This is a genomic window from Paenibacillus sp. FSL R7-0340, from assembly GCF_038002205.1.
GTDB classification, from domain to species: domain Bacteria; phylum Bacillota; class Bacilli; order Paenibacillales; family Paenibacillaceae; genus Paenibacillus; species Paenibacillus polymyxa_B.
On sequence record NZ_JBBOBY010000003.1, the window covers coordinates 230,685 to 288,355 of the forward strand.

The 57,671-nt window shown below is 47.3% G+C and carries 48 protein-coding genes, 10 tRNA genes, 3 rRNA genes, 1 other RNA gene and 1 riboswitch (2 of these 63 cut by a window edge); of the genes, 14 read left to right on the forward strand and 48 right to left on the reverse strand.

The window, feature by feature from the left end:
• From lgt to rpoE, 31 genes are all read right to left on the reverse strand, one after another.
• Window positions 1-792 carry the 5' portion of a prolipoprotein diacylglyceryl transferase gene (lgt, locus tag MKX59_RS27000; protein WP_023986466.1) on the reverse strand. 264 nt of this gene lie to the left of the window's left edge, so only the first 792 of its 1,056 coding nucleotides appear in the window; its start codon is at window positions 790-792; its stop codon lies beyond the left edge, outside the window.
• A 43-nt stretch (window positions 793-835) separates the two neighbouring features.
• Entirely contained in the window at window positions 836-1,774 is a 939-nt protein-coding gene (gene hprK, locus MKX59_RS27005) for an HPr(Ser) kinase/phosphatase (RefSeq protein WP_013308232.1), read from the reverse strand.
• A gap of 348 nt (window positions 1,775-2,122) precedes the next feature.
• A complete protein-coding gene (locus MKX59_RS27010; RefSeq protein ID WP_028541867.1) occupies window positions 2,123-3,247 on the reverse strand; it encodes an ABC transporter ATP-binding protein in 1,125 nt (374 codons plus the stop codon).
• Window positions 3,248-3,349: 102 nt separating this feature from the next.
• On the reverse strand, window positions 3,350-4,492 hold the full coding sequence (locus MKX59_RS27015; protein WP_028541866.1) for a PucR family transcriptional regulator: 1,143 nt from the start codon (window positions 4,490-4,492) through the stop codon (window positions 3,350-3,352).
• 159 nt (window positions 4,493-4,651) lie between these two features.
• Window positions 4,652-4,724, reverse strand: a tRNA-Lys gene (locus MKX59_RS27020).
• 7 nt (window positions 4,725-4,731) lie between these two features.
• Window positions 4,732-4,817 (reverse strand) — tRNA-Tyr (locus MKX59_RS27025).
• A 9-nt stretch (window positions 4,818-4,826) separates the two neighbouring features.
• Window positions 4,827-4,899: transfer RNA gene (locus MKX59_RS27030), tRNA-Phe, on the reverse strand.
• A gap of 78 nt (window positions 4,900-4,977) precedes the next feature.
• Window positions 4,978-5,054 (reverse strand) — tRNA-Asp (locus MKX59_RS27035).
• Window positions 5,055-5,077: 23 nt separating this feature from the next.
• A tRNA-Thr gene (locus tag MKX59_RS27040) sits at window positions 5,078-5,153 on the reverse strand.
• A gap of 4 nt (window positions 5,154-5,157) precedes the next feature.
• Window positions 5,158-5,233 (reverse strand) — tRNA-Val (locus MKX59_RS27045).
• A gap of 10 nt (window positions 5,234-5,243) precedes the next feature.
• Window positions 5,244-5,320, reverse strand: a tRNA-Met gene (locus MKX59_RS27050).
• A 31-nt stretch (window positions 5,321-5,351) separates the two neighbouring features.
• Window positions 5,352-5,443: transfer RNA gene (locus MKX59_RS27055), tRNA-Ser, on the reverse strand.
• A gap of 130 nt (window positions 5,444-5,573) precedes the next feature.
• Window positions 5,574-8,499, reverse strand: a 23S ribosomal RNA gene (locus MKX59_RS27060).
• A gap of 189 nt (window positions 8,500-8,688) precedes the next feature.
• Window positions 8,689-8,764 (reverse strand) — tRNA-Ala (locus tag MKX59_RS27065).
• A gap of 21 nt (window positions 8,765-8,785) precedes the next feature.
• A tRNA-Ile gene (locus MKX59_RS27070) sits at window positions 8,786-8,862 on the reverse strand.
• A 38-nt stretch (window positions 8,863-8,900) separates the two neighbouring features.
• Window positions 8,901-9,017: ribosomal RNA gene (gene rrf / locus MKX59_RS27075) — 5S ribosomal RNA — on the reverse strand.
• A 118-nt stretch (window positions 9,018-9,135) separates the two neighbouring features.
• A 16S ribosomal RNA gene (locus MKX59_RS27080) occupies window positions 9,136-10,691 on the reverse strand.
• Together the 16S, 23S and 5S rRNA genes with 10 tRNA genes alongside form the textbook arrangement of a ribosomal RNA operon.
• Before the next feature lie 362 nt (window positions 10,692-11,053).
• Complete coding sequence (locus MKX59_RS27085) at window positions 11,054-11,329, reverse strand: pro-sigmaK processing inhibitor BofA family protein (protein WP_025719099.1); 276 nt, start codon at window positions 11,327-11,329, stop codon at window positions 11,054-11,056.
• Complete coding sequence (locus tag MKX59_RS27090; protein ID WP_025676300.1) at window positions 11,326-11,637, reverse strand: DUF2508 family protein; 312 nt, start codon at window positions 11,635-11,637, stop codon at window positions 11,326-11,328. The genes MKX59_RS27085 and MKX59_RS27090 overlap by 4 nt, the downstream gene beginning before the upstream one ends.
• Window positions 11,638-11,851: 214 nt before the next feature.
• Entirely contained in the window at window positions 11,852-12,451 is a 600-nt protein-coding gene (recR, locus tag MKX59_RS27095) for a recombination mediator RecR (RefSeq protein WP_013308227.1), read from the reverse strand.
• A 27-nt stretch (window positions 12,452-12,478) separates the two neighbouring features.
• On the reverse strand, window positions 12,479-12,790 hold the full coding sequence (locus tag MKX59_RS27100) for a YbaB/EbfC family nucleoid-associated protein (protein WP_013308226.1): 312 nt from the start codon (window positions 12,788-12,790) through the stop codon (window positions 12,479-12,481).
• Between the two features lie 43 nt (window positions 12,791-12,833).
• Window positions 12,834-14,585 (reverse strand): DNA polymerase III subunit gamma/tau, encoded by a 1,752-nt coding sequence (dnaX, locus tag MKX59_RS27105; RefSeq protein WP_028542567.1) that lies wholly within the window; start codon window positions 14,583-14,585, stop codon window positions 12,834-12,836.
• Between the two features lie 157 nt (window positions 14,586-14,742).
• Window positions 14,743-15,009: signal recognition particle sRNA large type (ffs, locus tag MKX59_RS27110), an RNA gene on the reverse strand.
• A 110-nt stretch (window positions 15,010-15,119) separates the two neighbouring features.
• Window positions 15,120-15,317 (reverse strand): 50S ribosomal protein L31, encoded by a 198-nt coding sequence (gene rpmE / locus MKX59_RS27115; RefSeq protein WP_025719104.1) that lies wholly within the window; start codon window positions 15,315-15,317, stop codon window positions 15,120-15,122.
• 156 nt (window positions 15,318-15,473) lie between these two features.
• Window positions 15,474-16,745: a radical SAM protein gene (locus MKX59_RS27120; protein WP_053324367.1), complete on the reverse strand. Its 1,272-nt coding sequence runs from the start codon at window positions 16,743-16,745 to the stop codon at window positions 15,474-15,476.
• Window positions 16,746-16,840: 95 nt separating this feature from the next.
• Window positions 16,841-18,178 carry a transcription termination factor Rho gene (rho, locus tag MKX59_RS27125; RefSeq protein ID WP_028542569.1) on the reverse strand — a complete coding sequence of 446 codons (1,338 nt, stop codon included), beginning with the start codon at window positions 18,176-18,178 and terminating at the stop codon, window positions 16,841-16,843.
• Window positions 18,179-18,437: 259 nt separating this feature from the next.
• Window positions 18,438-19,691: a UDP-N-acetylglucosamine 1-carboxyvinyltransferase gene (locus MKX59_RS27130; RefSeq protein WP_013308220.1), complete on the reverse strand. Its 1,254-nt coding sequence runs from the start codon at window positions 19,689-19,691 to the stop codon at window positions 18,438-18,440.
• Window positions 19,692-19,931: 240 nt separating this feature from the next.
• The gene (fba, locus tag MKX59_RS27135) at window positions 19,932-20,786 is read right to left on the reverse strand and encodes a class II fructose-1,6-bisphosphate aldolase (protein WP_013308219.1); all 855 of its coding nucleotides are present in this window, start codon (window positions 20,784-20,786) and stop codon (window positions 19,932-19,934) included.
• A gap of 247 nt (window positions 20,787-21,033) precedes the next feature.
• Window positions 21,034-21,402, reverse strand: coding sequence for a response regulator (locus MKX59_RS27140; protein WP_013308218.1), 369 nt, complete (start codon window positions 21,400-21,402; stop codon window positions 21,034-21,036).
• Window positions 21,403-21,615: 213 nt separating this feature from the next.
• Window positions 21,616-23,217 (reverse strand): CTP synthase, encoded by a 1,602-nt coding sequence (locus MKX59_RS27145; protein WP_028542570.1) that lies wholly within the window; start codon window positions 23,215-23,217, stop codon window positions 21,616-21,618.
• A 402-nt stretch (window positions 23,218-23,619) separates the two neighbouring features.
• Window positions 23,620-24,171: a DNA-directed RNA polymerase subunit delta gene (rpoE, locus tag MKX59_RS27150; RefSeq protein WP_013308216.1), complete on the reverse strand. Its 552-nt coding sequence runs from the start codon at window positions 24,169-24,171 to the stop codon at window positions 23,620-23,622.
• Between the two features lie 404 nt (window positions 24,172-24,575).
• On the opposite strand from rpoE, the gene MKX59_RS27155 reads away from it, so the two are divergent.
• Window positions 24,576-25,736, forward strand: a complete 1,161-nt coding sequence (locus tag MKX59_RS27155; RefSeq protein WP_053324366.1) for a S8 family peptidase — start codon at window positions 24,576-24,578, stop codon at window positions 25,734-25,736.
• A 14-nt stretch (window positions 25,737-25,750) separates the two neighbouring features.
• Here MKX59_RS27155 and MKX59_RS27160 read toward each other — a convergent pair whose 3' ends face one another.
• From MKX59_RS27160 to MKX59_RS27175, 4 genes are read right to left on the reverse strand one after another with little or no spacing between them, the layout of a single operon-like run.
• Window positions 25,751-27,136, reverse strand: coding sequence for an MBL fold metallo-hydrolase (locus MKX59_RS27160; RefSeq protein WP_340859444.1), 1,386 nt, complete (start codon window positions 27,134-27,136; stop codon window positions 25,751-25,753).
• Window positions 27,133-28,803 (reverse strand): ABC transporter permease, encoded by a 1,671-nt coding sequence (locus MKX59_RS27165; RefSeq protein ID WP_340859445.1) that lies wholly within the window; start codon window positions 28,801-28,803, stop codon window positions 27,133-27,135. Before MKX59_RS27165 ends, MKX59_RS27160 begins: the two co-directional genes overlap by 4 nt.
• 4 nt (window positions 28,804-28,807) lie before the next feature.
• Entirely contained in the window at window positions 28,808-29,878 is a 1,071-nt protein-coding gene (locus tag MKX59_RS27170; protein ID WP_340859446.1) for an ABC transporter substrate-binding protein, read from the reverse strand.
• A gap of 20 nt (window positions 29,879-29,898) precedes the next feature.
• Window positions 29,899-30,897 (reverse strand): ABC transporter ATP-binding protein, encoded by a 999-nt coding sequence (locus tag MKX59_RS27175; protein ID WP_340859447.1) that lies wholly within the window; start codon window positions 30,895-30,897, stop codon window positions 29,899-29,901.
• 202 nt (window positions 30,898-31,099) lie between these two features.
• On the opposite strand from MKX59_RS27175, the gene MKX59_RS27180 reads away from it, so the two are divergent.
• Both MKX59_RS27180 and MKX59_RS27185 read left to right on the forward strand, forming a co-directional pair.
• Window positions 31,100-31,993: a LysR family transcriptional regulator gene (locus MKX59_RS27180; RefSeq protein ID WP_075153535.1), complete on the forward strand. Its 894-nt coding sequence runs from the start codon at window positions 31,100-31,102 to the stop codon at window positions 31,991-31,993.
• Between the two features lie 126 nt (window positions 31,994-32,119).
• Complete coding sequence (locus MKX59_RS27185) at window positions 32,120-32,980, forward strand: hypothetical protein (protein ID WP_340859448.1); 861 nt, start codon at window positions 32,120-32,122, stop codon at window positions 32,978-32,980.
• 111 nt (window positions 32,981-33,091) lie between these two features.
• Here the strand turns inward: MKX59_RS27185 and argS are convergent, their stop codons facing one another.
• From argS to MKX59_RS27200, 3 genes are all read right to left on the reverse strand, one after another.
• Complete coding sequence (argS, locus tag MKX59_RS27190) at window positions 33,092-34,771, reverse strand: arginine--tRNA ligase (RefSeq protein WP_340859449.1); 1,680 nt, start codon at window positions 34,769-34,771, stop codon at window positions 33,092-33,094.
• A gap of 2 nt (window positions 34,772-34,773) precedes the next feature.
• Complete coding sequence (locus MKX59_RS27195) at window positions 34,774-35,208, reverse strand: DUF1934 domain-containing protein (RefSeq protein WP_013308207.1); 435 nt, start codon at window positions 35,206-35,208, stop codon at window positions 34,774-34,776.
• 92 nt (window positions 35,209-35,300) lie between these two features.
• Entirely contained in the window at window positions 35,301-36,191 is an 891-nt protein-coding gene (locus MKX59_RS27200; protein ID WP_028542580.1) for a LysR family transcriptional regulator, read from the reverse strand.
• 153 nt (window positions 36,192-36,344) lie between these two features.
• Here MKX59_RS27200 and MKX59_RS27205 point away from each other — a divergent pair, with 153 nt between their 5' ends.
• From MKX59_RS27205 to MKX59_RS27220, 4 genes are all read left to right on the forward strand, one after another.
• Window positions 36,345-38,099 carry an ABC transporter ATP-binding protein gene (locus MKX59_RS27205; RefSeq protein WP_340859450.1) on the forward strand — a complete coding sequence of 585 codons (1,755 nt, stop codon included), beginning with the start codon at window positions 36,345-36,347 and terminating at the stop codon, window positions 38,097-38,099.
• A complete protein-coding gene (locus MKX59_RS27210; RefSeq protein WP_340859451.1) occupies window positions 38,096-39,835 on the forward strand; it encodes an ABC transporter ATP-binding protein in 1,740 nt (579 codons plus the stop codon). The genes MKX59_RS27205 and MKX59_RS27210 overlap by 4 nt, the downstream gene beginning before the upstream one ends.
• A 210-nt stretch (window positions 39,836-40,045) precedes the next feature.
• A complete protein-coding gene (locus MKX59_RS27215) occupies window positions 40,046-40,360 on the forward strand; it encodes a MazG nucleotide pyrophosphohydrolase domain-containing protein (protein WP_025718465.1) in 315 nt (104 codons plus the stop codon).
• Between the two features lie 13 nt (window positions 40,361-40,373).
• Window positions 40,374-40,955, forward strand: a complete 582-nt coding sequence (locus MKX59_RS27220; protein ID WP_254349278.1) for an LOG family protein — start codon at window positions 40,374-40,376, stop codon at window positions 40,953-40,955.
• A 214-nt stretch (window positions 40,956-41,169) separates the two neighbouring features.
• On the opposite strand, the gene MKX59_RS27225 is transcribed toward MKX59_RS27220, so the two are convergent.
• Window positions 41,170-42,462: an MFS transporter gene (locus tag MKX59_RS27225; RefSeq protein WP_053324353.1), complete on the reverse strand. Its 1,293-nt coding sequence runs from the start codon at window positions 42,460-42,462 to the stop codon at window positions 41,170-41,172.
• A 269-nt stretch (window positions 42,463-42,731) separates the two neighbouring features.
• A complete protein-coding gene (gene speE / locus MKX59_RS27230) occupies window positions 42,732-43,559 on the reverse strand; it encodes a polyamine aminopropyltransferase (protein WP_053324352.1) in 828 nt (275 codons plus the stop codon).
• A 282-nt stretch (window positions 43,560-43,841) separates the two neighbouring features.
• On the opposite strand from speE, the gene MKX59_RS27235 reads away from it, so the two are divergent.
• Complete coding sequence (locus tag MKX59_RS27235; protein ID WP_340859455.1) at window positions 43,842-45,899, forward strand: transglycosylase domain-containing protein; 2,058 nt, start codon at window positions 43,842-43,844, stop codon at window positions 45,897-45,899.
• A 146-nt stretch (window positions 45,900-46,045) separates the two neighbouring features.
• On the opposite strand, the gene MKX59_RS27240 is transcribed toward MKX59_RS27235, so the two are convergent.
• Together MKX59_RS27240 and MKX59_RS27245 are read right to left on the reverse strand one after the other, a co-directional pair.
• Complete coding sequence (locus MKX59_RS27240) at window positions 46,046-46,510, reverse strand: hypothetical protein (protein ID WP_028542587.1); 465 nt, start codon at window positions 46,508-46,510, stop codon at window positions 46,046-46,048.
• Between the two features lie 135 nt (window positions 46,511-46,645).
• Complete coding sequence (locus MKX59_RS27245) at window positions 46,646-47,695, reverse strand: hypothetical protein (protein WP_028542588.1); 1,050 nt, start codon at window positions 47,693-47,695, stop codon at window positions 46,646-46,648.
• 124 nt (window positions 47,696-47,819) lie between these two features.
• On the opposite strand from MKX59_RS27245, the gene MKX59_RS27250 reads away from it, so the two are divergent.
• Window positions 47,820-48,212 carry a VOC family protein gene (locus tag MKX59_RS27250; protein WP_028542589.1) on the forward strand — a complete coding sequence of 131 codons (393 nt, stop codon included), beginning with the start codon at window positions 47,820-47,822 and terminating at the stop codon, window positions 48,210-48,212.
• Between the two features lie 118 nt (window positions 48,213-48,330).
• Complete coding sequence (locus MKX59_RS27255; RefSeq protein WP_049828494.1) at window positions 48,331-49,143, forward strand: pentapeptide repeat-containing protein; 813 nt, start codon at window positions 48,331-48,333, stop codon at window positions 49,141-49,143.
• A 228-nt stretch (window positions 49,144-49,371) separates the two neighbouring features.
• On the opposite strand, the gene MKX59_RS27260 is transcribed toward MKX59_RS27255, so the two are convergent.
• From MKX59_RS27260 to MKX59_RS27270, 3 genes are all read right to left on the reverse strand, one after another.
• Window positions 49,372-49,962 carry a hypothetical protein gene (locus MKX59_RS27260; protein WP_028542591.1) on the reverse strand — a complete coding sequence of 197 codons (591 nt, stop codon included), beginning with the start codon at window positions 49,960-49,962 and terminating at the stop codon, window positions 49,372-49,374.
• Window positions 49,963-50,046: 84 nt separating this feature from the next.
• Complete coding sequence (locus MKX59_RS27265) at window positions 50,047-50,397, reverse strand: YunG family protein (protein WP_028542592.1); 351 nt, start codon at window positions 50,395-50,397, stop codon at window positions 50,047-50,049.
• A gap of 61 nt (window positions 50,398-50,458) precedes the next feature.
• Complete coding sequence (locus tag MKX59_RS27270; RefSeq protein WP_028542593.1) at window positions 50,459-51,004, reverse strand: histidine phosphatase family protein; 546 nt, start codon at window positions 51,002-51,004, stop codon at window positions 50,459-50,461.
• Between the two features lie 142 nt (window positions 51,005-51,146).
• Here MKX59_RS27270 and MKX59_RS27275 point away from each other — a divergent pair, with 142 nt between their 5' ends.
• Window positions 51,147-51,896: an MBL fold metallo-hydrolase gene (locus MKX59_RS27275; RefSeq protein WP_028542594.1), complete on the forward strand. Its 750-nt coding sequence runs from the start codon at window positions 51,147-51,149 to the stop codon at window positions 51,894-51,896.
• A 99-nt stretch (window positions 51,897-51,995) separates the two neighbouring features.
• On the opposite strand, the gene MKX59_RS27280 is transcribed toward MKX59_RS27275, so the two are convergent.
• Window positions 51,996-52,502, reverse strand: coding sequence for a PTS sugar transporter subunit IIA (locus MKX59_RS27280; RefSeq protein ID WP_025723771.1), 507 nt, complete (start codon window positions 52,500-52,502; stop codon window positions 51,996-51,998).
• A gap of 304 nt (window positions 52,503-52,806) precedes the next feature.
• Between MKX59_RS27280 and MKX59_RS27285 the strand changes: the two genes are divergently transcribed.
• Window positions 52,807-53,166: a winged helix-turn-helix transcriptional regulator gene (locus MKX59_RS27285; RefSeq protein WP_025723772.1), complete on the forward strand. Its 360-nt coding sequence runs from the start codon at window positions 52,807-52,809 to the stop codon at window positions 53,164-53,166.
• 9 nt (window positions 53,167-53,175) lie between these two features.
• Here MKX59_RS27285 and MKX59_RS27290 read toward each other — a convergent pair whose 3' ends face one another.
• Entirely contained in the window at window positions 53,176-53,727 is a 552-nt protein-coding gene (locus MKX59_RS27290) for an NAD(P)H-dependent oxidoreductase (RefSeq protein ID WP_028542595.1), read from the reverse strand.
• A gap of 170 nt (window positions 53,728-53,897) precedes the next feature.
• On the reverse strand, window positions 53,898-54,404 hold the full coding sequence (locus MKX59_RS27295; protein ID WP_028542596.1) for a YwhD family protein: 507 nt from the start codon (window positions 54,402-54,404) through the stop codon (window positions 53,898-53,900).
• Between the two features lie 124 nt (window positions 54,405-54,528).
• Between MKX59_RS27295 and MKX59_RS27300 the strand changes: the two genes are divergently transcribed.
• On the forward strand, window positions 54,529-56,541 hold the full coding sequence (locus MKX59_RS27300; protein ID WP_340859452.1) for a M1 family metallopeptidase: 2,013 nt from the start codon (window positions 54,529-54,531) through the stop codon (window positions 56,539-56,541).
• Window positions 56,542-56,552: 11 nt separating this feature from the next.
• A complete protein-coding gene (locus MKX59_RS27305) occupies window positions 56,553-57,380 on the forward strand; it encodes a hypothetical protein (protein ID WP_028542598.1) in 828 nt (275 codons plus the stop codon).
• 276 nt (window positions 57,381-57,656) lie between these two features.
• A riboswitch (cyclic di-AMP (ydaO/yuaA leader) is annotated at window positions 57,657-57,671 on the forward strand; it runs 123 nt beyond the window's last position.

The following is a 57,671-nucleotide window of genomic DNA, read 5'->3' on the forward strand; positions in this document are numbered from 1 at the left end:
ACTCGGGTCCAGATGCCCTGGTTCAAACCCTAACCACACCATAGGAGACCACAAAGCATTCACAAAGGAAGCCAGCCAATCTGGTCCCTGAAAAGCCAAACTATCCGTCCGTACACGCTCGATGAAAAAGCGGCCAATCGAGTACCAAATGAAGTAAAACGCAAACATTTCGCCTGCACGTACAAATTTCATACGACGAATGACGAGCAGCAAAATCACACCGACAATACTCCACAGTGATTCATATAAAAATGTAGGGTGATGGAACACCCCGTTAACGTTCATCTGATTCACAATGAAATCCGGCAGATGGAGCTGATTTCGCAAAAATGTTTCTTCCGTCGGTCCACCGTAGGCTTCCTGATTGACAAAATTACCCCAGCGTCCAATCGCTTGACCGATCAGTAGGCCTGGTGCACAAATATCAGCGATACGCCAGAAGTTATACCCTTTATACCGGAAATAAATGACCGCACATATAATGGCCCCGATCAAGGCACCGTATATCGCAATACCGCCGTTCCAAATTTTGAAAACATCCCATAGATTATCTCGGTAGTCTTCCCATTTGAAGGCTACATAATAAATACGCGCTCCAATAATAGCTGATGGAACACCCAAAAGCAGCATATCCATAAAAAAGTCCTGCGGAATACCGAATCTTTTTCCTTCACGGATGGCGAGATATAAACCCACAAGCGCCGCCAGCCCCAAAATAAGCCCATACCAGTGGACCTTGATTGCCCCGATTGAAAAAGCGATCGGATTCAGCAGTAATGTTGCCGTTGACATATGTTTCTCTCACTCCTCGTTCTTCCTTGCAAACGAACAAACCTTAATCCATCTCTTCCATATCTTCAGAAATCGTAGCAGTCAGCTTGTTTGTAAATTGCAGGGCTGCATTAACGCCCATTTGTTTCAAACGATAGTTCATCGCCGCCACCTCGATAATAACAGCCAAGTTTCGGCCCGGACGAACTGGGATTGTAACCAGTGGAACATCTGTATCAATAATGCGTGTCGTTTCCTCATCGAGACCAAGACGGTCATACTGCTTGTCCTGCTGCCATGCCTCCAGACGAACAACCAATGTAATCCGCTTGTTATTACGAACTGCACCGGCCCCAAACAGCGTCATCACATTAATAATGCCCACGCCACGAATTTCCAACAGGTGACGTATCAGCTCAGGTGCTGTACCATGCAGCTGAAAATCGGACGTTTGCCGAATTTCTACCGCATCATCTGCTACCAAGCGATGTCCACGTTTAACAAGTTCCAGTGCCGTTTCACTTTTACCAATTCCGCTACTTCCTGTGATAAGCATTCCCACGCCATACACGTCACACAGTACACCATGAATGGTCGCCGTAGGAGCCAGCTTTCTTTCGAGAAAGCCTGTGATGCGGCTTGATAAAATCGTCGTCGCCATATTAGTACGCAGTACAGGAATATCTCGCTCTGCGCTCGCCTCCACTAACTCAGCCGGTACCTCCAGACCACGTGTGATGATAATACATGGAGTCAGCTCTGTACACAGACGCTCCATCCGATCCCGTCGCTCCTCAGGAGGCAGCATCCCCAGAAAAGCCAACTCAGACCTTCCCAGAAGCTGTACCCGCTCCTGTGTATGATATTCAAAATACCCGGCCATCTCCAGACCTGGGCGATTCAAATCATCCACTGTGATCAGTCTTCGCAGACCTTTTTCACCAGAAATAACTTCCATTTGAAACTGCTGTACAAGCTCGGATACCTTTACCTGTTTAGCCATTGTATTCTCCCCTTCATCTGCAACACCGGATTCTATACGTCATTTGATTTATGTAGCTTTACCCTATTAACCATACAGCCCAACGCCAGTCTATGCTGCACTGCACCAATCCACACTCCACTTGATTTAACACTATGGTTCCAGGCTAACTCTCTCCCGAAGCTGGATTGATCCCATCTAGGACCCTTGCCAACGAACCTTGCCTGCATCTAGACCTGTACCATTGTACCCATCGTATCGGAATTTTCCAATGAATGCAATGCCGAAGCTAGTAGCCGTATGCGATATACAAAAAGAGTCGCAGTTCTCCGCTTGGGGAAAACTGCGACTCTCTTCCAGAGGCAAATTTTATTCGCCAACCAGAATACTCAATTCTGATTCCTTATCAAAAATATGAACCTTGTTCATATCAACAGCCAACTTCGCTTTGACACCATCACGAGTATTGGAGCGTCCGTCTACACGGGCAATAATCGTATCATTTCCGGCACCGCTCAGGTACAACAGCATTTCATGACCGAGATTTTCTGTTACATCCACAGTGGATGTAAAGATTGTATTCGGAGAAGCCTCCAAGAATACAGGCTCTTCATGAATATCCTCAGGACGGATACCTAAGATCACATCTTTGCCGATATATCCCTTCGCTTTTAAAATCTGTCCTTTACCTTCTGGTACGAACAGATCCAGACCCGGCGCAGTAAAATGCAATGCACCTTCTTTTTCAACCAGCTGACCTGTGATAAAGTTCATCGTAGGAGAGCCGATAAAACCAGCAACGAACAGATTCACTGGACGGTTGTACAGTTCATCCGGGGATGCAGCTTGTTGAATGATACCATCCTTCATAACGACAATCCGATCACCCATCGTCATGGCTTCAATTTGGTCATGTGTTACATAGATACAAGTGGTTTCAAGGCGTTTAACCAGTTTAGTGATTTCAGCACGCATTTGACCACGAAGTTTAGCATCCAAGTTGGAGAGCGGCTCATCCATCAGGAAGACTTGAGGATCGCGGACAATCGCACGGCCCAGAGCGACACGTTGGCGTTGACCACCGGACAGCGCTTTAGGTTTACGTTCCAGCAAGTGCTCGATATCGAGTATTTTGGCAGCTTCGCGTACTTTCTTGTCGATTTCTTCTTTCTTAACTTTGCGCAGTTTCAGACCAAACGCCATGTTCTGGTACACGCTCATGTGCGGATACAGGGCGTAGGATTGGAATACCATCGCGATATCGCGGTCCTTTGGAGCCACGTCGTTCACAACACGATCCCCAATGTACAATTTACCATCTGAAATTTCCTCCAGACCAGCAATCATACGAAGTGTAGTAGACTTCCCGCAACCGGAGGGACCAACCAATACGAGGAATTCTTTATCTCGAATGTCCAAATTGACATCAACAACCGTAGCTTTATCTGCACCCGGATATTGCTTGAAAATATGCTCTAAACGTACACCAGCCATAGCTTTTGCCTCCTAAGATCGAGTTATGAAATCGAATACATTTCTTACTTGTATCTTACCCTAGTCCTTGTAGCGTGGCTATTCGCAAACTGCACAAAGATGCTATTTCCTTTTTGTCACTTTGTACAATAGGAGATAGAGCTTGACCAAAACCGCATCATTAAACGTCCGCACGTCCAATCCGGTCTCCTGTTTGATCTTATCCAAACGGTAAATCAACGTATTTCGATGCACATACAGACGCTTAGCTGTCTCACTCACATTACAATCCAATTGAAAAAAGATATCTAATGTAGCCATCGTTTCTGAGTCTTCCAGTATGACAGATGATTTCATTACCTGCTCTAAAAATAGTACGCGTTGTTCCTTGGGAATGCGGTTTAACAGCCTTTCTAAATGAAGCTCCCATGAAAAGTGGATGTGCTCTGTTACATGAAAAATCTTGCCCAGATGTATCGTCTCCCATAACAAATTCAGCTCTTGGGGAAGACTTTGCAAAGGGATCGAAGGCTTAGAAACCGCCAAATGGAATACACCCACCCACTCATTCGCAATAAGCTCATATAGGCCCAAGCTAAAAGCCGTAAGAACCTCCTCCAGCGATTCCGTAAAATCTGCATCCCTGGACTCAGTGTCTTTATCCCGTTCATCGTCAGCTCCTAATAAAAGCTCCTTTTTAGCCATAATCAGCCAAGACTGTTCGTCCAATGGAGTAAGTAACACATCCCCTCCAAAATAGCTCGCGAACAATCGATGAAGCTGCGTATAAGTAATAGCCCCCTCCTGTGTTCCCTCGCCATTCAGTAAAATCGGAACCATACACGCTGATAGCGAATCACGAAGCTGCAATTCATCAGGAACCTCTTCTTCCCTGTTTAAATTGGCAGCCTGCTGTATGAGCCATTGTCCAAAACGATTCATCCGCTCTTCCTCGCTATAAATCGGGTTGTCCGACAATTGTGGACCGTTCTGCCAGACCTGCTCCATGTTCCCCAATAGCGCTTCTACCAGTTTCCGTTCTCGATCCGTCAAATATCTGGCCTCTACCACAAAGGCAGCCAGTTCACCTGCCGACGCACGAAACGGAAAATATAACTTGTTGTCACGGACAAACGATCTATCCGGAATAACTGAATCGGCTGTCTCTCCCTCTGCCATCACTTCCGGGCACCAAGGCACTATGGTAAAAGGCGCTTGAATAATATTCTGAAGTTGTTGCTGAATCCATTCTGTATCCAGAGTCACGCGATCACCACTTCACTTTTTTTAGAATATAGAATAAGCACTGAGCGAACATAATGAACTCATTATAACCTGTCGATACCGTAAAATAAAAAAGCTATATAAAAACATAACTTAAAACAATACAAAAAAAGCCATCAACCTATAGTTGATGACTTCTGATGAGCCATGAAGGACTCGAACCTTCGACACCCTGATTAAAAGTCAGGTGCTCTACCAACTGAGCTAATGGCTCGTAAAACTGGTGGAGGATGATGGATTCGAACCACCGAACCCGTAAGGGAGCAGATTTACAGTCTGATGCGTTTGGCCACTTCGCTAATCCTCCATATAAAGGTGGCTCGGGACGGAATCGAACCGCCGACACGAGGATTTTCAGTCCTCTGCTCTACCGACTGAGCTACCGAGCCATACCCATTAACAAAAAAATAAAGTGCGGAGGGATACCCCTTCCCACTTTAGTACGGAAAAACTATTGAATTGAAAAATGGCGGAACTGACGGGATTCGAACCCGCGATCTCCTGCGTGACAGGCAGGCATGTTAGGCCTCTACACCACAGTTCCCTAGATTTTTCAAAATTCAAAAATGGTGCCGGCGAGAGGACTTGAACCCCCAACCTACTGATTACAAGTCAGTTGCTCTACCAGTTGAGCTACACCGGCACAATGGTGGAGGCTGAGGGGATCGAACCCCCGACCCTCTGCTTGTAAGGCAGATGCTCTCCCAGCTGAGCTAAGCCTCCTGGGTATGTATGGTAGCGGCGGAGGGGATCGAACCCCCGACCTCACGGGTATGAACCGTACGCTCTAGCCAGCTGAGCTACACCGCCATAACATAATATTTCGCTAGCTTGTCCTAAATGGCGGAGAGAGAGGGATTCGAACCCTCGCACCACTTTCGCAGTCTAACCCCTTAGCAGAGGGTCCCCTTATAGCCACTTGGGTATCTCTCCATATAAATGGACTCGCTTAGCAAAATTCCGCAAGTTATTCTTTAAATCAACAAAGTGATTTGGAATATCAAGCGCAATTTCAAGGTTACACCCTGAAAACTGGATCCGAAACTCATTTGCGTTTTATTTTTAGGATAAGCCCTCGACCGATTAGTATTGGTCAGCTCCATGCATTACTGCACTTCCACCCCCAACCTATCTACCTCGTCGTCTTCAAGGGGTCTTACTAATTGGGAAATCTCATCTTGAGGGGGGCTTCACGCTTAGATGCTTTCAGCGCTTATCCCTTCCGTACATAGCTACCCAGCGGTGCTCCTGGCGGAACAACTGGTACACCAGCGGTACGTCCATCCCGGTCCTCTCGTACTAAGGACAGCTCCTCTCAAATTTCCTACGCCCACGACAGATAGGGACCGAACTGTCTCACGACGTTCTGAACCCAGCTCGCGTACCGCTTTAATGGGCGAACAGCCCAACCCTTGGGACCTACTTCAGCCCCAGGATGCGATGAGCCGACATCGAGGTGCCAAACCTCCCCGTCGATGTGGACTCTTGGGGGAGATAAGCCTGTTATCCCCAGGGTAGCTTTTATCCGTTGAGCGATGGCCCTTCCATGCGGTACCACCGGATCACTAAGCCCGACTTTCGTCCCTGCTCGACTTGTAGGTCTCGCAGTCAAGCTCCCTTCTGCCTTTGCACTCTTCGAATGATTTCCAACCATTCTGAGGGAACCTTGGGGCGCCTCCGTTACTCTTTAGGAGGCGACCGCCCCAGTCAAACTGCCCACCTGACACTGTCCTCGCACCGGATCACGGTACCAAGTTAGAACCTAGATACGATCAGGGTGGTATCCCAAGGATGCCTCCCTTCAAGCTGGCGCTCAAAGTTCAACGGCTCCCACCTATCCTGTACAGATCGTACCCAAATTCAATATCAAGCTGCAGTAAAGCTCCATGGGGTCTTTCCGTCTTGTCGCGGGTAACCTGCATCTTCACAGGTATTAAAATTTCACCGGATCTCTCGTTGAGACAGCGCCCAAGTCGTTACGCCATTCGTGCGGGTCAGAATTTACCTGACAAGGAATTTCGCTACCTTAGGACCGTTATAGTTACGGCCGCCGTTTACTGGGGCTTCGGTTCATAGCTTCGCCCGAAGGCTTACCACTCCCCTTAACCTTCCAGCACCGGGCAGGCGTCAGCCCGTATACTTCGCCTTGCGGCTTCGCACAGACCTGTGTTTTTGCTAAACAGTCGCTTGGGCCTTTTCACTGCGGCCCCCTCGGGCTATTCACCCTACCGAGGCACCCCTTCTCCCGAAGTTACGGGGTCATTTTGCCGAGTTCCTTAACGAGAGTTCTTCCGCGCGCCTTAGAATTCTCTTCTCGCCTACCTGTGTCGGTTTGCGGTACGGGCACCTTCTCCTGGCTAGAGGCTTTTCTTGGCAGTCTGAGATCATGACCTTCGCTACTACAATTTTCGCTCCCCATCACAGCCCAGCCTTACGATGTGCGGATTTGCCTACACACCAGCCTCACTGCTTAGACGGACATCCATCAGTCCGCGTCACTACCCTACTGCGTCACCCCATCGCTCATAACGGATTACGGTGGTACAGGAATTTCGACCTGTTGTCCTTCGACTACGCCTATCGGCCTCGCCTTAGGTCCCGACTTACCCTGAGCGGACGAACCTTCCTCAGGAACCCTTAGGCTTTCGGCGGATCTGATTCTCACAGATCTTTTCGTTACTCATACCGGCATTCTCACTTGAATGCAGTCCAGCGCTCCTTACGGTACACCTTCAACCCGCATTCAACGCTCCCCTACCCCTGATGCAAGCATCAAGCCATAGCTTCGGTGGTGTGTTTAGCCCCGTTACATTTTCGGCGCAGAGTCACTCGACCAGTGAGCTATTACGCACTCTTTCAATGGTGGCTGCTTCTAAGCCAACATCCTGGTTGTCTGTGCAACTCCACATCCTTTCCCACTTAACACACACTTGGGGACCTTAGCTGATGGTCTGGGCTGTTTCCCTTTCGACAATGGATCTTAGCACTCACTGTCTGACTCCCGGAACTAAATCTATGGCATTCGGAGTTTGACTGAGCTTGGTAACCCTTGCGGGCCCCGCACCCAATCAGTGCTCTACCTCCACGATTCTTTTTTCCGAGGCTAGCCCTAAAGCTATTTCGGGGAGAACCAGCTATCTCCGGGTTCGATTGGAATTTCTCCGCTACCCCCACCTCATCCCCGCATTTTTCAACATGCGTGGGTTCGGGCCTCCAGTGCGTGTTACCGCACCTTCACCCTGGACAGGGGTAGATCACCCGGTTTCGGGTCTACGTCCACGTACTCAAGTCGCCCTATTCAGACTCGCTTTCGCTGCGGCTTCAGCTCTTCACCTTAACCTTGCACGGGAACGTAACTCGCCGGTTCATTCTACAAAAGGCACGCCATCACCCATAGATCGGGCTCTGACTTCTTGTAAGCACACGGTTTCAGGATCTATTTCACTCCCCTTCCGGGGTGCTTTTCACCTTTCCCTCACGGTACTGCTTCACTATCGGTCGCCAGGGAGTATTTAGCCTTGGCAGATGGTCCTGCCGGATTCATACGGGGTTTCACGTGCCCCGCACTACTCGGGATCCGTCTCGGAGAGAACAAGTTTTGAACTACAGGGCTTTTACCTTCTCTGGCGGGCCTTTCCAGACCTCTTCATCTAACCGGTTCCTTTGTAACTCCATGTGAGACGTCCCACAACCCCAAGGAGCAAGCTCCTTGGTTTGGGCTAATCCGCGTTCGCTCGCCGCTACTGACGGAATCACTATTGTTTTCTCTTCCTCAGGGTACTTAGATGTTTCAGTTCCCCTGGTCTGCCTCTATTCTGCCTATGTATTCAGCAGAAAGTGACTGTCGATGAAGACAGCCGGGTTTCCCCATTCGGACATCCCCGGATCAAAGCTTGCTTACAGCTCCCCGAGGCCTTATCGTTGTTCGCCACGTCCTTCGTCGGCTCCTGGCGCCTAGGCATCCTCCGTGTGCTCTTTGTAGCTTAACCTAGACTTTTCTTTCAAAGAAAGAAAATGTCGATGTTCGATAAAGAATGATTTTTGCCAAAGGCAAAAGATCTTTCCTTACCTGCTACCTTTATTTCACTTGTTTACACAAGATCAGCTTAAAGGAATATTCTAAAACGCAATTTCGTTTCGGTATCCAGTTTTCAAGGTGCAATGATAATAAATCTTTTTGGTGGAGCCAAGCGGGATCGAACCGCTGACCTCCTGCTTGCAAGGCAGGCGCTCTCCCAGCTGAGCTATGGCCCCAAAAGTAAATATAAAGTTATATGGTGGGCCCTAGTGGACTCGAACCACCGACCTCACCCTTATCAGGGGTGCGCTCTAACCAGCTGAGCTAAGGGCCCATAATAAACCACCAAAGAAGTTCTTCTTTAGTGGTTGCGCTTGGCGACGTCCTACTCTCCCAGGACCCTGCGGTCCAAGTACCATCGGCGCTGGAGGGCTTAACGGTCGTGTTCGGGATGGGTACGTGTGGAACCCCTCCGCTATCGCCACCAAACGTTCGAGAGTTTGAGCTCTCAAAACTGAGCAACGAGTGAGTAACAGGCCTAAACCTGAGTTTTGAAGCTTATGCTTCATATTTGAATGTTTCCGTTGCAGGAAACGATTCTCCATAGAAAGGAGGTGATCCAGCCGCACCTTCCGATACGGCTACCTTGTTACGACTTCACCCCAATCATCTACCCCACCTTCGGCGGCTGGCTCCCTTGCGGGTTACCCCACCGACTTCGGGTGTTGTAAACTCTCGTGGTGTGACGGGCGGTGTGTACAAGACCCGGGAACGTATTCACCGCGGCATGCTGATCCGCGATTACTAGCAATTCCGACTTCATGTAGGCGAGTTGCAGCCTACAATCCGAACTGAGACCGGCTTTTCTAGGATTGGCTCCACCTCGCGATTTCGCTTCCCGTTGTACCGGCCATTGTAGTACGTGTGTAGCCCAGGTCATAAGGGGCATGATGATTTGACGTCATCCCCACCTTCCTCCGGTTTGTCACCGGCAGTCTGCTTAGAGTGCCCAGCTTGACCTGCTGGCAACTAAGCATAAGGGTTGCGCTCGTTGCGGGACTTAACCCAACATCTCACGACACGAGCTGACGACAACCATGCACCACCTGTCTCCTCTGTCCCGAAGGAAAGGCCTATCTCTAGACCGGTCAGAGGGATGTCAAGACCTGGTAAGGTTCTTCGCGTTGCTTCGAATTAAACCACATACTCCACTGCTTGTGCGGGTCCCCGTCAATTCCTTTGAGTTTCAGTCTTGCGACCGTACTCCCCAGGCGGAATGCTTAATGTGTTAACTTCGGCACCAAGGGTATCGAAACCCCTAACACCTAGCATTCATCGTTTACGGCGTGGACTACCAGGGTATCTAATCCTGTTTGCTCCCCACGCTTTCGCGCCTCAGCGTCAGTTACAGCCCAGAGAGTCGCCTTCGCCACTGGTGTTCCTCCACATATCTACGCATTTCACCGCTACACGTGGAATTCCACTCTCCTCTTCTGCACTCAAGCTCCCCAGTTTCCAGTGCGACCCGAAGTTGAGCCTCGGGATTAAACACCAGACTTAAAGAGCCGCCTGCGCGCGCTTTACGCCCAATAATTCCGGACAACGCTTGCCCCCTACGTATTACCGCGGCTGCTGGCACGTAGTTAGCCGGGGCTTTCTTCTCAGGTACCGTCACTCTTGTAGCAGTTACTCTACAAGACGTTCTTCCCTGGCAACAGAGCTTTACGATCCGAAAACCTTCATCACTCACGCGGCGTTGCTCCGTCAGGCTTTCGCCCATTGCGGAAGATTCCCTACTGCTGCCTCCCGTAGGAGTCTGGGCCGTGTCTCAGTCCCAGTGTGGCCGATCACCCTCTCAGGTCGGCTACGCATCGTCGCCTTGGTAGGCCTTTACCCCACCAACTAGCTAATGCGCCGCAGGCCCATCCACAAGTGACAGATTGCTCCGTCTTTCCTCCTTCTCCCATGCAGGAAAAGGATGTATCGGGTATTAGCTACCGTTTCCGGTAGTTATCCCTGTCTTGTGGGCAGGTTGCCTACGTGTTACTCACCCGTCCGCCGCTAGGTTGTTTAGAAGCAAGCTTCTAAACAACCCCGCTCGACTTGCATGTATTAGGCACGCCGCCAGCGTTCGTCCTGAGCCAGGATCAAACTCTCCATTAAAGACCAACCGAAGTTGGTTTATAGAAAGAGCGATAAGCTCATTTTGAAACTGACGAGATAAAAATATCTCTTGTTTGATTTTGCGAACAAAATCGTTTTACTCACTCGTTGTTCAGTTTTCAAAGATCAAACCTGCATTATGTCTTACTTTGTTTCACCACCGCATCTCAGCGGCGACTTGATTAATATAACACACATTCGGGATTTAAGTCAACACTTTTTTTTAAAATTATTTTTTAATTTCATTCAAATGTTGTTCTCACAAAAAATTCCCGGGCTTTAAGGGCCGAGAATTAATGTATCACATTTTTGAATTCGCCGTCAACTATATTTTAAAAATAGAAACAATAACATTTAAGTTTTCATATGGCCTGTCCGAATAATACTATTTTCAATCCCAGTAAAAGGACAATCCCAGGCAAACCTAATATCGTTACCGCCCCCATTGTCACTGGATTGATCGGGATGTACACCTGCGTAATCCACCCTGAATAATTGATAACATACAATGCGATGGCTGCCAGGCCCATATGCGCCCCGAATACTACAAGCCAGCCGATACCCAAACGTTTTTTTAAGATTAGAAATAGTAGCATCCCGACACAGGCAATCAGAACAAGCCAGACCGCCCCTTTCATTCAGCTCTCCGCTTGTGAACACGATCCGTATCATTGGCATACCCAGGTTCATCTGCAGGCAGATGGAAACGATGCAGGCCTTGCTGTTTCGCGCTTTTTAAATGTATCTGATATTTACGTTCTGCAGCTTCTAGAACAAATATAGCGTAGTCGATCTCATCTTTACCCGTAGCTTCATGAAATAAACGATGCGCTCTTAGCCATTCCGCATGCGAAGCCCGAATCTGGGCAAACAACTCCTGCCGATACTCCGCTTCTGATTTGCCATTCTCCTGACGACGGAAATTTTGTTTCATCCGTTCCCACATCCGTTCATCCTCCTCACAAGCTGAATTATGTGCACAGTCTGCAAGACTACCTTATTCATACTTATTGAACTAAGGACAAACTTAGAACCAGGAACGATCTATACTGCCATCTATCACGGCAAATAAAAAAGGAGCCGTAGCGGCTCCCCCAAGTAAGTCGAGAATGCCCAAAGGACATTTCAGACTCCCTATTTATAACGTATAAATACACCTATTAATTGAGCTCTCTACGGCCTTCCAACGCTTTGGACAGGGTAACCTCGTCGGCATACTCCAAATCTCCACCCACTGGCAATCCATGAGCAATACGAGTAACCTTGATTTCAAAAGGACGCACTAGCCGAGAAATGTACATGGCCGTGGCCTCTCCTTCAATGTTCGGGTTCGTAGCTAAAATCAGCTCCTTGACGCGTTCATCACTGAGTCTGTTCAGCAATTCCTTGAGTTTGATATCCTCAGGACCAATTCCCTCCATAGGAGATATCGCCCCATGAAGCACATGGTAAAAACCATTAAACTCTTTGGTACGCTCCATAGCCACCAAATCCTTGGAATCCTGAACAACACAAATGACGGAGGTATCCCTCGTCTTATCCTGACAGATCCGACAAGGATCTGTGTCCGTAATGTTGCCGCAGACTGAACAGAAGTGAAGATTGCGTTTTACATTGACCAGCGCTTTGGCAAAGTCAATCACATCATCTTCCTTCATTTTCAGTACGTGAAAAGCCAACCGGGCAGCCGTCTTCGGCCCTACTCCCGGCAGGCGCGTAAAAGCATCAATTAGCTTTGCAATCGGCTCCGGATAATACAATAGCGTGTTTCTCCTTTATGCAGCAGACTAGAACAAGCCCGGAATTTTCATGCCGCCTGTAAATTTACCCATATCATCATTAGCCAGTTCATCTGCTTTGGACAAAGCATCATTGACAGCAGTCAGCACAAGATCTTGCAGCATTTCTACATCATCAGGATCTACAGCTTCCGGTTTGATCGTGATGGACAACACTTTTTTATGTCCATTTACCTCCACCGTCACAACACCGCCGCCAGAAGTTCCTTCGATTACTTTTCCGCCAAGCTCCTCTTGGGCTTTCAGCATTTGTTCCTGCATTTTTTTCACTTGCTTCATCATTTGGTTCATATTGTTCATTTCAATCATCTCCTTTAATGAAGTATACATCTAGAAACTTGATTCAATCTTTAATGACTACTAGGTCTTCCCCGAAAAGTTGAATAGCTTCATCAATCCAGGGCTCCTTGGACTTTCCCGGCGCATCATGCTCCGGCTCCAGTTGCAATTCTTCGGCAGGCTGGTCGGAAACTCCTTCAATCGCAGCATTCCAATCCTTTTGCATCATCGTTACTAAACGATAAGGATGACCCAACTGCTCATGCAATACCTTCTCGATGACCTGCTTATTGGCAGGCTTTTCGGTAGTTTCACGATGAATATTGTTCTTAAATGCAACCAGCACACTGTCCTCTAACACAGAAACTGGCTCACCATCCATAAACCAAGCATGAACCGTAACTTTCGCCTCTTTTACCCCTTGCAAAATCTGGCTCCACTTACGTCCTGCTGCTGCGAATGCTTCGCTCGACTTCTCAGCGATATAGCGATCCAACTGAGAAGGAAGCTTGGCTGGCGCTGAAATCCGCGGAGCAGGGGCACGCCCCCCGGAAGCCTGACGACCACCCGACGATGCTTCCTGTCCCGCTCCAGCGCCCAATCCACCTTGCAGCGCGCGCTCCAGTTTCTTTTCCAGCTCAGCAAGCTGACGCTTCAACATTACCACATCTTCCTGATCAGCTGCAGCGCCAGAGCGTTGTGCGGTCGGCTGAGCAACAGTTCCTGCTTCCCCCGGAATACTGCACAGCTTCAATAGAGCTACCTCAAACAAGGTTTGTGGCTGTACGGCATATTTCATCTCGCTCTGATAACGATTAAGGGTGTCAATCATCGCAAAGAGTTGCTCCTTGGTAAAAGCATCTGCCACTTCCTTAAATCGCTCTGGATCCAGCACTCGCTCCGTCATTTTGGTCGCCTGAGGCACCATCTTGATCATTAGCAGATCTCGGAAATAGTACAGAAGATTCTCCATGCACTTATCCGCACTTTTACCTTCCTGCATAAAGTTCTCGATCATTTGGAGCACCGTGCCCACATCTTCTTTCAGCAATGCCAAGGCAAGCTTACCGAATTGCTCGGACGCAATACCTCCCGTCATATCCAGCACCTGCTGATAAGTAACCCGACCATCTGTAAACGAGGATATCTGATCTAAAACGCTAACCGCATCTCGCATCCCGCCATCTGAAAGACGCGCAATGTACTGCAGTGCATCCGAATCAGCCTGTATGTTCTCCTGTTGACATATCAGGTCAAGCCGCTCTGTCTGTTCTTCCAGCGATACCCGCCGGAAGTCAAACCGCTGGCAACGTGAAATAATTGTCGCCGGAATCCGATGTGGTTCAGTCGTAGCCAATATGAACATCACGTGTGGCGGCGGCTCTTCCAGCGTCTTGAGCAGCGCATTGAACGCTTCCGTCGTCAGCATGTGCACTTCATCAATGATATAAACCTTGTGCCGCACTTCTGTGGGCGCATATTTGACTTTATCGCGCAAATCACGAATCTCTTCAACGCCCCGGTTGGAGGCTGCATCAATCTCCTGTACATCCATGACCGCTCCGGCCGTGATCCGTTTACAGGCTTCGCATTCGTTGCAAGGTTCCGGCGCAGGTCCATGCTCACAGTTGATTGCCTTGGCCAAAATTTTGGCCGCACTCGTCTTACCTGTTCCTCGTGGACCGCTGAACAGGTAGGCATGGGACGTGCGATTTTCGCGGATGGCATTCTGCAATGTCTGGATAATATGCTGTTGTCCTACCATGTCCTTGAAAGCCTGCGGCCGCCAAGCACGGTACAACGCTATATGTTCCAATGCGCGTTACCCTCTTTCCCATTCACTTTCATGACCATTCATGGTCACTTCATTATACTATAATCCCGTCCGAATCTAAACCAGACACCTTCCAATTTATAAACACAAAAAAACATCTTCGCAATGATTGCCAAGATGTTCTAATTACCAATATATACCGTGCACCTGTTATTGATCGTTGTGATCCGAGCGGCAATCCTGAACAGCAACTCGGGCTAGGCAACCCTCCGGCACAAGAGTGGACCTGCTTATGGCTGCTTCCTTCCGGACCTGACCAGGTTCACAAGTACTCATTGCGGAGGACCCAGCCGTCAACATTGTGCGCAGGGACCAGCCTCACATCAACAACACCTCTAACAGGAATTCAACCTCGCTATAGCGGATTGCGAGTTACAGGGCACCGCTACCTCCCCATCTAGCACGGTGAAAATAAGTATATCTTAAGGCCGCATAAAAAGCAAATACACATTATTACAAAAAGAGCCCTCTGCAGTTGCAGAAGGCTCTAATAACTTTATAACCTGCGGTAATCCATTAGATACCGTATTTCTTTTTGAAACGATCCACACGTCCACCAGCATCAATAAATTTCTGCTTGCCTGTGAAGAATGGATGGCAGGCGGAGCAAATCTCCACACGCAGAGATCCTTTCACAGAACCAGTTTCAAACGAATTTCCACAAGCACAAGTGACATTAGTTACGTTAAAATTTGGTTGAATAGCTTGTTGCATTGAACTTTCACCTCTTTCCGCCCTGAACGTCCTATCAGTCCAGAGTTGTATGAACACATGTTCACATTATAGCACTTGAATATGAGCGTTTCAACAACTCTTTTCTGCATTCAAAGATGGCATAAAATAGGTGTGTTTCAAGTTACATCGACCATTTTAGGCCTTGGCAAATTTGGGACGTGCCAGCCCTTGTGGCGGTACATGAGTGTAAGAACCGATGACTACATCAGGCAGCTCCTCACGATAAATCTCAAGCATTTGCTTCATACCAAGAATCTCACCTTGAGCAGGTGGAATCAACTCCAGATAGCTTTCAGGATCGATATTCAAGTTACGCATTTGAATCAGCTTGAGCTTAGTACGTTTGGCAAATTCAATCATTGCCTCAATTTCTTCCTCTCGGTCAGTTACACCCGGAAAAATCAAATAGTTAATCGACGTATATACTCCCTGCTCAGAAGCATAACGAAGTGATTTTTCCACATTAGCCAACGTGTAGCCGCGCGGCTTGTAATACGCATTGTAGTGATCGTCCAGTGCACTAATGGTACTGACGCGCATCAGATCAAGACCCGCATCCACGATTCCCCGGATATGATCGTTCAATCCCGCATTCGTATTAATATTGATGTATCCCATATCGGTAATGGAACGCACCTCTTTGATCGAATCAATAATCAGTTTGGCTTGTGTGGAAGGCTCACCTTCGCAACCTTGGCCAAAACTGATGATGGACTCCGGTGTCTTCAAATGTTCCAGCATAACTTCTACAATTTCTTCGACGCGAGGACGGAAGTTCATTCTTGTCTGCGGAGATACGAAACCACTGTCATCCGGCTGTTCAGATATACACCCAAAGCAACCCGCATTACAAGAATAAGATACCGGAACTCCTCCTTCCCAGCGATTCAGGAATGTGTTCGAGGAAGTAAGACATTCGTAGCCCAGCGCACAGTTAGACAAATGTTGGTACAGCCGATTTTCGGGATATTGCTCCGTCATCCGCTGCACACCCAATTTAACTTGATGACGGTCACAGTTTTCCGGATTCCACTTGGATGGACTGTCACTCTGCTCTGCCGTTACATAAAATGCCCCGTCTTTCCAGACTACGGCCGAATAACCGAACAAGGGAAGTTTGTACTCCTTATCGGTCTTCACATATCCCGGCAGGCACAAGCGTGTAAAACCTTGCGGCAATAAAGCCCCTACTGCTTGCATATCTCCGGGAAGAGAAACCATTTCCCCTGTTTCAGGGTTCATACCGACCGGGCGAGTGCTGGGTAGGCTTACCAATGTAGCTCCTTCCGGTAACGGAATAAGCTCATCCTCCATGATTTCAACAATCATGTCTGCACTACGGGCAAGCCCATACAAAGAAGCATGATCATATACATTGCCTTTTTCGTCGGCATACACCAAATACATTATGGAGCTCCTTTCGCTCCGTTAAGCCTACGCCATTAACAAAATGAATGGTAACGACTGTGTGCTTACGGAACAGATAAAATACATGAAGGGTTTTAGTTGGTTGTGGCCGGGACTGACGCTGTGGTAGAACGCGCAGTTCTCCGTTGTTGCCCACCAGAACTGCTTTGCGAGCCACTGGAAGAAGGTGCCGTCAAATCAAACGAAGCCAAAAACTCAGCATTAGTTTTGCTATTACGCAGCTTTTTGAGGAAGCCTTCCACAAATTCATGGCTTTCCGTCATATTTTTACGAATGGCCCAGATGGTATCCAATTCTTCCTTATTCAACAACACTTCCTCACGGCGTGTGCCGGAACGACGAATATCAATCGCAGGAAAGATACGACGTTCTGCCAGCTTGCGGTCCAAATGCAGCTCCATGTTGCCTGTACCTTTAAACTCCTCATAGATGATATCGTCCATGCGTGATCCTGTATCAATCAGCGCTGTAGCAAGAATCGTCAAGCTACCGCCTTCCTCCACATTCCGAGCCGCACCAAAAAAGCGCTTTGGACGGTGAAATGCCGCCGGATCAATACCCCCGCTCAAAGTACGACCAGAAGGAGGGATAACGAGATTGTACGCACGAGCCAAACGTGTGATGCTATCCAGCAGGATGACAACATCCTTTTTATGTTCTACGAGACGCAGTGCACGCTCCAACACGAGTTCTGCCACTTTGATGTGATTTTCAGGAAGTTCGTCAAATGTAGAGGCCACAACTTCACCTTTAACAGAACGCTGCATGTCGGTCACTTCTTCGGGGCGTTCATCAATCAACAAGACAAAAAGCTCGATCTCGGGATTGTTGGTAGAAATGCTATTGGCAATTTCTTTGAGGAGAAGCGTCTTCCCAGCTTTGGGAGGTGCTACAATGAGTCCGCGCTGTCCAAGTCCGACAGGGGCCAGTACATCCATAATTCTCGTAGACAAATGGTTGGGGGAAGTTTCAAGGACTAATTTGGTTTGCGGATACAGTGGAGTCAGTGCAGGAAAATGTAGCCGCTCAGCAGCTTGCTCAGGACTTCTTCCATTGACGGCGTTAACTTGAAGCAATCCAAAATATCGTTCATTCTCTTTTGGCGTTCGGCATTTACCGGAAACAAGATCGCCTGTCCTCAAGTCAAACTTGCGGATTTGTGAAGCAGAGATGTAAATATCTTCGGTACTCGGGAGATAATTGATCGGCCTCAGAAAGCCGTAACCTTCGGGAAGGATTTCCAGAACCCCCTGCATAAACATCAATCCGCTCTTCTCAGCTTGTGCGCGCAGGATGGCGAAAATTAATTCTTTCTTTTTGAGCGTTCCGTAGTACGGGATCTGGTATTGCTTGGCCAGCTTGTACAGGTCGGTCAGCTTCATTTCTTCCAGATCGGAAATTTGCAGATCCATATAATAACCACCTATTCAATTATTAAGTCCATTCATACATCTAAATGATAGACAATGATATCATAAACACCATTAACATAATTTTAACCAAAACAAATAAAGTTATGCAGCCATCTGCCTGGATTATACCGAATTATTCCGGTTTTCCGATAAAAGATTGTTAGGTATGAACCACAATCATTTATCAAGCAGCGGCTGCATAGGTGTTGCCCGTTCTATTGCTTTCGTTCCGGGAGTTCGAAAAAACTGCATGGTTTAATTATTCAGTCTGCCTCCATACATCCGCGCCCAAAAGACGCAGGTTGGAGACAAGGTGATCATAACCACGGTCAATGTACTCGACACCCGTCACCTCGGTTACGCCTTCGCTTACTGTAAGTCCAGCAATGACAAGGGCCGCTCCGGCGCGCAGATCTGCTGCTTTTACTTTAGCTGCATTCAGTTGACCACCCTCTATAATGGCGGACCGACCCTCTACGCGAATTTTAGCCCCCATTCGCACCAGCTCAGGGACGTGCTTAAAACGATTGCTGTACACAAAATCGCTCAATACACTGACACCCTGTGCTTGGGTAAGCAAGCTGGTCATGGGAGATTGTAAATCTGTGGCGAATCCGGGGTATATCAAGGCTTTAACGTCAACATGTTCATAGGAAGGTGCACCCAGTACGCGAATACTTTCATCATATTCCTCGATGCCGATGCCCATTTCCTGCATTTTTGCAGTGAGAGCCTCCATATGTTTGGGGATTACGTTGTCAATCAATACATTTCCACGGGTTGCCGCAGCGGCAATCATATATGTGCCCGCTTGTATACGGTCAGGTATGATCGAATGACGGCAACCATGCAGCTCCGACACACCTTCAATTCGAATCGTTTCCGTACCGGCGCCTTTAATAATGGCCCCCATGGAGTTTAAAAGGGTTGCTACATCTATAATCTCAGGCTCTTTAGCCGCATTTTCAATAATTGTGGCGCCTTTGGCACGTGCTGCCGCCAGCATAATATTAATGGTAGCGCCTACGCTGCTAACATCCAAATAAATTTTGGTTCCGCGCAGTTCTTTGGCGTGCAAATGAATAGCACCGTGCTCGTTCGTAACCGTGGCACCCAGCGCTTCAAAACCTTTAATATGCTGATCAATGGGCCGGGGTTCGAAATTGCACCCTCCTGGCAAACCGATGATCGCTTCCTTGAATCTGCCCAGCATGGCTCCCATCATATAATAAGAGGCTCGTAATTTCTTAACAGGCCCATTCGGCATAGGAATGGATTTAATAGAGGAAGGATCTATTTTCATCTGGCTACCTTCCCAGGTAACCGTTGCACCAAGTTCCTCCAGTATTTCGGAATACACCGCCACATCACTCAACAGTGGCAAATTGTCCAAAATGACTTCCGACTCTGCCAGAATGGCTGCGGGAATCAAGGCGATGGCACTGTTTTTGGCACCGCTGATGGAAACTGTACCTTGAAGCGGCCGTCCACCGGTGATCATCAATTTTTCCATAAGCTTGAGGGTCCCCCTACGTGTTTTGCAGTCGGTCAAACAATAATCTCAAACAATAATCTCAAATCATAAACTTTTAACTTTTTTAGTGGTGAAAATGGAAAGACACCGGCTAAGCGGTGTGCTTTCCATACCAAACTATTCAACTGTACAGATTTAAATATTTTGTGCAGCAGAACTACAGCTACAACTAAGAAATACATCTAGCCTGTGCAGACGCACGACCAGTTTAATTCATTATTACGCTTTGTTGTTGGAACCGAACTCACGAATTTTACCGATAACGGTTTGTTTAATCGCTTCACGACCTGGAGCGATGAATGTACGTGGGTCATAAGCATCCGGTTTCTCAGCAAGCACTTCACGAACCACTTTCGCAAATACGATTTGGTTCTCAGTGTTTACATTGATTTTGGAAGTTCCCAGGGAGATTGCTTTTTTAATGTCATGTGTTGGGATACCAGTACCACCGTGCAGAACGAGTGGAAGTTTGATTGCATTGCAGATCTCTTCCATTTCTTTGAATCCGAGGTTTGGCTCACCTTTGTAAGGTCCGTGTACGGAACCCAGTGCAGGTGCCAGTGTATCGATACCTGTTTCGTTAACGATACGCAGACAGTCGTCCAACTTAGCGTACATTACGTCGCCGACAACATCATCCTCTTGACCGCCAACCATTCCAACTTCAGCTTCAACGGAAACGCCTTTGGAATGAGCATATTCTACCACTTTTTTGGTTGTAGCAATGTTTGTGTCGATCGGGCTGTGGGAATCGTCAATCATAACGGATGTGAAACCAGCGTCGATAGCTTCTTTACATTTTTCAAAGCTGGAACCGTGGTCCAAATGGATCGCAACTGGAACGGTGATTTTCATGTCATGAATAAGACCTTCTACCATTTTAACAACAGTGTAGAATCCGCCCATGTGACGTGCTGCGCCTTCAGAAACACCCAAGATTACTGGGGATTTTTCTTCTTCAGCAGCGCCCAAAATAGCTTGAGTCCACTCCAGGTTATTAATGTTGTATTGACCTACTGCATATTTTCCTTCGAGTGCTTTGTTCAACATGTCTTTCATAGATACCAATGGCATGGTTACAGTCCTCCTAAAGGTGTTTGGGTTTGTCTATATTTTAGCCGACATCACATACGGGCTTATTATACCACAACCCATGTTAAATACTAAACAAGCTTTTGCATATCAACACATACAAAAATCACGCCCAGGACGCCGTTTTTCCATAGAATTGTATAAGGAGAGGATTTACTTTCAGTATTTCCCATAATCACAAACAAAAAACCCTGTTGTGTTAACAGAGTTCTCAACCATAGTGACTCACCTAATCACCTCTGAGTTGTTTGTTCACAGCGATCCGCATTTCGTCAATATCAAAGGGCTTGGTAAAATGCATTAGCGCACCTAGCTCCGTCGCCTCTTTAATCATGTCCAGTTCTCCATATGCTGTCATCATAATAACCTTGATATCAGGATTCATGGTTTTTAGATGCTTCAGAATTTCGAGTCCGTCCATACCTGGAATTTTCATATCGAGCAGAACCAGATCAGGTGGTTCCTTCTCAACAATTTCAAGTGCAATTTTTCCGTTCGCCGCCTGAAAGGTCTCATAACCCTCACTTCCGAACACTTCCATCAATAAAATTCGTATTCCATTCTGGTCATCGACGATTAATACTTTCTTCTTTTCCAATGTTTTAACCTCCTAAGATCTTAAAACGAGGATCATGCAGCTATTGCCATAACAGCGTCCGATGACGTACAATATCCGTCCCATACCTAAAACTATATTCGCTCCTGCAAAAAGAAAATCCTGCTCTTATACATAATTGTGGAATATTCTTTCATAATCAGGAAGCACGGGATAAAAAAAGACCTCCCTGAGGAGGTCTTACAAGCCGTAGCATTAACCTTGAAGCTGCAATGCTGCCTTTACAAATTCACGGAACAAAGGCTGTGGACGATTCGGACGGGAAGTAAATTCTGGGTGGAATTGTACCGCCAGGAACCACGGATGCTCTGGGAGCTCCACAATTTCCACCAAGCGTCCATCTGGTGAAGTACCGGAAATACGAAGACCTGCTTTTTCAATAACTTCACGATATTCGTTATTGAATTCGTACCGATGACGGTGTCTTTCGTACACCAGCTCGTCGTTGTAGCAAGCCGAAGCCAGGGAACCTTCCGCCAGTTTGCATGGATACAAACCAAGACGCATCGTACCGCCCAAATCTTCGATGTCTTTTTGGTCAGGAAGCAAGTCAATGACAGGATAATCCGTAGCTGGGTTAATTTCCGAGCTGTTAGCTCCTTCGAGACCAGCCAGGGAACGGGCAACCTCAATGACAGATACCTGCATACCCAGACAAATGCCGAAGAACGGAATTTTTTGCTCCCGTGCATAACGAATGGTACTGATTTTGCCTTCAATTCCGCGATCGCCGAAGCCACCCGGTACGAGAATGCCGCCAATGCCGCCCAGCATGTCAGCTACGTTCTCGTCCGTCACTTCTTCAGCGTTCACCCAACGGATTTTTACGTCTGCATTCGCATCAAATCCAGCGTGGGAAAGTGATTCAACCACACTTAAATACGCATCATGTAATGCAACATATTTACCAACAATAGCAATCTCAACCGTTTTATCCAGCTTGCTGATTCGATCAACTAACCCTTCCCATTCGGTCATATCTGGTGCAGGTGTTGTCAGCTTCAGATGGTTAACTACGATTTCGTCCAAGCCTTCTTCACGCAGGTTCAACGGAACCTCGTAGAGGGTTGAAGCATCGCGGCATTCTACCACTGCATTCGCATCAATATCGCAGAACAATGCAATTTTAGCCTTCATATCGGAGGACAGTTCATGCTCTGTACGGCAAACAATGACATTCGGTTGGATGCCGATGCTGCGCAATTCTTTTACACTGTGCTGAGTTGGTTTGGTTTTAACCTCACCAGCAGCTTTAATATAAGGAATGAGCGTTACGTGAATGTACATCACATTCTCGCGCCCAACTTCGCTTTTGAGCTGACGAATAGCTTCCAAAAATGGCAAGCTTTCAATATCGCCCACAGTACCGCCGATTTCTGTAATAATTACGTCCGAACCTGCTTCACGGCCTGCACGGTACACGCGCTCCTTAATTTCGTTCGTAATATGAGGGATAACCTGCACCGTACCGCCCAAATATTCTCCGCGACGTTCTTTGCTGATTACACTGGAATATACCTTGCCTGTTGTGACATTGCTGTTCTTGGACAGATTAATATCAATAAAGCGCTCATAGTGTCCCAAGTCAAGGTCCGTTTCCGCACCATCATCCGTTACAAACACTTCACCGTGCTGGTAAGGACTCATCGTACCCGGATCGACATTCAGGTAAGGATCAAATTTTTGAATCGTTACCTTCAGTCCCCTGTTCTTCAAAAGCCTCCCCAGTGAAGCTGCCGTAATCCCTTTGCCCAAGGAAGACACAACCCCGCCTGTCACAAAAATATACTTTGTCACTGTTCAAAACCCTCCTAGATAAGATGCAAAATTCAGGCGACATTATGATGTTATCGTAACCCGTTTGCACAGATTATCATCCATGAAGAAGGCAGCGGAATCATTTTCCATGTCCGCCGCCCTTAGCCCTCTTTCATGAGTGAAAACACCCCTATAAAAAACAAAAAAGCACTCCCGTAGTACGGGGCACTTTTATACAAAAAGCAAACATATAAGTGAATCAATCATAAGCCCAAGCAATAGTTTACCCCGTGTCCAATCCGCTGTCAAGGAAGTTATCTGTGTTAATTTGTCCATTGAACCAGATTGGAGAGAATCCACCTAAAAGCTTTGAATCAGAAGAGGTTTTCAAGAAAACGGTCATGAAAAAGGGGAGAACGCATCTCCCCTTACAGCCTGTTCCTAACGAAGCGAATCGTCGTCTTCCGTCGACTCATCGTCATTTTCATCTTCTGAATCTTCCTCATCACTGAGGTCTTCATCGTCTATAACCACGTCTTCATCACTATCATCATCATCTTCTTCTCCGTCGAACAGCTCATCTTCGCCATCCTCGTCTTCGCTATCTGCATCGAAGTCGTCATCAGAGTTGTATGTTTCTTCTTCCTCATGATAGTCATCTTCATCGTCATCGTCTTCGTCGTTAATAATGCGAGGACGCTTGGCGCCTGTCAGGGCATCTTCGGATTTATCTACCGGATACCAACGTTTCAAGCCCCACAGATTCGTACCGACACAGGCAAAACGCCCGTCAATGTTGATTTCAGTATATAGCTGAGCAATAACGTCATTAATTTCTTCGTCGGAAAAGCCACGCAATTTGGCGACTTCCTTCATCAGGTCACGGTAATAATACGGAGTATTGGCTGCTTTCAATACCATAAATGCCAAGTCCACCATTGGAGTCTCGTGGACTTTCTCCGGGTCAATCTTCAAGTTGAGTGGGGTACTCACCTAGGGACACTTCCTCTCACACGTAATTCACAAGAACATGTTTCAGAGCATACACGATACATGCAATACTAACATATCCATTATCAAAACTAAGTAAAACCTATTTGGAAGCAAATTGCAAGTTAAAGATGGGTATCGTCATAATTTCCAGTAATATCCCTCTAAACAAGACGGCACACATAAAAAGACGGGGTCCCCCCCGTCTTCGACTGTACCCGCTCCGGGAGAACCCCCCAAAGTTGTTGCACAAGAGCTTATGCCCTCCATGTATCGTATGTGTCCACGGCCACTTTGACACGACAAGCAGGCCTATTTCCATAAAAAAGGGGCAGGTTTCCCATGCCGCAGCTGACGCTTGCTCATACAATACCTCAGCATGGCTCATCGGAGGGGGACCGTCTCAAATGGACTATCCGGATTTTTTGCAGCGTTTGCATGAGGGTATTTCGGAGCCGTCCGGCAGTGGACGGAACAAACAGATCATCACGTTCGATAAGCCTCACCAATACCGGGAATGCCTGTCCTATCTCAGGAAGCTGAAACCCGAGCTTGCGGGATTACGGCAAGTACAACCGGCCCGACTAATCCGCGCTTTAATCGCTCCGCTTTCAGGGGGAGACAGGCTAGGCAAATATCACAACGGTGTTACCGTTGAAGAAGATACCCGCATGAAGGTCCACGCTGAAACTGCTCATATACCAAAAGCAGAAAAGAACCTTTCCATGCCATGGGGAGTCAAACAGGTACGTGCATACAAGGCTTGGCCTTCCTCGACAGGGAATCGGGTCAGAATCGGTGTGATTGACACAGGAGCGGATTTTCAACATCCTGATCTTCGTCATTCTCTCGCCAGAGGTATTAATTTGCTTAACCGAACCATGCTACCCTATGACGATAACGGCCATGGTACTCATATTGCTGGAACTATCGCGGCGTCCAACTATGACGAAGGTATGGTCGGCGTAGCACCACGGGCTTTAATTCATCCCGTAAAAGCATTTGATCATAATGGAGCTGCCTACGTCTCCGATATCATTCTTGGTATCGACTGGTGTGTATTAAATCGTGTCGATATCATCAATATGAGCTTTGGTATGAAGTCGCGCAGCAAGGCACTACTTGATATGGTGAATAAAGCATATCATAACGGCATCGTGATTGTAGCGTCCTCGGGAAATGAGGGCAAGCGCCGAAGTATTGACTATCCAGCCCGCTATTCCCAGACGATTTCAGTGGGGGCTACTGACAAATACAGACGCATCGCACCTTTCAGCAACCGAGGGCAATTTGTAGATGTATACGCACCGGGCGAAAAGATCACCTCCTCCTGGATCCATGGCAAGCATCACGAAATGAGCGGTACCTCTATGGCTACTTCCCATGTGACCGGAAGCATCGCACTTCTCCTTTCACTGAGACCGGAACTGGAGCCTGGAGAAATCAAAGCGCTGCTTAAGCGTACCGCCACACCGCTACGCCTGCGTAAAAGCGCTGGACGCAGCTCTATCTCCACCAAACTTGGCGAAGTCGATGCCTTCCGATTGATGCAGGAGGGCACGAAGTAAATGATGATGTGATGCTAAACCTCTAGTGTAGCGCCCGGCTCCAAAGAATGAACTTTTCTGGCAGGACTTTCACACCCACGATTTCCTGCTCTTATCAACTCATCTCGTACCAGGTCAGTCTGCAGCTTTGGCGCATGAACGAGTACAACCTGTTTGCTAGGCAGCTCCTTCAGCATTTGCCGCACATCTGATAATCCCTGATGCACCTTGTAAATCAAATGCCGAGCTACACAGCTGTCATTTTGATCTGCACGTTCCAACAGATGTTTGCCAAAAGAACCATGTGGAGCATGCCCGGTCAATATAACACTGTTGCTAATGCTTTCTCCGCTATCTTCACCCTCCCCCATGTTGCGGTTATCCGATAGAAACTGATAGTACCAGCGCGCCTGTGGGGAATCCATCATGCCGTCTCTTGTTATGATAATAGCCGTTGGGTTCTGTTCCAGCAGACTCACTCGTTCAGAAGCATCACGAGGCACGAAGACCCTGTCACTGTTTAGCACATGTTTTATTCGCGCTGGAGCTTCTGGACGCAGCCATTCTTTCCAGCGGTTTAACTGTTTCAATCCCTGCCATATATCGTGCTCTACAATCATTGCCTGTGCAGGGAATTGCTCGCTAGCCCATACGATCAAGTCCTGCCCTCTGCCAAAGACAGGCACCGGCAACAACACATGACCACCAGACAATAATATCCGCTCCATCTCGACCCTCAGCCGCTCCAGCTTAACAGGCTGCGGGTCTATATCCATGCCATAGGCATTGTCCATAATGGATATGTCCGCTAGATTGGGCTCTGACTTCCATTCAGGCAGGTCATGCAACCCCTCCCCAACACCCAAGTCTGGCGCATCGGCAGCAAGAAGCTCAGATTCGCGGCTGTAATCTCCAGAAAAAAACAACCGCTTCCCTTCCATTTCTACCGCATACCACACTGCACCAGCCAAATGTCCACTGCGTCCCCACATGATTCTCACACCCGGACAAGCCTCAAGCCATTCTCCTGCTGGCGCTTCATCTTCTAGATAGCGATAAGCAATGGATTGGATATCCTGTACGTCGTATGGCAATTCGGCTCCTCTCGATTCAACATAAGTATGCCAGGAGCGAAAATAGGAGCCTAGCTGCTCAGCGGTAGCCTTGGTCGTCCAGACCTCCCCCTGGTATCCATACTTGTACAGTAAGGGAAGCGCCATGGAATGATCCTCATGTGCATGAGACAGCAATACAGTGGTCAGTCCCTCCGCCTTTTGCGGCGGAAAAACCGGATATTGTCCAGTTCCTTCCTTTTTCACGCCACAATCCAGCATGACGCGATGCTGCGTTCCTTCAAAAACATAGCAGGAGCGGCCATGTTCGCCCGCTCCTCCCCAAATCCTAAGCTTGGTCATGATCATTTCCACTTTCTTTGCGAGTTTAAGCTTTCCATTAAGATCAGCAGCAGTGTGGTCATTCCGACCGATATGACGGCCATCGCCATCCCAAGTGACACCTGTCCCTGCTCAAATTGTGCAAATATGTAGGTTGCAGACGTCTGAACGGATGGCGGCAAAATCAGCAACGATCCTACCAGCTCGCGTGAAGCAATGGTAAATGTCATCATCCAACCAGCGAGCATTCCCGGTACAATCAGCGGCAGCACAATCCGGCGGAATATGTAAGACGGTCGCCCGCCAAATACCTGTCCCGCCTGAAAAAGACCAGTGTCCACCTGCGTAAAGGCGCTTTTGACATACTGCACCGTATAAGGAACAAACAAGATAACATACGTCAGAATGACCATGCCGTATGTGTTATACAAAGGGATCGGCATCCATGGTGAGTTCCACCACAAAATCAGGCCGACCACCATAACAATTCCCGGCACCGTATTCGGAAGCAAGCTAAATGCATCAACCGTCCGTTGGATTCTTGTGCGTGAGCCGCCAATGACAAGCGCAAACCAAGTGCCCAGCACCACAGCAAGCGTCGAAGCGCCCAAAGAGAGAAATACGCTGTTCAGGAGCGCCTCCATGCTCTCTGATCCCCAAGACAGCAGTTCCTTGTAAGAGTCGAACGTCAAATTATCCCAGGCGAGCCCAATTCCCCTCAGCTTCATCGTCGAGGCTGAAAGAATTGAAAAATAAGGAATGCCAATGGACGCAATGAGCAACAATAGAATGTATGCAACACTCAGCCCCGTAGTCCAGCCGGATATACGAAGACGGGACGGACGCGAACCTTTACCACCTACCAGCCTGTACGTAAACTTTCGGTTGATCACCGATTGCGCATACCACATGAGCAGGCAGGCGGTTAACAGCACCGAGGCCATTGACGTCGCTTTGCCAAAATCTATGGGCCAGCTGGAAATATATTTGTGAATTTCCGAAGTCATGACCTCATACCCGATACGTCGCCCAAAGGTAGCAGGGGTGCCAAACTCGGCAATCGTTTTAACGAAAATGAGCAACGCGCCCATTCCGTAAGCTGAAAGCAGCAGCGGTAAAATGATTCGACGGAATCTGTACAGAAAGCCGCCGCCCATTACGGCACCCGCCTCTTCCAGGCTCCCGCCAATCCTCACCAGCGCCCCGCGCAGCAGCAGGTACAGGAATGGAAACAGATGCAGGCTCATGATCATCACCATGCCACCAAGGCTGAAGAAGGACGGCGTTAAGAAATGCAGGTCCGGGAACAACTGCTCCAGATATCCGTTTTTTTGCATGAACAGAATCCAGCCCATGGAACCGATATAGGGCGGGGTCATAAACGGAATCAGCAACACGACATCCAACCAGCTCCAGTGTGCAAGACGAGTGTTGGACATGATCCATGCTAGCGGAAGCGCAAGTACCGTCGTTCCTGCAATCACACAGATGCCTAGCCAAATCGAGCTGAATAGCACTCCTGCAAATGGTGAAGCAGCTAACGTTCGAAAAGGCGCATCCCATTGAAATTTTTCATCAACATACACACTTTGGATAAAGATTTGCAGCAACGGCAACACAATCAGGAAAAGAAGCGCGATCAGAGCCAGCGTCAGACACCACGCTCTGATGTGTTTAACGGATAAGCCTCCCATCGGCTTACTTGAACATTTGCGTGAACTTCTCCGTCACGTCTGATCCGTGCTCACCCATCCACTCCCAATTGGTTTTCAACAATGGAATCTCGTCCAGGTTGGCACGCTTGTCGGCTTTGACATCCGTGCGGCCCGGGAGTAAGGAGGCATCTGCTACTAGTTTCTGTGCCTCGTCCGACAACAGATAGTCAATGAATGCCTTCGCATTCTGCTCATGCTGCGTTGACTTGAGAATTGCGGCAGGACGTGGGCTGATGACCGTCCCCTCTGTCGGATAGACGATGTCAATCGGCTCGCCTTTGGCTTTTGCCTTGTAGGTCATGTAATCGACCGCAGCGACGACTATACCTTTAGCTCCGGTAATCACGGGGTCCAGCGCTTCCTGATTGGCACCAGCCATAGCAACACCGTTAGCCTTGTACTGCTCGAACAACGTCCAGCCTCCATCGCCCTTGGCGCTCAGATAGCCTGTCATAAAATCCAACGCTGAGCCGGACAGGGATGGATCGGGAATATTAACCTGATCCTTGTACTCAGGCTTCGCCAAATCAGCCCATGAAGTTGGTGGTGTTTTCACCAGCTTCGTGTTATACGCAATGCCCAGAGCAGAAGCACTGGTACTGAAGTAGTTGCCCTCCTTATCGGACCAGTCTGGATTTAGCTTGTCTGCTTTCTTGGCATCCGGGTAAGGCAGCGTAAGTCCTTCCTTTTTCAAGCCTTGTACAGACGGAAGCGATGCCAGCACAACCACGTCCGCTACCGGATTCGTCTTCTCGGCTTCCATGCGGGCCAAAATTTTTCCTGTCGTTCCCTGGAACAACTCTACCTTAACTCCGCTCTGCGCCTCATACCCTGCTACCAGCTTTTTCGCCAGTCCATCCGGGCCTGCGCTGTAGACCACCAGCTTCTGATCGGTGGATGCTGCCTCCGCTTGTCCTGCTGATCCATTAGCTGGCGCCCCATCCTTGGATGGCGTTGCTGTTCCGCAACCCGCCACAGCGAGTCCAAAAGTCAATGTTAATGCGAGCATCGTCCCTTTTTTCCATCCTGTACGAAAAACATGCCTATTCATCATCTTATATTTACCCCTTTTCCCTATGCTTCAAGTTGGTGGATGTGTTGCGGTGATACCCAAATGTGCATTTGTTGACCTATGGGCAAGCGGATGGAATGATATGCAGTCCATTGCTCGCCGTTCTCGGCTAGTATACGAATTTCATAACGATCGCCGACATAGCTGACATGCAGGATCTCTACTGTAAAAGCATGCTGATCCGCTTGCTCCTGTTCCCAACGGACATGTTCAGGACGGAATAGTGTCCGTTCCGACTCCAGCCAGTTGGATTTGCCAATAAACCTCGCCACCTCTGGATGAGCTGGGCAACCGTAGATCACCTCTGGTGTTCCGGTCTGCAAAATATGTCCACTTTTCATAACAACTACTTCATCAGACATGGACATGGCCTCGATCTGATCATGGGTAACATATAGGGCGGTCAGCCCCAGATCGCGCACAAGCGATAGCATCTCAATGCGCATCTCCTCCCGTAGCACCGCATCCAGCGCACTGAGCGGCTCGTCGAACAAAACAAGTCGAGGCCGGATAGCAACCGCTCTTGCAAAGGCAACCCGCTGCTGCTGACCACCAGACAGCTGATGAGGATACCGATCCTCCATCCCTGACAATCTGACCATGTCGAGCGCCTCCAGCACCACTGTCCGCAGTTCCTTGTCTCGGGCGCTGGCGAACCCTTTCCCACGCTTGCCCGCACGCAGGCCGAAGGCCACATTTTCAAACACCGTCATATGCGGCCACAACGCGAAATCCTGAAAGACCATGCCAAAGTGGCGGAGATGGGCGGGAATATCCTTTTTGCGTTCTGCCGAAAAAAGAATTTCCTCTCCCATCGTGATTGTGCCAGTATCCGGTATCTCCAGGCCAGCAATCAAGCGCAAGAGCGTTGTTTTCCCACAGCCGGACGGTCCGAGCAGTGTTGTGAATTTGCCCCGTCGTACTACCAGATTCGTCTCATGCAGCGCTGTTATTTGGCTGAAGGTTTTACTTAATCCGTGAATATATAGATCCTGATTCATCGCATTACCTGCCTGTTCTTCTGACTGACCCCAGTGTAAAACTTGAATTCGCAACCTGTGTTATTGGAAAGTTAAAACAAAATTAATTATTTCAATGAATTGTGTTAACACTCATAGATTTAATCTATATAGAGGGGATTGATGCTGCTCCCCAAAGAAGTAGGCATGATTGTTCGATTAACCTGAAAGCGAGGCATTCTAAGTGAACTTAAGTCTTCTAAAGTTACATATTGTAGAGCTGCTGAATAAGCACCATAAAATTACCACGGTCGCCGAGCTTCTTGGCCTAAAGCAACCCACCGTTACTTTTCATATGAAAAATCTGGAGCGTGAATTCGGAGTAAAGCTGTTTGACACACGTATGGGCAAAATCATCCTGACGGATGCTGGAAATGCGCTGCTGCACTATGCCACTAAAATTAATGCACTGGCTGCTGAAGCTGAGCGAGTCGTCCGCGAATTCGATACGCTCCAGCGGGGAAGTATACGTATTGGCGCAAGCTATGTACCCGCTACCTACCTGCTTCCTGCTGTGCTGCACCGCTTTGCCCGTGAGCATCCGGGCATTCACATCGCCTTGTCCGTGAAAACAGCGCCCGTGATCAAGGACATGCTTGCCCGCCACGAAATTGACCTTGGCATCATTTCGGCAGAGCCGTTTCAATCCCCAACGCTACTCTCCGAATCCTTGGGCGAAGATGAATTGATGCTCATCTGCTCACCCACTCATCCGCTCGCCAACGAAACCGATTTGACACCCGAGCTTATCGCTTCTTCCTCCTTCGTATTACATGGCAAGGAATCCAGCACACGCCACGTGACCGACAAATGGCTGGAGCGTGGGAGTCGGCGACTTCCTTCCTATCTGGAGCTGGATTCACTGGAAGCCATCAAACAGGCGGTTATGCTGGGAGAACACATCTCCTTTGTCTCTCGCATTGCCGTTCAGTCAGAGGTTGAGCGGGGCTTACTGGTTGTAAGACCTATTCCGGGGCAGTCTGTTGAGCGGTACATCTATATGGTCAGCAACAAAGACCGCCATCGCTCGGCGCTCATTCACAGATTCACCGAATATTGTTCATGGAACCAAGATTAAATCTTACCTGTCATATAGAAATTATGTAATTTTTTAACCGGAGTACCCTCTTGCTTTGACATACGACTGACAATACACCCGTAAAGTGTAGCGTGTAACCTATTCGGACGAACAGGAGAGGATGAAATGAAAACAGGCCTTCGTATCACCAAATTGATGTCGGTAGTAACTCTAAGTGCAGTGCTGCTCGTAACAGGATGGAAAGGAGCAGAATCGGTACAAGCTGCCGCCAATGCCACACCAAGCTATGAGGTGAAGCTGCTACTGGATACGGCTCAGGTCCTCAATGCGGATGGCTCATTAAAAAGTGGCATCGTCAACGAGTTTCAAATTAGCGACGATACACAACGATTGAGCGTCGAGTATTTTGATACAAATTCATTGCAATTGAATGACGAGGGCTGGAACGTGAGATTTCGCAAAAAAGAGGACAAAAAAAATTATGAATTAACCTACAAAAAGCGCTATACGGTCACAAATGGAAATATCGACGCGGCGCTCACCCAAGCGAATAAAGAAGGGTTCAGCGCATCTGATGATAATTATGAGGCTGAGGTGGATTGGGGATACAGCAAGCAAACACTAAGCTTTTCCAATGATAAGAAAACAAACGCCTCCAAAGGATTGGCTCTGCCTTCCCCAGATCAAGCATTAAAGCAATTGCAGGATAATCTTCCGGGCAAGCTGCAAAACTGGAAAAACAGCAATTGGGGCAAACAAACCTTGGCAAACTCCAGAGTACGCGGTCCTGTACAGGTCAGTAAATACGAGGGTAGCTTTCAGGGATTGGATGCCGACGTTGAAGTATGGCCTATTCGCAGCGCAAACGGATCAGGTATAGAAAATATTATCGAAATCTCCTTCAAAACCTCGGATTACAGTGTTGCCGCCAGCAACCGCACCAAGCTGATGAACCTGCTGCAATCCAAAGGATGGCTGGTTCCCGCCGATTCCCTGAAAACGAATTTGGTACTGGAACGCTACTAAGCTAATCCAACATAAAAAGGAACCGAGGCGCCACCCTGTTGAGGGTGATACGAACGGTTCCTTTTATTATTATTTATATGACTACAAGGTCATGATGTTAAAGTTGCTTGCTTACATACGTTCCGGTGCAGACACGCCCACCAGCTTCAGTACGTTGGCAATGGTAGTGCGCACCGCACCAAACAACGCCAAGCGTGCCTGCGTTTGAGCGGCATCCTCTGTGATGACGCGCTCTGCCTTGTAGTAGCTGTGGAACAATGAAGCCAGCTCGTAGACATAGCGAATCATACGGTGTGGTGCAAAGTTTGCAGCCGCCACCGATACTTCTTCCGGCAGCTCGCCGATTTTGCGTAACAGATCGTATTCATGCTCAGCCGTCAGCTTGGACAAGTCAACTTCTGCCAACGGCAGCACAGCAATACCTTGCTCTTCGGCTTGACGATATACGCTGCATGCACGTGCGTGCGCATATTGCACATAGAATACTGGATTCTCATTGGAGGTAGAAATCGCCAAATCCATGTCAAAATCCAGGTGCGAATCCATGCTGCGCATAGTGAAGAAGTAACGGATCGCGTCTACACCCACTTCTTCCATCAGATCTTCCATCGTCACGGCCTTGCCGGTACGTTTGGACATTTTTACTTTTTCCCCATTTTGGAACAAGCTGACCATTTGGGCAATCAGCACTTTAAGCTTATCCGGGTCATTGCCCAGTGCTTCCATTGCTGCCTTCATCCGTGGAATGTAACCGTGGTGATCCGCTCCCCAAATGTTGATGATCGTGTCATACCCACGAGCATATTTATCGCGATGGTAAGCGATATCCGGAGTCAGGTACGTGTATGTACCGTCATTTTTGATCAAGACGCGGTCTTTATCGTCGCCGTACTTGGTCGTATTCAACCATGTAGCTCCGTCCTTCTCGTAAATCTCCTCACGGTCACGCAGCTCATTCAGCGCTTTAAGCACTTCACCGTTTTCATACAGCGACGTTTCGCTGAACCAGGAGTCAAAAGGTACACGGAACAGTTCCAGATCGCGCTTGATCTTGTTCAGTTCCTTTTCCAGACCGTAGTCACGGAAATAAGCAGCGCGATCTCCCGGTTCCATAGACAACAGAGAATCGCCCTTTTCTGCCACCAGTTCCTTGGCAAACCCGATGATATCCTCACCATGGTAACCATCCTCCGGCATCTCCGAAGGCTGTCCCAGCTCCTGCAAATAACGCGCTTCAATAGAACGGCTCATGTTGTAAATCTGGTTACCCGCATCATTAATGTAGTATTCACGAGTTACTTTGTATCCAGCAAAATCAAGCACGTTGCAAAGAGCATCCCCTACGGCTGCACCACGTGCATGACCTAAGTGAAGGCTACCCGTCGGATTGGCGCTGACAAACTCGATTTGCACCTTTTTGCCCGCACCTTCCTGTATACGCCCGTAATCTGCCCCCTGCTCCTGCACCTGTCCAATAACAGCATAAAGGTAGCTCTTGTTCAGGCGGAAGTTAATAAAGCCCGGTCCAGCGATTTCCGCACTTTCAATAGAAGCAGAAGCTAAATCCATATTCGCGATCAAATCTTCAGCGATTTGCCGTGGGTTCTTCTTCGCAATGCGGGTGAGCTGCATCGCGGCGTTGGTGGCCAAATCACCGTGTGACTTGTCCTTCGGTACCTCCAGCGTAATGGTCGGCAGCTCTTCGCGGCTCACGATTCCGGTAGCCAGCACCGCCGCCTCAATTGCTGAGGTTACCTTTTGATTAATAAGTTCCAGTGGATTGCTTGTCATGATTATTGCTCCTCCTGTATATGCAAACTGATGGCAAAATGCCCCGAGAAATCCTCAAATACGTACAGATCATAGGTCCAGCTCACATGTCCGGTGAATCCATCCATCCGAATATCGAGCTTCTGCGTATGCGCAGACATGTTCAGGTTTAAATAAGGCGAGCGGTAAAATCCAGGCAACCTGCGTCCCAGCGCAAACGACTGCTCTGATTGTACCTCACCGTGACGAATCAGCTTTAGCTCATCCGGTCCGATTTTGACTGTGTTCCGTGTCGTACCGCCCTCAGGACTTTCTTGCGGCTCATCGTACCTTATATATAGATGCTTCCCACGCACGATCGCTTCTCCGGGAAGTTCCTGTACCACATCTTCTCCGTCATGATGACTATGAAGACGGATTCGGACCTTTGCATTATGTGGCATGTATTCAAACTCCATTCTATTGCTATCCTACTGTACTACTATATCCAGTTCCCGATTGCAATTCAAATGAGTTTTTACAAAAAGATGCTTTCATCCAAAAAATTTAGCTACCTTAAGTCAGCTTCATCGGATGCTTGGCTAAAACTTTCAATGAATCGAGAGGCTAGAGAAGACATGTATTTATCCTTCAGCCAAACAGCCGCCACACGCGTATGTAATTCTTCACACATAATTTCCTTAACGATTAACTGGTTATTGCTTCCGAGTGACAACGCAGACCGCGAAATCATACCGATCCCTAGTCCTTCATTAGCCCAGTGAAGCGTGGTGCGAGCATCATCGTTTTTGCAAAAGAAATTTGGCTCAAAGCCATGCTTCATACAGGTATCGTGGATCAATTGTTCAAAGCGGCGATATACGATGAGCGGCCTGTTTTTCAAATCAGACAACGGGATGGTCTTCTGTTCGGGGTTCCAGTCATGTTCTTCTGTCATCACTGCTATCATCGGCTCGGAGGACGCATATCTGCACCCTAAATCGGTGGTATTAAAAGGGGTTCTGACGATACCGACCTCTACAATTCCTTTGTTCAAAAGATCAAGAATCATGAAGGTATTTCCCTCATGAATTTCGAATTTTACACCCGCATAGGTTTTATGAAATTCGGAAAGCCTGTCTTTCATCAGGGCTGCGCCGGAAGAGGAGACCGTTCCAATGGTGAGCGTCCCCTTCATCCCCAAGGCAAAATCGTTGATTTCTCTCGTTGTGGCATCTGTCAGCTCCAAGATCTGCTTGGCCCTGTTCTGTAAAATGATGCCGGCCTCCGTCAACTGGATACTTCGTGAGCCTCGATGCACGAGCTTTACACCAAGCTCTTCCTCTAGCTGCATGAGCTGCTGACTTAAAGGAGGCTGCGCGATTTGCAGCTTTTTGGCTGCCGCTGTAATCTGTCCGGCCTCTGCGATCGCCAAAAAATACTTGAGATGTCTCAATTCCATCCTTATGGACCTCCGGTACTGATATATGTAAAACCTATACCTCTAATATATATTAAATATTATTCATATGGTTGGGGATGTGCCATAATCAAATTCAGTTATGCTATTGCGGCATGAGGCTATATACATTATTTAGGTTAGGTGATGGTTTATTTGCTGAAATTTGCTGTTTTTTTGAAACCCTATAAAAAGGAAACGATTCTTGGGCCTCTGTTTAAATTGATTGAGGCCATCTTGGAACTATTGCTGCCTACTATGGTTGCTTTAATGATCAATCATGGCGTAGGTAAAGGAGACACCCATTATGTTTGGCAGATGGGTCTTTTGATGTTACTCATGACTATACTGGGCTTTGGCAGTTCATTAGTGTGTCAGTTTTACGCAGCCCGTGCCTCTCAAGGATTCGGAACTACACTGCGTAACACGATGTTTAAGCATATCTCATCGTTTTCTTATGCTGATCTCGATAAGTTCGGTACGCCCTCGCTCATTAACCGGATTACGAATGATGTCAATCAGCTCCAAACGGCTGTAGCAATGCTGATTCGTCTGGTCATTCGTGCTCCTTTTATTTGTATCGGGGCTATTATCATGTCAATGATTCTGGATTTCCGCCTGGCTTTGGTGCTGTTGGCGGCTACACCAGTTCTGGCTTTGATCTTATATGTGGTCATTACGAAGGCTTCACCACTGTATCAACGGTATCAAAAAAAATTGGATAAAATCGCCCTGGTGCTAAGCGAAAATCTTACAGGCGTACGGGTCATACGCGCATTTGCCAAAAGAGGAGATGAACGAGTTAAATTCAACACTGCTTCAGATGACCTGACTCAGACCGCTATTCGTGTCGGACGTATTTCTGCTTTGCTAAGCCCTGCCACCTTGCTGGTGGTAAACGGAGCTATTATTGCAATCCTGTGGATCGGCGGCATCCATATCCAATATGGATCTCTTACACAAGGGGAGATTATTGCCTTTATTAATTACATTACGCAAATTTTACTGGCTCTGATTGTGGTGACCAATTTAATTATTTTGTTCACCAAGGCTGCCACTTCAGCAGCGCGGATTCAGGAGGTCCTAGACACGCAAGCTTCGATTTCCGACACTGCTGCTACTTCTACACCTATAGACAGGGAGGGAACAACTGAGCATGGCGCTGTACCAGCCATCTCTTTTGATCATGTTTCCTTTGGATACAATACGACAGGGCAACTGGCACTTAGCGATGTAGTGGTAAACATCTATCCCGGTGAAACGGTCGGCATCATCGGAGGAACAGGTTCGGGGAAATCCACCTTTGTGAATCTCATTCCCCGCTTCTATGATGTAGTAGAAGGTCGTATAGAGGTTGATGGCATTGACGTACGGCAGTATAAGCTTGAGCAATTGCGGCAGAAAATCGGTATTGTTCCTCAGAAGGCGCTGCTGTTCACTGGAACTATAGCGGATAATATCCGTTGGGGGCATGAACACGCCACCGATGAGGAAGTCGCTCAAGCTGCAGCAATCGCGCAAGCAGATGAGTTCATTTCCAACTTGCCGGAGAAATTCGATGCTCCGATCACCCGAGGGGGGCTTAATCTGTCGGGAGGACAAAAGCAGCGACTTACCATTGCCAGAGCTATTGTCGGCAATCCGCAAATTCTCATTTTGGATGACTCCTCAAGCGCACTTGATTTTGCTACCGATGCCGCCCTCCGTAAATCGCTACGGGAAAATAGCACCAGCATGACCGTCCTGCTGGTCTCACAACGAGTAAGCAGCGTACAGCATGCTGATAAAATAATTGTGTTTGATGAGGGGCGTATTGTCGGTATAGGCACACATGAACAGTTGATGAGCAGCTCAGATGTATATCAGGAAATTAATCATTCCCAGCTCTCAACGCAGGAGGTAGACCAATGAGTGGCAAGGAAACCTGGAGAAGATTGTTAACCTATGTGGCTCGATATAAAAAAACAACATTTTGGGTCATCGTCAGTGCGTTTCTCAGCGTGCTTGCCAGTCTGATCGGACCCTACATGATTGGTCAAGCTATCGACCACATGGTGGATAAGGGAGCAGTGGATTTTAAAGGTATTGCGCAGATTCTAGCTGGATTAGGCATTGTATATGTAGTAGGAAGTCTATTTAGCTGGCTGCTCACGTATTTGACGAACCGGATTGCTTTTCAGACCGTAAATGATATGCGGCGGGAGTTATTTGATCATTTTAATATCCTTCCGTTAAGCTTTCATGACACTCATCCACAAGGAGACAGCATAAGCCGTTTTGTGAACGATATGGATGCTGTGTCGGATGGATTGCTACAAGGATTTTCCACATTGATTACCGGGATTATTACAATTATAGGCTCCATTGTACTCATGCTGTATATCAGTCCGATCATGACGTTGGTCGTATTGGTGTCTGCCCCGATCACATATGGCGTGGCACGGTTCATTACCACAAGATCGCAGCGTATGTTCCGCGAACAGGCCAAAATTTTAGGAAGCCTGAACGGTTACGTCGAAGAAATGATCGGCGGACAACGGGTAGTTACCGCTTTTCATTATGAAAACCGCTCGCTTGAGGAATTTTCCGCCAAAAACGAGCAATTGTATCAAGCCGGGGTGAAATCGCAGTTTTACGGATCATTGTCCAACCCCTCCACCCGATTGGTGAACAACATGACTTTTTCAGTCACCGCCATGATTGGCTGTATCTCCATCATTTTGGGCGTGATCTCGGTAGGCGGATTGTCGAGCTTTCTAATTTATACCAATTTGTTCGCCAAGCCCTTTAATGAAATTACGGGTGTGCTGACTCAGTTCCAGGCAGCTACGGCTTCTGCTCAGCGCATATTTGCGATTTTAGACTCACCGCCTGAGCAGTCGGAAAAATCGAACGCCGTACAGCTGGAGCGCAGCAAAGGCACGATTCTTTTTGATCATGTCAAATTCTCCTATAACCCGGAACGTACGCTCATTACGAACTTTAGTCTGGAGGTTAAGCCAGGCACTCGTGTGGCCATTGTCGGGCAGACCGGAGCTGGTAAAACCACACTCGTCAATCTGCTCATGCGGTTTTACGATGTGGACAGCGGCTCGATATCCATCGACGGGGTGAATATCAACGACATGAGCCGGGACAGCCTGCGGATTAACTTTGGTATGGTACTTCAAGATACTTGGCTGTTCAGCGGGACCATTCGGGACAATATCGCTTACGGGAAGCCGGAGGCTACAGACGAAGAAGTCATCGCGGCTGCAACAGCTGCCAATGCGCATAGCTTCATCAAACGACTGCCTCATGGCTACGATACGGTCATCAGCGGATCAGGCGATAGCCTGTCGCAAGGCCAAAAACAGCTGCTTACCATCGCGAGAGTGATCCTCGTCGATCCACCTATGCTGATCCTGGATGAAGCGACCAGTAGCATAGACACCCTGACAGAAACGCGTATCCAAAAAGCATTTATGAAAATGATTGCCGGACGCACCAGCTTTGTGATCGCCCACAGACTATCGACCATCCGCGAAGCGGATTTAATTTTATACATGAAAAACGGCGATGTCATCGAAAGTGGTACCCATGAGGGACTTCTTGCCAGCGGCGGCCATTATGCCTCGCTCTATAACAGCCAGTTCACTACGGCTTAAAAGACTGACCAGATACGATCGCATCATTAAGGTCAACGTTCTTTTAAAAAGTCGGTTGCTTTTTAAGCAAACGGCTTTTTAAATTTTTCTTTGATAAATTCGCCTCTTATATTATATAATAAAACACGAACAAATGTTTCTGTTTCATCTAAACCTTATGGTTTGTGTATAGCCAACACCTATGCATGGGTTCCAGTTGGGAGGCTGAATATGGATATTAATGAATTTCAAAAGTGGGTCAAGCAATATTATCAGGAGAGAAACTGGTCTGATTTGGATATCTTTGTCCGAATTGGTTTCTTGGCAGAGGAAACCGGGGAGGTTGCGAGAGCTATTCGCGCCCTGGAGATCGGCAGAGACCGGCCTGATGAGATCGATGGTTCATTCGAGGAGAACAAGGACCATTTAACTGAAGAACTTGGAGATGTACTGGGTAATCTCATCGTGATCGCCAACAAGTATGACATCACCTTGGAGGATATATTTCGAACACACCAGCAAAAACTTGCAAAAAGATATACATAAAGGAGAATCTCATATGAAAAGCATTGCTGTTTTTTGCGGTTCCAGTAATGGAGCGTCTGAGATTTATCGAGAGCATGCTGTTGCTCTGGGCAAGACACTTGCCGAACAGGAAATAAGCCTGGTTTATGGAGGAGCAAGTGTTGGTTTAATGGGTGCAGTGGCTGACGCTGCACTTCATGCAGGAGGTCGCGTCATCGGTGTGCTCCCTCACTTTTTGCAAAGCCGTGAAATTGCACATAATGGCCTGAGCGAATTAATCATTGTTGATTCCATGCACGAACGAAAATCTAAAATGGCAGAGATTGCGGATGGATTCATTGTTTTACCAGGTGGCCCAGGTACAATGGAAGAATACTTTGAAATCTTCACATGGGCGCAATTAGGCTTGCATGAAAAGCCATGCGGTCTTTTAAACATTAACCATTATTACGATCCTCTTATTACCTTGTTCGATCGTATGGCTGAGGAACAATTTATGCAGGAAAAATATCGTGCGATGGTAATTACGGATACCACTCCGCAAGGAATCCTACGGCAATTTACAAATTACACTCCTCCTGCCGTCAAAACATATCTCAAAAGCAAACGGACCTGACATTAGGAATGGCACATACTGCTCAACAGATATACCAATTAATTTAATAGTTATAAAAGGAACACCACCGTCAACGTTATTCCAGTGGTGTTCCTGTAAAATTGAGGAGAATTGCAGGCTTTTATTCTCCCCAATCGTCACGTTCACTTTTACAACTGCATTTAATTATGTAGTCATCCAATGAATGATGTCACGCCTAACGAGAACCCCAATTTTAAATCCCAGCGCCCGTAGCGGTTGGATGGTCCATTTGCTCACTTTCCTGAAAATCCCTGCGGTACAACCAGCCGATCAAGATAGCAATGGTCGTCATAATCGCAGCCAACAAATACACCTGCACCATACCGAAACGGTCTGCATACCAGCCCATGAATAACAAGGACAGGCCGAAAGCGAGATTTGTAAGCACATCAATTCCCGCCATCACTTTGGGCAGCTGGGCTGCCGGTGCACTGGTTTGCAGCAAGGTACGGCGAATGATACCAGCCATTTGAACAGGTAAGCCTGATACAGCAAAAAGAATAAGTGCAGCAACGGGGATTGTATTCAGCGCAAATACAATTGTAATCAGTACATACACCAGTAACGCTCCGAGCATGTACAAAAAGCTGTTCTTTTGCAATCGCTTGACCAAGCCAACGACAATCAATCCACCCAAGATCGTGCCCGAGAAAAAGGACGCATTCATAAAGCCCCACCAGCTTGCATCCCGATGCAGCACTTGACTGACGTACGCCAAAATAAATACGCCGAGCCAGGAGACTCCCCCAATACTATCCACGCTATCGACGATCATCAGAGAACGAATACGACGGTTGTGCCAAATGATTTTCCAGCCTTCCCCAAGCTCTTTCCAATGGGAGCCTTTTTCCTTTCCCTTTGCAGGTTCTACTAGATTTGTTGAGGAATCCGAAGCTTCAAGACTTAATTCCTTCTGATCCAGTGGATCGCGGACGAAGGACGTGACAGTTACAGCTACGAGATAACAACCGGATGCGATCACAAGCGTATTCAGGGAACCCAGCCAAGCCACAATAATTCCGCTCAACGCCCAGCCTGCACACCTGACCACCTGATCACTGACCGCTACCATGCCGTTGGCCCGCATTAGCCCTTCACCCGTAGCCAAACGGGGTACAAGCGCATTACGCGCAGGATTTGTCCAGCCATCCAGAAAAGACATACCAAACACCATCACAAAAATAAATAAAAACGACCTCTGCTCAGGTACGATCCACAAATAAAGCAGCAACAGCGTAAAAATGACAAACTGCCCAAACTGAGAAAATAGCAACACGCGCGTCAGCCGAAATCGGCCAAGGACGATCGGTGCAACGAGCCCACTAAGCACTTGGGCAGACAATCGGAACAACGGGATTAAAATAGTCGTCATTAAGGAATTACTTGAACTGAACACCAATACCACTACACTCAACATATAGATGATATCTGCTACGTTGGAGATCGTCTGAGACCCCCACAGGTAATAAAAAGAGCGTCTGATCAAAAAAGTTTCCCCCTCTTTGGTACATCGCCAATTTATGTATTTCCATAACCAAACCTCCCTTGTTGATATTACAAATCTGTTAATTGTCTGGTTTTTTGTATATTCTACGTACACCCTTAAATTTCCTTCTTTTATCTTAAAAGGAAATCCGGTGTCCAGTATGCTTTCATAGCCTTTTCCAAATCTTATCCAACACAAAAAAGCGCCTATAGCGCTCTTTCCCACCCAAAAAAAGGTAATAAAGACCACTAAGGCGCTTCTTAAAATGTTTACTTCGTTAAATCTTCCACAAATTTAGGTAATACAAACGCCGCTTTGTGTAGACGCGGACTGTAATATCTGGTGTCCATCTCTGGAATTCGGGTCTCGTCTACTTCGAGCGGATCATACTTCTTACTACCCAACGTGAATGTCCAAAGACCGCTCGGATAGGTCGGAATGTTCGCACCATACACACGCACAATCGGGAAAATTTCCTTCACATCTTTGTTGACCTTCTGAATCAGGTCTGCCTTGAACCAAGGATTATCCGTTTGCGCAACGAAAATGCCGTCTTCCTTCAACGCTTCAAAAATACCTTGGTAAAACCCGCGCTCAAACAGCGGGGCTGCCGGACCTACCGGCTCCGTCGAATCGACCATAATGACGTCGTATTCATTTTTGTGTTCAATAATGTGCATGTATCCGTCATTGACCAGCACTTCTACATTAGGCTCGTCCAGCTTTCCTGCGATTTCAGGCAAATATTTTTTGGAATATTCAATCACCTTACCGTCGATCTCAACCAATACAGCCTTCTCCACTTCAGGGTGCTTGATAACCTCACGAATAACGCCGCCATCGCCACCGCCCACAACCAAAACTTTTTTCGGATTCGGATGTGTATTCAAGGCCGGATGTGCTACCATTTCGTGATACACAAATTCATCCTTAACCGTTGTCATCACCATGCCATCCAGAACAAGCATATTGCCGAATTCCTCAGTCTCGATCATAGCCAGATCCTGAAAATCTGTTTTCTCAGAGACGTAGGTTTGTTTGATTTTTGCTGTAATGCCGAAAGAGGGAGTCTGCTTCTCCGTAAACCACAAGTCCATCATTCCAACCTTCTTTCTGATCAAAGTATGTGTCCGGCAATCCGGTAGCATAAACGTTGACTTTCCTTATATCAGCAACACGCAAACGCCGAGTTTGCTATATTTATTGTACCAAACGCATTGGAATTTCACACTTTTTGCATTACAAGTGATACCTGAATGGACTGCAGAAGCAATTTGGAGATTTAATCTTGTTTAAAATAGACACGTGTGTGTATCTGATGAATAGACGCTTCCGGATTGACTATACTGAGAACATCAACTATGGAAGGAGGTGGCATGATGACCGATACGACCGGGCAATCCCCCAAGCGTAAACCGCTTTGGCTTCGATGCTTTCAAGGACTGATGTCTCTCACTATTCTGACGGTCATCGCCGCCTGCATCCTGCTCGCCTATTTGTACACGACCAGCCTTCCGCTCGCGGATACGGATCGGAATTCACGTCTGCTAGATAGTCAGGGACAAGTCATCGCCACTTTCTCTGCTGGAGGCAAAGAATCCATTCCGGTCCAGCTTGATCACATTTCACCCGATTTGATTGCAGCTACCCTGGCTGTGGAAGATCGGAAGTTTTACGATCATTTCGGCTTTGATTTCAAAGGTCTGGGCCGGGCGGTAATCGTTAATCTGACCCGCTGGGATATGTCGCAAGGGGCCAGCACGCTGACTCAGCAGCTTGCACGGAATCTGTATTTATCTCATGAGAAAACATGGACTCGCAAGGCCAAGGAGGCCATCTATACCGCACAGCTTGAAATGAAGTACACCAAAAATGAGCTGCTGCAAATGTATTTGAACGAAATTTACTATGGTCATGGCGCCTATGGCATTGAAGCAGCTTCGCAAATGTATTTCGGTAAATCCGCAAAGGATCTGGATTTGGCCGAAAGCGCCCTGTTAGCAGGTATTCCGAAAGGACCGACCTACTATTCACCGTATAATCATATGAAAAATGCAAAGGATCGGCAGAAAATTGTACTGGACTCCATGGCGCTCACCGGCAAAATTACTCCGGCCGAAGCCACCAAGGCCTATGAGGAAATGCTGGCCCTGCGGCCCGAGAGCCAGCGCCGGACAGTGGAAGCCGCTCCCTGGTTCCGCGATTACGTCCGCCAACTGGCGACTCATCAGCTTGGGATTAGCGAAGGGGTGCTTGAGCATGGTGGCCTGAGCATTTATACCACGCTGGACATGCACATGCAGCAAGCAGCCGAGGCGGCTGTAAACGAGGGCATGAAGAGCAGCAACGGACTGGAAACCGCGTTAATCTCCATGGACCCGCGCAACGGACATGTCAAGGCCATGGTCGGTGGAACGAACTATGTCGGGAATCAATATAATCATGCGCTGGCCACAACCCGGCAGCCAGGCTCCGCTTTCAAGCCGATTATGTATCTGAGCGCGCTGGATTCCGGCGAATTGACGAGTACGTCCAAGTTCGAAAGCCGACCGACGTTGTTCCACTACGATAACAATCGCAAGACCTATAAGCCCAAAAATTTTGGAGACAAATATTTGGGTGAAATAGATCTTCGGCGCGCAATTGCGGCGTCCGATAATATCTATGCCGTTAGCACCATTTTGAAGGTGGGAACGGATAAGGTCATGGACCTCGCCAGCAAAATGGGCATTACAAGCGAGCTCAAGCCCGTACCTTCGCTGGCGCTGGGCGTGTCGCCCGTCAGTCCGTTCGAGATGGCCTCGGCCTTCTCGGTCATCGGCAGCGGCGGGCAAAAGGTGGCTCCGGTGGCAGTGCTGCGCATCACCGATGCGGCCGGGCGGTCGCTGTACGAAGCGCCCCAAGCCGCGCCCGTGCAGGTGGTGAAGCCCGCCTCCGCCTACGTCCTCACACGCCTCATGGAAGGCGTGTTTGAAGAAGGCGGCACCGGCAACCGGGTCGCGAAGCTGATCAAGCGCCCGGTCGCTGGCAAGAGCGGCACGACCAACACCGATGCGTGGATGGTCGGCTTTACCCCCGAGCTGTCCACCGCTGTCTGGGTCGGCTACGACAAGGGCAAGGCCATCAGCACACAGGATGCCCGACGGGCGGCTCCGATTTTTGCGCAATATACGGAGAAAGCGCTGGAGAATGTGCCGCCCAAAATCTTCCCTATCCCTGACGGCGTAGTCAGCGCTTATATTGATCCGGCCAGCGGCAAGCTGGCTGCACCGGACAGCCCGGACAAGCGGCTGGAGGTATTCGTCAGCGGCACGGAGCCAAAGGAGACGCTGTCGGGGCAAAATAACCCACCGGCAGCAACGCCAACTGACCAAGCGGAGCGACAAGCCGAAAAGAAATCGTGGTGGGGCAATTTTAAGCGTTGGTGGATGGATTAATAGCAAAAAAAGACTGGGAGAACGCGATGAGCGCTCTCTCAGTCTTTTTATTTTCGCTTCACTTACCTCATTTACCCATTTACCTCTCTTGCCAGTGCCATCAGCCATCATCCCGTTAAGCCCCGCTCTTCCCTAAAGCTGCGCGATTACCAATAACAGCTAAACGACTCAATACGGTTAGTGTCTACACCGTAATAAAACCAAAAACGACCACTCCACCGGAAACCCGCTACGGATGTCCTGCCTACAAAGACAGGGTACATCCAGAAACGCTCCCCGTTCGTCAGCCATACAAACGTGTTGCGGAACAAACAACCGAAAATGGCTCCAGGGTCAACCGCATACGCCGAAACCAGCGGCTTCGGTGGCGTAAATTGCGGTGGTGGGGAAGTTGGTGCTTGAGTTTGCTGCCCACCTTGCGGACCGAATGGCCCCTGCGGCGGCGGTGAGAACGGCTGTGGCGAAAATGGCCCTGGGCCTGGTGGCGGACCTATCGGAGATGGGAAGGAATCCTGCATATCAGGAAATTGTGGAATCGAAGGACCTGACGGCGTGAATGGACCCGGAGTACCCGGTTGCGTTCCGAAAGGAACTTGTGGCAGTAAAGACATGTGTTTCACTCCTTGTGTTCTAGGCTGATGTATCCTATGCGGGACATCAGCCCGCGGACTGGGCGAATCCCCATATCGCCGCCAAACTCCGCTATTTCGTCCTTTTACATCAAAAATTCTTATTTCCTGTTACGATTAACTCCCTTTCTGAACATGCTCCAGCTCAATTTCATGCACCATTTTAATCTCGACTCGTTTCCTTAGCTCATAATACCGTTCCAGCAGTCGGTGCTCAACCCCCAACTGTTCATTCATCCAGCCTATAATAGAGTCATCGTGATGTTCGTTAGACCAGCTAAACAAATCGCTATATAGCTGACCAAATGATTCCTCATTGCTGCGAGCGAACCGGATCGGTCGGGCTGTATAGCTTAGCTTGAGTTCCAACATCTCATATAGCACGTCCAAACGATATTCCAATGCCTGTACATCTTCTTTGGATGCATCGTAGCTTTTTATATCCTGAACGAGCTCCCTAAAGGTTAGCCCTACATGCTGCATAGCAAAATAAGACCACACACAACTGCCTGTAGCCGTTCCATGAGCCTCCCAAAACGGATTCCACAGGATAGAGCGAATCGTATCCTTCTGCCCTTCTCCAAACAATGCTATTCCAGCAATAATTCCTGCATTACAGTCTACGGAAGCATGTTGCTCTCCCCAATGTACCAATCGCGGAATCATATCTTCAGTAGTGCATTTAAAGCTTAACAGAGGTAAGAATTCATTAAACAAATTCTGATCCAACACTTTTTCCAATTCAGCCGCTAGTTGTTCACGATACGGTTCGCATGGAAGATGTACCAGTCCCAAACAGGCATCCACAGACGCAACTCCATATGGCCCATTCACCAAAGCGACAAGATCAGCAGCAGCCTCCACATAACCCAAATAACCTAGCACATACAGCACACCGTCAGGTATATGTTCTGGGGATGCCTGATTTTGAACGTAACGCTCATACATATCCTGCGCCAAAGTAACATCCCCGCATCTCATGATCGGCTGGAGGAGTAACCCCCGGATATAATGATGGGGATCTTCTACAAAAAGCCTGTATAACTCCCAAGCATCCTCCATGGTCCCATATTGGGCAACCACATCCGTATAAGCGGAAATGATGCTGGCGTCCAGCTTCTTGCCTGAGCCGAACATATCAATAAGCCCTGCTGTCGCGTCCATCATCCTGTTTTCCCCTTTCCCATGTTTGCATACCTTTCTTTATGAAGCACTTCTCCACTGTTGAATATTTCTATTAAAAAAGAGGAAAGATGTTATCATCTACGATCCAGTCTAGGGAGTTGATCTCATGCAAGATTCCAGTCCAAAAATTACAACATTTTTCATGTTCTCAGGTCAAGCAGAAGAAGCCATGCAATATTATACCTCTGTATTTAAGCCGTCTGGTATTATGAGCATTTTTCATCAGGAAGATGGAACCGTGTTACATGCCGTATTCAACCTCAAAGGGCAGACTTTTATGGCTATTGACCAAAATCATCACAACAAACACCCTTTTACCCCAGCTCTATCGCTACTCGTCACTTGTGATTCGGAAGAAGAAATCCATAGCGTGTTTGACCAGCTATCTCAGGAAGGCCGAGTTCTAATGCCCCTTGAAGCCTCTCCCGTAAGCCAACAATTTGGGTGGGTTGAAGATAAATACGGAGTCTCATGGCAATTGAACCTGGCAAAAGACTAAATTTCTTCTCTAAACGATCCAGCAGACTCTAGAAGTCTATGAAAAAACAATAGACCATGCTCCATCTTTTTTTGGTAATATTATATTTAATAGGTGCCAGTAAAAGGATGTGTGTTTATTGTATAGTGCAAATTGTGAACAATGTTTTGGTTTATGCTGTGTAGCCTTGCCTTATGCAAAATCAGCTGATTTTGCTTTTAATAAGGATGGAGGAACTCCTTGTCAAAACCTAAATGCGGATTATCGTTGTGATATTCATAAGAATCTAAGAAACAACGGCTTGCGAGGCTGTACGGTATATGATTGCTTTGGAGCAGGTCAAAAAATTTCCCAAGTTACATACAACGGAAAAAGCTGGCGAGACCACCCGGCAATAGCTGAGGAAATGTTCAGTATATTTCCCATCATGCAACAGCTTCATGAAATGCTTTATTACCTAAATGAAGCCCTTAACTTAAAAGAAACTCACCCCATCTATACAGACTTACAAAAAGCTATGGCGAAAACCGAGCAGCTTACGGATCAAGATCCAAAATCCCTCATAAATCTTCATGTACCAACCCATAGGGCGTTAGTCAATGATTTACTTTTACAAACAAGTGAGTTAGTACGAGAAAAAGGTAAGAAAAACTTAGAGCGCAATAAATATAATAAAAAAATCAGGAGTAGAGACCTTATCGGGGCAAATTTGAGAGGCGCCAATCTTAGGGGTGCCAATTTGAGAGGAGTTTTACTTATTGCTGCTGACCTCCGAGAAGCCGATATGAGAATGACCGACCTTATCGGTGCGGATTTTAGAGACGCTGATTTAAGTGGAGCTAATCTGGAAGGAAGTATTTTCCTTACACAAGCGCAATTAAATTCGGCTAAGGGCAATTGTAAAACCAAACTGCCCCCCTCTCTAAGCATTCCCGGCCATTGGCTGCATTAGTTTTTTTCTAAAGAAACATTGCTTACCTACATGAAAAAGAAATAGACCGCCCCCCACAAAGGTAACGGTCTATTGTTGGACCCTACTGCCGACTGCTCTTTAAGCAGTGGTTGTATACTGGAGTCGTGTTAGCGCACGACTCCTTTACTATTCTTACCTCAGTATAGCTCATTTTATAACGTAAATACAGCTTTTATCTTCAAAAATTTTACTGTTCACTCCGTACTTTCACTTATCCGGTGCATATTGCTCTGTAGTGCTTTCCTGATGAAAACAGACTTGTTCCTTACATCCATAACGAATAGTAGATCCAGTATCCTCATAATAGCCCACATCTTCGAAATTAGCGGGCCTTGTGGCTTCAATTAGATTCAGCAAATCCTGCGCGACTTCTTCTATAGACTCTTTCTCGGTGTCCCCTCCTATAGCTGGGCCTCCTGGTCCCTCGTATGCAGTCAATATCCAGCTTTGCCCATTTGGATCTGTTGCCTTAATTATGTACTCATATGCTTCTTCAAAATTTTCTGATGTCCTTTGAGGTTCTCCAAATAAAGTAATTAGCGCTCCTCTAAACTGAGCAACAGTCTCCTCTTCCAGCGATGTAGCATGAAGAATATTGGATGTCATCAATGAAGCCTTTTGATCATTAATTTTTTTATAAGTATATTTCGTTATGTACTTCTCACCTGAATATTTTTTACTTTCTGGGGCTGTTTCCTGTTGATCCAATGTTATTGGATTTTGTTTAGAAGCATTCAGTACCAAGCCACAAACAATCGCAAGAACGATAACCGCAACTGCTATATATTTGTTAATCATACTCTCTCCCTACTCCCAAAGCCTATTTGGCTACGGAAACATTTTAATATAAATCAAGGCTACAGAAGATGCACCAAAATCCCCTTATTCTTCTTCGTTCAGAAATTCCTTTAATCTCCGACTTAAAGCTGTATACTGCTCTGCATTGGTGTCCGAAAAAGCCTCCTCCCGGTTGGAGTATACATCCTGATACTGTGGAGGGATTGAAAATTGCGACCTCGTAAAATCTATAATGTCCTCACCAATGCGGTTGTAATAGTGCCAACCACTATCCAGCCATGTCCTCAAAATATCGCCGCCAAGCCTGTCCTGAACGACAAGCGCTGTGACACCACATTGTCCAGCCGCAGGATTATTTGCTATCCATTTAGAGCTAGACTCCAAAGACCAAGCTTGAAACAACGCCTTTTCTAATTCTAAAAAAACGGTTTGCATTCAACATGCGCCTCCCTCTTCGATTCCATTCTGCACTTATGGTGAACGTGCTTTATTTATTTCAACCCGTATTCCACACTCTATGAATCTTGGCTTCTGCTTCTTTCAGTTCTAGCAAATATATGTCTGGATTCGAAAGTTTTTTCCACTCCTCAAAACCAAACTGCGGATCGTAATGTCGAATGAGAAGAGATAGTAAAGCTCCATGAGTTACAATGATAACCGTTTTTTCCGCCCGCTCTATAAGCTCCTGGACAAGCTGGATTCCTCGATCTGCTGCTTCACGAGATGATTCTCCTCCCTCCAGCTTCAAGTCCTCGTCCAAATACGTCTGCTCCAGCACGTCCAGCCAATGATCCAGATGCTCACCGCTTAATACACGTTCCTGAAGACGTAGATCAGTATATACCTGCAACTGTCTACGCTCAGCCAAGGGCTGAATGGTTCGCACGGCCCGTTTCCATGGACTGGACACAATATATTCCACACCTACATTCTCCATAAAATCAGCCAACTGCTCAGCTTGCCGGGTACCTTCATCGGTGAGTCGGGCATCTGGTTCCTGTCCGGTTGCTTGGGCATGTCTGACAAAATAAATTTTCTTCACGTCATCACTCCTTAACTGTCACACAAATTTAAAATTGTGCATATTTACAAATAATTATTTTTATGTTATAATATTGGTTTACATATTTGGATTTCATGATACGATTCCTTTGTATTACATCAACTCTTATGGGAGGGATTCGATGCAATTAGACAAGGGAATACACATACTCCAGGTTTCTGCTAACATCATGGGAAGTATAGAGAGTATTCACCCCACTTTAATGTGGGACGAAGATAACATGATTTTAGTCGATACGACTTACCCCGGGCAACTCTCACTTTTACATGAGGCTATTCTAGACACCGGATTAGCAATCCATAAACTTACCTCCATATTAATAACACACCAGGATCTTGATCATATCGGCAGTTTAACAGATATAATCCGGGCTTCCTCATCCCCAGTTCAAGTATTAGCCAGTTCTATCGAAAGGCCTTATATACAAGGAGAAAAACAGCTTATAAAGCTGACTCCAGAAGCAATAGATCAAGCTGTAAGCTCCATGCCCGAATCCGTTCCGGTAGAATGGAGACATGCATTCCGGCGTACACTTGAAAATCCCCCAAAGGCTATTGTAAACTCCACCATCGTTGCCGGAGAGGAATTGTCCTTCTGTGGGGGGATCATAGTTATAGATACTGCTGGTCATACACCAGGACACCTAAGTTTCTATCATAAATCCAGTCAAACCCTGATTGCAGGAGATGCCCTACGCGTAGTAAGCAGCAAATTATTGGCTCCAGACCCGCAATACTGCTGTGATTTCAATATGGCCAAAGAATCTCTTAAAAACCTGCTGCCTTATGATATTAAAAAAGTGATCTGCTTTCATGGAGGGCTGTACGAAGGCAATTGTAATCAGCGGATATCTGAAATATGTGAATCCTAGCTTTTGATTACATGGTCATACCCGATCCTTGACCGATCAGATAATCATCTAAAGAAAAGACTAACCAGGAATTCCTGGTTAGTCTTTTCTGAATGAGAACTAGGCTTTTAAGTGGACTCTTAATACGGGTACTTCTGAAGAGGCAGATGTTCCTTCCAAGATTTCCACATGGCTGATCATCTCTTGCCCGTCTGGAACGATTACCGGAGTAATTACAGGCAATCCCCCCTGTTGAATCGCGTCTAGATCAAACTCCATCAGTAATTGCCCTGCTTTAATGTTATCTCCTGTTTGAACGTGAGGGTTAAACCCTTGTCCTTTGAGGGAAACTGTATTAATCCCGACATGTATCAAAATTTGTACACCAGATTCATGCTCAATGATCAGAGCATGCTTACTTTTCTCCATCACGTGGACGACTTTACCCGTAAAAGGAGCAGTCACTTTACCTTCAGTCGGATGAATAGCGATGCCTTCCCCCATAGCCTTCGTAGAGAACGCAGGATCTGGAACCTCTTCAAGGGAAACCACTTTTCCTTTGATTGGTGCTACCATGTCGAATTCTTCAATACGAGGAGCCGCCTTCTTTTTCAACCATTTAAACATAACGATGCCACCTTATTTAGAGATTACATTCATAAACAGTGAATAGGACTTAACTACATCTTTCAAGGAACCGGTTCCACAAAATGAATAAAAAAAGGAGTGGAAGCGATTTCTATCTGAATTATAGTGAATGCCTTTCCAGGATGTCAAGATGCTCCTCTCCGTTTCTAGAATCACTCCGTTTAAAGATACAGAAACATTTTATAGCGAGCATACTTTACATCCTTTCACTAAAATTGCATAATGATCAGTTGTAAAGTATGCACATTCATATTATATACTTACCTAAAGGAGAGTGTAATTTATGAGTGAACCCTGTGTTCCGTCTGGCGTGGTCCTAAAAGACACTGGCTTTGGATATACGTTGTCCTTAATAAGCGGTAAATATAAAATGATCATTATATATTGGCTTTTTGAAAATAAGGTTATGCGACATAACGAGCTGAAGCGAAGTATCGGTACCATTTCCTTCAAAACACTAAGCATCATGTTAAAAGAGCTAGAGGCAGATGGCCTTATCATACGCAAGGAATTTCCCCAGATCCCTCCAAAAGTTGAATATTCACTATCTAAACGTGGCCTTTCTCTCATTCCATTATTAAATATGATGTGCGAGTGGGGAGAGGAAAATGGTTTGCCAGCTCTGGAGGACGGACAGCAATAGACATTCCTATTACAGGCTGTCAATAAAATTCAAATAATCTCGTGCGCTTTTCTCCAATTCGCTTTCGGACGTACCAATCTCATTTTCGCCAGACTCTTTTTCTGTACCATAAAACGCAAAGAACGAACGATAATCTGCATTGCAATATAGGAAGGTTGTTTCAAAAGGAGATAATAGCTGCTCAAGTGTATGGCGATATCTTCCTTCTTCACTATAATCTTCTTTTTTACTTCCGGCAGATACTGCTAAAGCAACCTTACGATTCTTTAATTTGTCACCTCCATTTGAACCATGAGCCCAGCCATAAACAAAAACATCGTCAAGCCATTTTTTAAGGAGAGGCGGACTGTTAAACCAATAAACTGGGAACTGTAAAATGAGATTGCTATGTGATTCAATGAAGTGCTGCTCTTTTTCCACATCAATGTTCCCGTCAGGGTAAACCTTATGCAATTCGTGGATAGTATACTTTTCTGGATATTTTTTGAGTTCTTCTACCCATCGCCTATTTATGACAGATGCCTCGATGCTTGGATGTGTAACGATAACAAGAGTTTTCAAAGAATTGTCCTCCTTAAGTATTATTTATTTTTGAGTATAAAGTGAGCGCTACAAATATGTAAGTATGCACTTTCAGGACAACTACTTACTAAAAGGTTAGTGTCAACTCAGATAAATAAAAAAAGCAGCCCACAGAAGTGGCTGCTTTTTTTACTGCGTTAACGCTGGGCCTATCCTTCCAGCGCCTGCTTCAATTCCTCAGGCGAAGCGTCCCACCATTCCTCGTTATGCGAAATTAGCAGGCTTTTAAGCGCTGCTCTATCTTCGCTGCCGAGATCATCCAGCATGAAACGACGCTTGAGCGCGTAATCCATACGGTTGACGTGATCGGCGAGGATTTTCCAGCCGCGTTTGGCTTCGTCGTCAATCAGCATCTCGCAGGCGGTGGCGCCGCCGTACATACGTCCTTCGGGCGTACGATCCACGGCTACCCATACGAGCCATACCTGCCGTCCATTCGGTACATCCTCTTTATTCGTAGAGAACTTGATACCACGTTCTACTTTACTTTTGGCATGCATGGCACCGATATCAATTTTCGCTTCTCCTCGGTCAATGATGACCGGGGACATGCTGTTCAGGTCGATTGAGCCTGCGCCGAAACCCTTATGTTTACTCTTGCCACTGACAATGTTCAGTGCAATCTGTTTTTTGCCGTCCGGCTGATTTTCACTCATGCGTCACTAGACCTCCATTTTCCGTCTTCACACTCATTCTACACTATAAATATTTTAACTAATAATCTCCTGAAAGCAAACATATACATGCTGTAGATGCTTGTCAACGGGAGGTATCCATTGTATGACCCCAGCACGCACTAAAATCGTTTTATTGTCTACACTAGCCCTCGGTCTCCTCGCAGGGACGTTATGGTTTGCCTGGCAGCCCCAATCGCAATCAGACCCGCAGTCCATAGGCCAACCACTATACGGCTCCCTGTCTGAGTCTGCGCTTGTCCCAAATATGGGCATGCCTCTAGGGGCAAACATCCTGCCTGACCTGCCCAAGAACCCTCCACAGCCCGCTACAGAAATCCTCAGCAAACGGGTGGTAGAGTACCACATTGATGTGTCTCTGGAAAAAGGACAGGTTTTGCGAGGCACTGAGACACTGACCTGGAGGCATCCGGGCAAGAAAACCGTGAATGATCTGTATCTTCATCTATACCCGAATGCCTTCTCTTCCATGGAAACCACCTTTATGAAGGAATCCGGTGGAAAGCTGCGCGGAGACACCATGCCCAAAGACGGCTTTGGCTCCATGACGCTGACTGAACTAAAAACAGAAGACGGTTTATCTCTCATGCACCGCATCCAATATGTGCAGCCAGATGACGGTAACGCAGGCGACCGTTCGCTCATGAAGGTGCGTCTACCCAAGCCGGTACGAGGTGGCGAAGAAATCACATTATATATGAAGTTTGAGGTAAAACTGCCCGCCATCTTCGCTCGTATGGGTGCGACAGATGATTTTGTAATGGCAGGACAGTGGTTCCCGAAGCTCAGCGTCTACGAGACTGCAGGGCAACGTGGACGCGCCGAAGAGGGCTGGAACCTCCACCAGTATCATGGTAACTCCGAGTTTTATGCCGATTTTGGAATTTACAGCGTACGGATTCGGGTGCCTGAAACTCATATCGTAGCAGCGACCGGATTTCCCACCCGTGGTGCCGTCCGACAGAACGGCCAAAAAATATATCAATTTTATGCCGATGATGTACACGATTTTGCCTGGTCCGCTTCACCCAACTTTGTAACCGTAGAAGAACCCTTTTCTTCTGCTGAAGTCCCTGGTGTCAAAATCAAGCTCTACCTTGACCCGTCGCACAAGGAGCTCAAAGGGCGCTATATGAGCGCAGCGAAGGCCGCTCTTTCGTACTACAGCAAATGGTACGGGCCTTATCCATATTCCACCCTATCCATCGTGGTTCCACCCAAATCAGGCAATGGAGCCGGCGGTATGGAGTATCCGACACTCATCACAGCCGCTGCTGCGGGTAATCTAAATCCTGGCTATAGTCTGGAACGAACATTAGTTCATGAGATTGGACATCAATATTTCTACGGAATGGTAGCCAATAACGAATTTGAGGAGCCGTGGCTGGATGAAGGCTTCACCTCCTATGCAGAGGAGCGGCTTATGGAGCAAGAATATGGGCTTACCCCCAACTTGCCATTACAATCGGGACAGATAGCCTCCCCACAGCCGCTAAACCGCGAGTCATGGAAGTACGGCTCGGCTGCTGAGTACGCGCAAAACGCCTACTCTCGAGGCAAGCTGGTACTACGGGGCATTGAACGTCAGGTGGGTATGAAAAAAATGGATCGGATTATGCGGACCTACGTCCAGACGTACCGATTCAAGCATCCATCCTCCCAGGATTTTCAACGTATCGTGGAGAGAGCCACCGGACGCTCATGGAGCCACTATTTTGAACAGTATGTATATGACGGCCAGATGGCGGACTTTTCGGTGGATCATATCACGAACCAAAAGCTGGAGAATGGATATGAAGCAGTCGTGACGGTCAGCAAAAAAGGGGCGGATTATCCCAAGATCCCTGTCCAATTTACCTTCAAGGATGGTACCACGATATTCAAGGCTTGGGACGGCGCGGGCAAAAGCACAACTTTTCGGATCAAAAGTACTTCTCCCGTTTCCTATGTAACCCTTGATCCTCTATATACCATTGCACTGGAGAACAAGCACATTAACAATAGCCTAAAAGCCGAATTGGACGAAAAGCAACAAACCCGTTGGAATGTAAGTGTAACCAAGCTGTTAGAAACACTGCTTGGAAGTCTGTCATGGTGAGGTGTCTATAGATGCGGACTGTTATAAAAGAGGGCTGGGCGCTGGTGCGCATACGATTCTATATCGTTATCATTTTATTTCTGTATCGACTACTGTGGGGGGTGTTTCTCTATCGGCTGGTGCAGTCTGCCGTTATCCCGCTACTGCTCCGTTATCCTGATCAGGGTCAAAACGAGCTGGGACAGACCTTGTTTTGGATGGAGAGCCAGATTGCTCTGATGGACAGCCGGGAAGTACATGTGTATTTGTGGATACTACTAGGGGCGACTGTACTACGCATACTGATCACTCCCTTCATTAGAGCCGGAATATATCAAAGCCTGCATACCGATGCGACTGAACCGCAAAGCCTGTCCTTTTTCAAGGGTATGAAACGCCATGGCATGTCGTCGCTGTTGTATTACATCATCGAGTTGGGACTGCTGCTGCTTCCCGCCATTTGGGTAGTACCGAGACTCTACCCTATTGTAGCAGGAGCACTTCAATCTTCCTCTTATCTGCTGCATTTGTTGCCCTATGTCATGGGATGGATGGCATACGGATGGTTCATTCGGCAGTGCATCCTGTATATGCAACTGGGGACTGTCGGTGGTCACGCCATACTATCGTCCCTGCTCGCCTTCTTTCGCCAGCTCCTTCCAGCTGTCGGTATATCTCTTTTGCTTGGTGCTTGTGTGCTGCTGGTCTTCGGTCTATTTGGCACCGTGGCGATGATTTGGACTGGCATGCTGGCGCTCATTCTCCAGCAATCGTATCATTTTGTTACTAGTCTGGTCAGGCTGTGGCATATCAGTTCGCAGTACAGACTATGGCATACCGATATCTCCAGTAGAAGTTAAGCCCTGCCTTTATGTTTTTTACTTCATTTCCGTCTGTCGAAAAATCTTGATTCATATCCGCGCAAACGACACATAACTGAATACTGTTAACAACATCTGTTCCTTGGACATTAGGAGCAGATTTTTTTTGTAACTTTTTGCAATGAAACATTTGCCAAAGCCAGCCGTCTTTGTTACAATAATCGCAGTGAACTGATAGTAACAACTTTGTAATCTTTATTGTAACCTTTATCTCAAAAATAACGTTATTGTGAATACTGCTCTCCAAGGTGCACATCTTAAGTTAAGCCT

What these genes read in the sequence shown, in the direction of transcription:
- MKX59_RS27305 (WP_028542598.1), top strand. Translation starts at nt 56,553, where the DNA reads ATGCGGACTGTTATAAAAGAGGGCTGGGCGCTGGTGCGCATACGATTC.
- MKX59_RS27275 (WP_028542594.1), top strand. Translation starts at nt 51,147, where the DNA reads ATGCAATTAGACAAGGGAATACACATACTCCAGGTTTCTGCTAACATC.
- fba (WP_013308219.1), bottom strand. Translation starts at nt 20,786, where the DNA reads ATGCCATTGGTATCTATGAAAGACATGTTGAACAAAGCACTCGAAGGA.
- MKX59_RS27240 (WP_028542587.1), bottom strand. Translation starts at nt 46,510, where the DNA reads ATGTCTTTACTGCCACAAGTTCCTTTCGGAACGCAACCGGGTACTCCG.
- MKX59_RS27130 (WP_013308220.1), bottom strand. Translation starts at nt 19,691, where the DNA reads ATGGAAAAATTGATGATCACCGGTGGACGGCCGCTTCAAGGTACAGTT.
- MKX59_RS27085 (WP_025719099.1), bottom strand. Translation starts at nt 11,329, where the DNA reads ATGAAAGGGGCGGTCTGGCTTGTTCTGATTGCCTGTGTCGGGATGCTA.
- MKX59_RS27170 (WP_340859446.1), bottom strand. Translation starts at nt 29,878, where the DNA reads ATGATGAATAGGCATGTTTTTCGTACAGGATGGAAAAAAGGGACGATG.
- MKX59_RS27250 (WP_028542589.1), top strand. Translation starts at nt 47,820, where the DNA reads ATGCAAGATTCCAGTCCAAAAATTACAACATTTTTCATGTTCTCAGGT.
- MKX59_RS27210 (WP_340859451.1), top strand. Translation starts at nt 38,096, where the DNA reads ATGAGTGGCAAGGAAACCTGGAGAAGATTGTTAACCTATGTGGCTCGA.
- MKX59_RS27090 (WP_025676300.1), bottom strand. Translation starts at nt 11,637, where the DNA reads ATGTGGGAACGGATGAAACAAAATTTCCGTCGTCAGGAGAATGGCAAA.
- MKX59_RS27245 (WP_028542588.1), bottom strand. Translation starts at nt 47,695, where the DNA reads ATGATGGACGCGACAGCAGGGCTTATTGATATGTTCGGCTCAGGCAAG.
- speE (WP_053324352.1), bottom strand. Translation starts at nt 43,559, where the DNA reads ATGGACTTGTGGTTTACGGAGAAGCAGACTCCCTCTTTCGGCATTACA.
- MKX59_RS27285 (WP_025723772.1), top strand. Translation starts at nt 52,807, where the DNA reads ATGAGTGAACCCTGTGTTCCGTCTGGCGTGGTCCTAAAAGACACTGGC.
- MKX59_RS27200 (WP_028542580.1), bottom strand. Translation starts at nt 36,191, where the DNA reads ATGGAATTGAGACATCTCAAGTATTTTTTGGCGATCGCAGAGGCCGGA.
- MKX59_RS27300 (WP_340859452.1), top strand. Translation starts at nt 54,529, where the DNA reads ATGACCCCAGCACGCACTAAAATCGTTTTATTGTCTACACTAGCCCTC.
- MKX59_RS27010 (WP_028541867.1), bottom strand. Translation starts at nt 3,247, where the DNA reads ATGGCTGGTGTACGTTTAGAGCATATTTTCAAGCAATATCCGGGTGCA.
- MKX59_RS27185 (WP_340859448.1), top strand. Translation starts at nt 32,120, where the DNA reads ATGAAAACAGGCCTTCGTATCACCAAATTGATGTCGGTAGTAACTCTA.
- MKX59_RS27220 (WP_254349278.1), top strand. Translation starts at nt 40,374, where the DNA reads ATGAAAAGCATTGCTGTTTTTTGCGGTTCCAGTAATGGAGCGTCTGAG.
- rpmE (WP_025719104.1), bottom strand. Translation starts at nt 15,317, where the DNA reads ATGCAACAAGCTATTCAACCAAATTTTAACGTAACTAATGTCACTTGT.
- argS (WP_340859449.1), bottom strand. Translation starts at nt 34,771, where the DNA reads ATGACAAGCAATCCACTGGAACTTATTAATCAAAAGGTAACCTCAGCA.
- MKX59_RS27195 (WP_013308207.1), bottom strand. Translation starts at nt 35,208, where the DNA reads ATGGAGTTTGAATACATGCCACATAATGCAAAGGTCCGAATCCGTCTT.
- MKX59_RS27175 (WP_340859447.1), bottom strand. Translation starts at nt 30,897, where the DNA reads ATGAATCAGGATCTATATATTCACGGATTAAGTAAAACCTTCAGCCAA.
- hprK (WP_013308232.1), bottom strand. Translation starts at nt 1,774, where the DNA reads ATGGCTAAACAGGTAAAGGTATCCGAGCTTGTACAGCAGTTTCAAATG.
- MKX59_RS27215 (WP_025718465.1), top strand. Translation starts at nt 40,046, where the DNA reads ATGGATATTAATGAATTTCAAAAGTGGGTCAAGCAATATTATCAGGAG.
- MKX59_RS27235 (WP_340859455.1), top strand. Translation starts at nt 43,842, where the DNA reads ATGACCGATACGACCGGGCAATCCCCCAAGCGTAAACCGCTTTGGCTT.
- MKX59_RS27160 (WP_340859444.1), bottom strand. Translation starts at nt 27,136, where the DNA reads ATGATCATGACCAAGCTTAGGATTTGGGGAGGAGCGGGCGAACATGGC.
- MKX59_RS27260 (WP_028542591.1), bottom strand. Translation starts at nt 49,962, where the DNA reads ATGATTAACAAATATATAGCAGTTGCGGTTATCGTTCTTGCGATTGTT.
- MKX59_RS27265 (WP_028542592.1), bottom strand. Translation starts at nt 50,397, where the DNA reads ATGCAAACCGTTTTTTTAGAATTAGAAAAGGCGTTGTTTCAAGCTTGG.
- MKX59_RS27295 (WP_028542596.1), bottom strand. Translation starts at nt 54,404, where the DNA reads ATGAGTGAAAATCAGCCGGACGGCAAAAAACAGATTGCACTGAACATT.
- MKX59_RS27100 (WP_013308226.1), bottom strand. Translation starts at nt 12,790, where the DNA reads ATGAACAATATGAACCAAATGATGAAGCAAGTGAAAAAAATGCAGGAA.
- MKX59_RS27280 (WP_025723771.1), bottom strand. Translation starts at nt 52,502, where the DNA reads ATGTTTAAATGGTTGAAAAAGAAGGCGGCTCCTCGTATTGAAGAATTC.
- MKX59_RS27165 (WP_340859445.1), bottom strand. Translation starts at nt 28,803, where the DNA reads ATGGGAGGCTTATCCGTTAAACACATCAGAGCGTGGTGTCTGACGCTG.
- MKX59_RS27120 (WP_053324367.1), bottom strand. Translation starts at nt 16,745, where the DNA reads ATGTATTTGGTGTATGCCGACGAAAAAGGCAATGTATATGATCATGCT.
- MKX59_RS27155 (WP_053324366.1), top strand. Translation starts at nt 24,576, where the DNA reads ATGGACTATCCGGATTTTTTGCAGCGTTTGCATGAGGGTATTTCGGAG.
- rho (WP_028542569.1), bottom strand. Translation starts at nt 18,178, where the DNA reads ATGGATCTGCAAATTTCCGATCTGGAAGAAATGAAGCTGACCGACCTG.